This is a genomic window from Rossellomorea pakistanensis (assembly GCF_016908495.1).
In the GTDB taxonomy this organism is placed as follows: Bacteria; Bacillota; Bacilli; order Bacillales; family Bacillaceae_B; genus Rossellomorea; species Rossellomorea pakistanensis.
Map to the genome: position 1 here is coordinate 461,371 of NZ_JAFBDZ010000004.1, position 57,671 is coordinate 519,041.

Sequence of the window (57,671 nt, forward strand, 5' to 3'; positions counted from 1 at the left end):
GTTTGAATTCCAGTCCCCGCTGAACGAATCAGCAAAACAATGAAAAGCAGCACAATATGATGAAAGCCCGTTAAGAATAATAGTGCCAGAACCAGCGTCGCACCAGCAACCATTCCATCCGCCAGCATGATCATTTTCTTGCGGTTATATCGATCAATCCATACACCAGCAAATAACGATATCGCAATTTGAGGAAGAAAGCCACAAATGGTGGAAATCGTTATCATGATTCCTGAGGATGTCGTTAGAATGATATACCAGATGATCGCATACTAAACCAGTGAGGAACCAAACAATGAAATGGTTTGTGCAGTCAGGAACAAAACAATTTTTCTTTTCCATATGTTATCATTTTCATACATAATTTCATTACTCCTAGTCTTCATTCCAAAATTTTCATCTCGTTTTACTAATGTTAAGAACGTCATCTACCCATTCGCGATAGAACTTCTCTTCATGAGAAACAAGTAGTATACTCCCGCTAAACTGTACCAATGCGAATTGCAAAGCCTTTTTGGCTTCCGAATCTAAGTGATTGGTCGGTTCGTCCAAAATTAGAAAATTACAAGGTGAGAGCAATAGGCAGCACAATTTTACTTTCGATTGCTCTCCGCCACTTAGTGTATGGATGGCTTGTGATACATTGGTATCTTTCAAACCGCATTGCGCCAATTGATGACGAACTTCCTTTATACTAAGCTTGGGAAATTGCTCTGATATGATCTCGATTGGTGTCATGACTTCATTTTCCCAAGCTAAATCTTGCTCATAATAACCGATTTTTATTTGTTCCCCAAACCGGAATTCTCCAGAAATGGCCGGGATATGTCGAACCAAGGTTTTTAATAAAGTTGATTTTCCTACTCCGTTAAAACCGGTGATAACGAGCTTTTGCCCGCCTAGTACAGAGAAGTTTATTTTCGGCAAAAGGGATGAATCATAACCTACTTCAAGGTCATCTACACTTAGAACCTTCTGTGTAGAAAGGGGAAGCTCACGAAAACGGATGGATGGTTGATGAATAAATTCTGGTGGAGTAATTCTCTCCATCCTTTCAAGTTGCTTCCTACGTCCTTGAGCGATTCTAGAATTGACACCGGCAATATTTCTTCGGATATATTCTTCCGTTTTTTCGATCTTTTTTTGCTGAGCATGAAATTGCCGAATATAATCCTTTCGCAAGTGCCCCTTTTGTCGTAGAAAATCCGAATATTTCCCATGGTATTTTTTAATGGTTCCAAATTCGATATCACAAATACAGGTTGCTATTTTTTCTAATAAGTCATAATCGTGAGAAACGACAATGAAAGCCCCATCGAATACCATTAAATAATTTGAAAGCCATTCAATATGTTCCTTATCAAGAAAATTCGTAGGCTCATCTAGCAATAAAACTTCCGGTTTTTCAAGCAGAAGCTTAGCCAGAATCACTTTAGCTCTCTGTCCACCACTTAACCCCTGGATCGTACGGTTGATTCCAATGGAGTTAATCCCCAAGCCATAAACAATTTTATGAATCCTGCTGTCTAAAGAATAAAAGTCACTAGCTTCAAGTTGTTCTTGATATTCCGCGGCTTGCCGTAACAGATCATTTTCACCAGTAACAGCACTTTCCTGATAGAGCTTATTCATTCGCTTTTCAAGTTCAAATAAATCAGTAAATGCCGTTATTAGGTATTCTGAAATCGTATCATTTTCATTAATTTCGGCATATTGGTCAAGATGTCCAATTTGAATATCAGACTGCCATTTCACACTTCCTTTATCAGGAATGATTTCCTCTAACAATATTTTAAGAAGAGTGCTTTTCCCTGATCCATTTTGACCAACGATCCCCATGTGTTCCCCTTTATACAAGTCAAAGAAAGCATTCTCATATAGAGTTTTATCAATAAAACTATGTGTTAAATTTCTAACTTCAAGTAAGCTCATAATTTTTTCCCTCTTTTCCTCAAATAAAAAAAGCAGAGGGGTAGCGCCTTTTAGGACGCTAGCCCTCTGCTTTGTTTTTTGTACCTTAAGATACACCAACATAAACTATCTCAATTTTTGAAAAAACTCATTGAAATAGCTATAACAAAGGGCCATAGACAAAGCATTGTCTATGGCCCTTCAATCTATTATCCATCAGCCAATAGTCATAACGAAATAAGCATAGTAAAACTACACTTTTAAAGACTATCAGCCGATGAATATAGGAAACATTACGCTTCCTGATTAAGCTCCGTACAACGCTTCATCGTATACATTTGTAGGGAGCTAAGTTTTCTAACAAGTTTTCCAAATAGTATATATTTCATTTAAAACACCTTCTTTATCGGGTATTTTAACATAATGGTTTATAGGAGACAATGACAATCTAATACTTGAAAGTAACCTTATAAGCGTTCGATTTGAAAAAAAGTAACAAAATCTTACCTATAGTAACCATGTAGATTACTATTTCATGATTACTGTATTCAAAAATATGTTGCCAAGTACCTTGGAAAAATCGTTTTTTCGTAATACTTAAAGCAAGTCGTTTTGACGGTCTCAATCGAGGGCTTTCGTAACGTGTTTCTTTGGCAAATTCAATTTGACGGTATCGAGAGAGGCAATTCTTATCATGAAACTTCACCTATGCCTATTTGACACCATTAAAAAGCCGTTTATTGCAGTTCAACTACTTTAACGGCTCGATCATACTCTTATGAGGTCTTATCTAGTTTTCATAATAGCTATCATTCAATACGTATTCCTCAATTTAGGCAAATTTACTCTTCTTCACCTTTAGGCATCTTACTCATATCTCTATACAACACATTCCACCGATGTCCGTCCGAATCAGTGAAACCAGCACCGTATAACCAACTCTCATCTTGTGGTTCACTAAAGATTGTACCACCTGCTTCTACTGCCCTTTTCACCATACTGTCTACTTCTTCTTTGCTCTCTGCATCAATAGAAAGCAATACTTCGGAGGTTTGGTTTGCATCTGTAACATCGTTTCTTACAAAATTCTTGAACGTAGGCTCTGGAAAAAGCATGACGATAACATTATTATCTCCCATCACCAAACCAGCCATTTCATCACTATCAATATGGCGCGGGTGAAATGTAAATCCAAGTTTGGTAAAAAACTCTTTCGATTTAGTAATATCTTTCACCGGCAAGTTAATCCAAAATTCTTTTTTCATAAAAATCTCCTTTTCATTCGTTTTTCTAATAAATTTTAGTTAAAGAAACATGTTGTGGATTCTACTAAATTTCCGGCTTTTGTTATTTTGGTATTACTAGAAACTTCGATTTAAATTCTAATAATTCCTTCCCATTCTTATGGATGGACACAACTTTACTATTGAAAAATGATGATGGATTGATGAAGTTCATAAGAGATTCTATAAATTTAACTATTCTCCATCTTTCATATCTTTTTTATATTTTATTGATAACAGGGATGAATGAAAATGCTTTGGAAATTTGGGCAGGTTTATAAAAAAATAATCTTATGTTTTTCGAACACCTATCAGTATTCAAAACGGAAGTACTTTAATCCTCTGGAGTAAAATTGGCTCAAAATAAGAAATCATGACCAAAACGATCATGATTCCTTATTTTTACTATTTTTATCTTTTGGATCCTGTTCTTTTTTCGAAACTAAATTGGAAGTCCGAATTTGTGCTGACCTTAAATTATTGTTTGGTGCAGCTTGTTTATTCCAATCACCCAATTCGGCTCACCTGCTTTCTTGATCTTTTACCTTATTTCCGCCCATTAATTCACCAAAACGTTTCATTTCTTCATCTTCAGGAACATAATGGAATGGATTTCTTTCCTGTTTGAATTCCCCTTTTGTATCTACTTGAATTCCTATCGTTTCTCCTGCTGATGCTGTAGAATCATTGATAATCCCTTCTTTTTCCCCATCAAAATGAGGGGTCGATTCAACATGCGAATTTTCATTTTCACGTGGCATATGATCATCTCCTTTAGTGTTAAGATGAGTATTTAGAAGAATTCTATTCTTCATTCTTGTTACTATTTTTAATAAGACAGATTATTAGGTTAAAGAAGAAATTGTTCTTTTGATACCGCCTTTTCTACTTCCTCACAGTTTCGTGGCTTCCATCCTCTTTACTTCAACACCTTTCCCATAATGATGAATTCTTGAGGCACATTTGGATAGAATCCCACGCGAATAATCATCCAGCCTTGCTTTTGGTAAAATAAAATCGCATTAGTATTATTTTTTCGAACCGTTAATACAGCTGTTTTTTCTCGTCTATTTTGACATAAAATTTGAATTAACTGCTTTGCAATTCCCTGCCTTCTGTATCGAGGGTGAACACCTAATTCCGCTAGCTCCATGCAGTCCTTCACCCATCCAGTATAGGGGTGTAAATGATTAGCCAATAGATCATGATAATATTGACCTCTGACAGAAGTGTATCCATAAATATATCCTGCAACTTGATCATCTTTTATCATCAAATATCCCTCAAAATTTGGATATTGAGAATGAAGCTGAAATTGCTTTTTCATGGCTATTGGATCGGCTCCAAAAAGAAAACCATATAATTCAATCGTTTTATAAAAATAAGGACCCTCCACCTTAAACGGAACAATTTTCATATTTTCACTACCTCCTAATCGGATATAGTTTGATTGAAAAATGGATTACTTTCTTCATTTTCTGAGGGGATGTTTTCCTTCTTTGTTTTAAAATGTAGTCAATTCACTTCGCCTAAAAACCATTCAATCCCATTATATGGTCGAATTAATGAAGAAAGACGCTTTCCATTTTACAGAAAGGTATAGAGTTTACCCGAATCTATTGAGGCTCCAAATTAAAAAAGATTTTGGACATACCACCAATTTATTCACCTACAAACCAAATTCGTACTCGACGCAGAAAAAGCTGACCTAAAAGTTTACTTAGAGTATCCTTTTAGAGTCAGCCTCAAAGTTTTATGACGTTTTATTTAAGTTGAATTTCTACAGAAGTTGAATTTTTGTTGTTTCTGGAAACCTTGATTCCTGTGCTTCCTTTTTTTTGAATAATTTCAAACTTAACCTTTCCCTCTATATTCGATACATCTATTCTATAGACTTTCTCTGCTTCAGGCTCCAGTGTATCTTGCTGCGCTGGTTGATCATCTATATAAACAGGTAAAAATTCTTTTGGTGAGGAGTCTTTAGTGTATGCATTTATAGTGATTTGGCGGCTAAGGGTTAGATTCTGGTTTTTAACTTTTACATATAGATTATCATTATTCTTCTTCTTTTTAATCGTACAGCGTGAGACCATTGTTTTTGACATATAATCTCCTCCTATTCTTTAATTTTTTTACTCTTTTTTGAGAGAATTAATAGCATCAAGGATAGCTTTACGATTACTGTTTTCTTCTTTTAGCATTCCGTTCAGCGTATGAGTGAGGTTCGAGATTAGGGAGTCTGTATTTCCTGAATTCTGATTTCCATTTAAGCCTTGCATCATACCAAGTGTTGATAGCATAGCGATTAATGCAGCACTATTATCAGTCACATTGATAATGGTATTGTTTCCATTTGTAAAGGTATTGTGTCCAGCGTTTGCTTCTGATTCTGATTCTGATTCTGATTCTGCCTCTGCTTCTGCTTCTGCCTCCGCTTCTGCTTCTGCTTCCGCCTCTGCTTCTGCTTCTGCCTCTGCTTCTGCTTCCGCTTCTGCCTCCGCTTCTGCTTCCGCCTCTGCTTCTGCTTCTGCCTCCGCTTCTGCTTCCGCCTCTGCTTCTGCTTCTGCCTCCGCTTCTGCTTCCGCCTCTGCTTCCGCTTCTGCTTCTGCTTCCGCCTCTGCTTCTGCTTCCGCTTCTGCTTCCGCCTCTGCTTCCGCCTCTGCTTCTGCTTCCGCTTCTGCCTCCGCTTCTGCTTCTGCCTCTGCTTCCGCTTCTGCTTCTGCCTCTGCTTCCGCTTCTGCCTCCGCTTCTGCTTCTGCCTCTGCTTCCGCTTCTGCTTCTGCCTCTGCTTCCGCTTCTGCTTCTGCCTCTGCTTCCGCTTCTGCTTCTGCCTCTGCTTCCGCTTCTGCCTCCGCTTCTGCTTCTGCCTCTGCTTCCGCTTCTGCTTCCGCCTCTGCTTCCGCTTCTGCTTCTGCTTCCGCCTCTGCTTCTGCTTCCGCTTCTGCTTCTGCTTCTGCTTCCGCCTCTGCTTCCGCTTCTGCTTCTGCCTCTGCTTCCGCTTCTGCTTCTGCCTCTGCTTCTGCTTCTGCTTCCGCCTCTGCTTCTGCTTCTGCCTCCGCTTCTGCTTCTGCTTCTGCCTCTGCTTCCGCTTCTGCCTCTGCTTCTGCCTCTGCTTCCGCTTCTGCTTCTGCCTCTGCTTCTGCCTCTGCTTCCGCTTCTGCCTCCGCTTCTGCTTCTGCTTCTGCTTCTGCTTCCGCCTCTGCTTCTGCTTCTGCCTCTGCTTCCGCTTCTGCTTCTGCTTCCGCTTCTGCTTCTGCCTCTGCTTCCGCTTCCGCTTCTGCTTCCGCCTCTGCTTCCGCTTCTGCTTCTGCCTCTGCTTCCGCTTCTGCCTCCGCTTCTGCTTCCGCCTCTGCTTCCGCTTCTGCCTCTGCTTCTGCTTCTGCCTCTGCTTCCGCTTCTGCTTCTGCCTCTGCTTCTGCTTCTGCCTCCGCTTCTGCTTCTGCTTCCGCTTCTGCTTCTGCTTCCGCCTCTGCTTCTGCTTCTGCTTCTGCCTCTGCTTCTGCTTCTGCTTCTGCCTCTGCTTCCGCCTCTGCTTCCGCTTCTGCTTCCGCCTCTGCTTCTGCTTCTGCTTCTGCTTCTGCTTCCGCTTCTGCCTCTGCTTCTGCTTCCGCTTCTGCCTCTGCTTCTGCTTCTGCCTCTGCTTCCGCCTCTGCTTCCGCTTCTGCCTCTGCTTCTGCTTCTGCCTCTGCTTCTGCTTCTGCCTCTGCTTCCGCTTCTGCTTCTGCTTCCGCCTCTGCTTCTGCTTCCGCTTCTGCCTCTGCTTCCGCTTCCGCCTCTGCTTCCGCTTCTGCCTCTGCTTCCGCTTCTGCCTCCGCTTCTGCTTCTGCCTCCGCTTCTGCTTCTGCCTCTGCTTCCGCTTCTGCTTCTGCTTCCGCCTCTGCTTCCGCTTCTGCCTCCGCTTCTGCTTCCGCTTCTGCTTCTGCCTCTGCTTCCGCTTCTGCCTCTGCTTCCGCTTCTGCTTCCGCCTCTGCTTCTGCTTCCGCCTCTGCTTCCGCTTCTGCTTCTGCTTCCGCCTCTGCTTCTGCTTCCGCTTCTGCTTCTGCTTCTGCTTCTGCTTCCGCCTCTGCTTCTGCTTCCGCCTCTGCTTCTGCTTCCGCCTCTGCTTCCGCTTCTGCTTCTGCTTCTGCTTCTGCTTCTGCCTCTGCTTCTGCTTCCGCTTCTGCCTCTGCTTCTGCCTCTGCTTCTGCTTCCGCCTCTGCTTCCGCTTCTGCTTCCGCTTCTGCCTCCGCTTCCGCTTCCGCTTCTGCCTCCGCTTCCGCTTCCGCTTCTGCTTCTGCTTCTGCTTCTGCCTCTGCTTCTGCTTCCGCCTCTGCTTCCGCTTCTGCTTCTGCTTCCGCCTCTGCTTCTGCTTCTGCTTCTGCTTCTGCTTCTGCTTCCGCCTCTGCTTCTGCTTCCGCCTCTGCTTCTGCTTCCGCTTCTGCTTCTGCTTCTGCTTCCGCCTCTGCTTCTGCTTCCGCTTCTGCTTCTGCCTCTGCTTCCGCTTTTGCTTCTGCCTCTGCTTCCGCTTCTGCCTCCGCTTCTGCTTCTGCCTCCGCTTCTGCTTCCGCTTCTGCCTCTGCTTCTGCTTCTGCTTCTGCCTCTGCTTCTGCTTCCGCCTCTGCTTCCGCTTCTGCTTCCGCTTCTGCCTCCGCTTCTGCTTCTGCCTCCGCTTCTGCTTCTGCTTCCGCTTCTGCCTCCGCTTCCGCTTCTGCCTCCGCTTCCGCTTCTGCTTCCGCTTCTGCCTCTGCTTCTGCTTCTGCCTCTGCTTCTGCTTCTGCCTCTGCTTCTGCCTCTGCTTCCGCTTCTGCTTCTGCTTCCGCTTTTGCTTCTGCCTCTGCTTCAGATTCCACTTCCACTTCTGCTTCCGCTTCTGCTTCTGCTTCAGCATTAGCTTCAGCATTAGCCTCAGCATTGGATTCAGATGATACATCTAGATCTAATTCTAATTCATCAATCTTTTTCCAAGGATTATAGGCATTACATCGTTTACAATGCTTCTTAGGTTTTTCACATTCATAATCACAAAATAAACATTTCCAAAGATTCATATAGTAACCTTCTTTCCTATAGATGGGCAAGCTATAAATAACTTGTCTACTATAGGGTATGAATTTGAATAATAAGTGGTATAGTTCGTCCAACTATCTTTTGCGAAAAACTCACACAATTTAAAGAGGGAAATCCTATTTTTAGAAATATACTAGTTTTTTCCTATAGAATCTCATGATATTAATAGCCAGAATTCTTGATTTACCTTCTTTTAAGATGACATTCATAAAGCCGCACAGCATTCCATATCTACAAATATCGCGATGTAGACTTGAATAATTTTAATCTATGAATCTATGAGTAAAAAGAAAGGATGGTTTTATAAATTTTGTTAGATGGAAAATGGAAAGACGAGACACTATCAAATTTCATGTGACCAGTAGAAAATTTGAGATCACTTCAAACAGTTATCCATGGCAAACACAAAAAATAGGTTATAGCCCTGAGCAATATCGTCATAGTATGAAAGGCGGTATGTAAAACGATCCTCAACTCAACAAAAAAGGAGTATATGATATGAATAATAAAATTCAATACGATGTAGATGTACTTATCTCAGGAGCAGGACCAACTGGACTAACACTTGCATGTGAATTAATTCGTTTCGGTGTTAGCTGTATAGTAATCGACAAAGCAGAAAGTACTTCTACTCAAACCAAAGCTCTTGGAGTGATGGCAAGAACTCTTGAGCATCTAGAACGAATGGGAGTGGCTCAAGAGTTTATAAATCGTGGGCATCCAACAGGGACTTTCAATGCTTATTCTGGGGAGGTCTTATTGGCTAGATTAGATTTTAACAATACATTAAAAAGCCTGTTTCCTTTTGTTTTGATGATTCCACAGAATATTACAGAGAATATTCTATATTCCTATTATAAAAATATGGGTGGAAAGGTTGAATGGAACACTGAATTGACGAGTTTTACCCATGATAGGACAGGAGTGGAAGCAAAATTCTTACATTCAGATGGTAGTCTGGAGTCAATTAAAGCGAAATATTTAATTGGGTGTGACGGTGCCCATAGCTTCGTACGTCATTCCTTACCATTAGAGTTTGAAGGAATAACCCTTTTTCAACAACAATTTGCACTGGCTGATTTAGTGGTAGATTCAACACTTCCAGATAATGAAATTTTTGCATTTGTTAAAAATGGAAAGTTTATTGCTTATTTCCCTATGAAAGATGGGCAACATCGAATCATGATCACAACAGAAGACACATTGAATCCTCATTCGCCTGTTGGACTTGAGGAGATCCAAAGCGTTATAGATGAAGCAGGGCCTAAAGGAGCAATTGTTCATAGTCCCACTTGGACATCAAGATTTCAAGTAAATCAAAGAAAAGTAAAAAAAGGGAACATCGGTCGAATCTTTTTGGCTGGAGATGCGGCTCATATCCATTCTCCAGTAGGTGCTCAAGGAATGAACACAGGAATGCAAGATTCATTCAATTTAGGCTGGAAGTTAGCTTATGTTTTGAAACATCAGTGTTCACCAGACTTGCTGGATAGTTATACAGAAGAAAGAGAACCCGTCTGGTCCTCTCTTCTTAAGGGCACCGAGCTTGCTACAAGAATGATCCTAAAGGAAAGCCATTTCTTTCAAATCATTCGCAATATAATGGCTCCGAAGGTTACTTCCATCAATAAAGTAAAAGTAAGACTTATGAATACATTATCACAAGTTGGAATTCATTATCGTTCGAGTTCAATAGTGGAGGAAGGAAAGGGGTTAAAATCAAATACTCCTATGAAATTCAAAAGAAAAAAATCAATATATGCCGGAGATCGTGCACCTAATGGGCTGATAAATAACTTCAAATTATTTGAAGTGAATCGTGGGATTGACTTAATCATTTTACTATTTTTAAACAATAAAAATGAAAATCATGAATACAGAGAAAAATTAATGAAACAAAATGTACCTTACCAGATATACCAAATAACATCCGACCCTAATTACCCACAATTACAAGAGTATAAGCATCATTTGGGAATAATAGATCAAGGAATTGTGGTGGTTAGACCAGATGATTATATTAGCTTTATTTGTGAGGAGCCATCCCCTGAACTTCTTATGCAACACCTTGAAAAATTCTCTCATCTTGAAAAATAAAGAAGCGATTACTATAAATAGTAAAGATACAAATCTTATATCTAGATTTGTATCATTTACTATTTTTTGTTTTAGAAAGATTTCGTTTACGATAACCATGTTAGCTGTCCCTAAACTTACCCTTTATAAAGAAGAATTAGAATGAATTTCGATCAATTGAAAATACTAAATTAAAATACCTTGATACAGGAGGAAATCCCATGCCACATCAAAAAAAGAATAGCCATAAGCTAGATCCGTATAACAATCAATTTAATCGCATCAATAAAGAAGATGATACATATGGAATATTTAAACAAGAAATGGAAGTCGATACAGATGTCAACGAAGACCAAAATCGAGAAAAATTATTGGATGAATCATTAGAATCATTTCTAGACTCAAAAAAAGAACAGTAATAATAAATGCATCAAAGTGTAAAGAAAGCTTTACATCTATTTAAAGTTCCCGTTTGCGATTGAAACATCGTATGACCGTAAAGTCTATTTCCAAAATTTCACTCCCTTTTCGTGAACGGAAGATGATAAAAACCATTCACCTTGGGCGATTTTGACTACTCTTCCCCCAACATTAACATCGATTCTTCCATTATTTTCGCTTGCTTTTAGAAACAATAAAGAAGGTCTTTTGATTTCATACCCTTGCTCTACACGAAGGTTGATTTCCCTTTTTTCATAATAGCGGTATTTTACTAAATATGACGCTAAACAACCATTAGAACTTCCAGTGGCAGCGTCTTCGGGGATACCATAATAATCAGCAAAATCTCGAACGTTTAAATCATTTTCCGAATGATAGGCTTCTGGAGAAAAAACGATTATTCCTTTTGCATCCAAAGTTTCAATTAACTCATAGTATTTTTCTTTTTGGATTTTTACTTTTTTAACGGCTTCTAAAGATTTTAAGGGGACAACGATTACTGGAAGGCCAGTTGAAACCTCTTGAATAGGAAACCTTTCATCTACGAATCCCTTATCTATCTTTAAAACATCACAAACCTGATCTATATCTAAAATAGTCCCAAAGGATGGTTCATTTTGTTTCATCCATATACTATTTTCTTGATGATCAAATGAAACCGGAATTTCTCCTGCTTTAAAGTTTACTTTCAGCTTATTTAATGGTTTCTTTATGATTTCATTTTGGATTATATAGGCAGTCCCTAATGCCGGGTGACCAGCAAATGGAATCTCTTCAGCAGGGGTAAAAATACGAACGTCATAACCATCGTTATAGTTTGAACCTATAAAAGTTGTCTCAGAAAAATTAATTTCTTCAGCAATTTGTTGCATTTCTCGATCTGATATATTTCCCGTATCTCTAAAAACAGCAAGCTGATTTCCTGTATATTTCCCTTGCGAAAAAACATCAACAATAAAATAGTTCATTTTCTTCATAAGTTGTCCCTCGTTTATTTTGAAATTTTCCAGTGAATAAGAAAATTAAATAAGCCTCCACTTTAAAAATGATTTCTTGATTATTAGTTAAATATCTAGATAAAAAGTCTAGTATATTTTATAAATTGTAACTTTACTGACTCGCTAATGTATTTGATATTTCCATTAATGCTTTTTTGATGATGACAGATTTTTAGGGAATCAGTCTTTACCTTTATGTAAATGCTCGCTCTCTTTACTTTTTGGTTAGCCGTATTATTTCGATGAATTTTTATTATAAGAAAAGAAATATACACCAATAGAAAGTAAGGTGCCATAAGTTACCCAAAGCCCCATAACGATACTCAACAGGTTTTGAATGAATAATACGGTCGATACGATCAGCAACATTAAAAAGCTTATAAGTATAGCCATTTTCATATGATCACCCTTTACTTATTTTCATTAGTTTGGGTATACATCTATTCTAAAACAATACTCTTTTTAAACATTGTCATTTGAAAATTCCGTTACTTCCATTTTATTCGAAATATTGTAAAAGTACTCAATCATTTATAAAAAACACGCTCCATAAAAGAACGTGCTCATCAAGTTATGAAGCTATTCATTACAGTGGTATTATTCGTCTCAAGAATTTTCCCTGAGCTCAATATATTTACTCTTTATTTTCGGATTAAATTTACAAGCTCTAGACCGGTACGATTAAATCCATACATCATTTTCAGCAGTTAGTTCACTGCTGGCTTCACCTGTGTTGACGACTCCCTTAGGTTCAACAATCATGATGTGACATTCCTTCTCGGCATAAGGTTTGTGCTCTACGCCTTTGGGTATCACGTACATTTCCCCTTTAGAAAGTTTCACCTCACCATCTCGGAATTCGATTACCATTTCTCCTTCGATCACCATGAATACTTCATCAGTGTCTTTATGATCATGCCATACAAAATCTTCTTGAATCTTGACTAGCTTAAACTGATAGTCATTCATTTCCCCAATAACTTTGGGTGACCAATGTTCACTAAATTTGGACAGCTTCTCACTTAGATTAATAGCCTGATATTCCATTTAAATCCCTCCGCAGTGCTATTGATAGCACTATTAGTTTCGGTAAATTACTTTTATTCTTACATCAAAAAAAGTTTCTATTTTCCAATTATTTGTTTTAAATGATGATTCATATGGTCAAGATAATCCGTTACTAACCATTCTAAAGTTACTGCCTTTTGCTCTTCCGTTTTACATTGAAGCTCCAACTGTTCGTCTGTAATAGCTGATAAAAGGTAGATTATTTGAGTATTAAGAGAAGTCCATATATTAAGGATCTCTTCAACTGAAAATTTACTATGATATTGATGTACTTGTACCCATAAATCTTGATTGTAACCACTTATTACAATTGGTTCTTTTGATATAAGAATTTCAACAAACCTTTTATGATTGATATTAGCTGAATCACATAAATGACCTAAGATTTCTTTTTTAGACCACTTTGATGGGCGCGGTTTATAATCGATATCAGTAAGAGAGAGAACTTTTTTAGGAACAACCTGAATGATACCTTCTAATTGAGACGCTATGTTCACCAATTCATCTTCCCCCTTTTTAAAGTAACTGTCCCTTTCATAAGGACTGACTGACTAAAAGCTCTATTCATTTATATATTCTTCACCTTATTTCCCGAGAACACCTTCTCTTATTCCTTTTCAAGAAAAATTTTGGCTGTATTTTATCACTCTATCCTCTATCACTTTATCGAAATCCTTTCATACACATCGTGTAAATTTTTACACCCTAAACCCTGAACTTTCTTTACATAAACACTCCATAATCGCGCAGCCATCTTCGCATCCCCCAATGCATGATGTCGATCTTGTACAGAAATCCCACAATGTTCACAGTAGTCTTCTAATCGAACCAGATTGATATTTGCTTCTGCAATTTTAAACAAGAATGACGTATCGATGATTCGGTGTTTCAATGGTGAACGAAACAGCTTCCAATTTGAATGCTGGAGGAAATTCTTTTCATGATCGGCGTGATGAGCAACAAGAACATCCCCTTTGACAAATTTATAAAATTCAACAAGGACTTCAGAAACTTCAGGGGCTTTTGCCACGTCCTCCTCCCTTATTCCTGTCAATTCCCTAATTTCAGGGGGAAGGGCGCGATCACAACGAACAAGTGAATAGAATGTTTCATTAGGCTGAACCGTTTCGCCCTTTACTTTTATCGCCCCGATCGAGAGAATTTCATCCCCTTGTTCAGGAAAAAATCCGGTTGTTTCCAAATCAAAAACAACAACACTTAACTCTTTTAATGGAATCGATAAACTCTCGTTAAGCTTCCTTTCTTTTTCTAATTGTCTTAGAAAGGCATGATGCTGCGGATTTGATTGTCTCTGTAACGGCGCATATATACTAGAATGAACTTTACTTTGTACTTGTTTCATAAATTGAATAATGGGATCAAATCTCATTTTTCTAACGCCCTGTTAATGATGGACTCCGTATCATCCTGTAGCCTTTTACCATTTAGAAAAATTTGCTTAATTTCTTTTCTTTCGATTTTGTTAAGCTTTTTCACATCAAGATAATGGGCATCATCATAATTTTCTGTAATGTTTTTATGATACTGAAGCCGATATTGTAGTAATTTTTCAAAATCTTCTTTGTACATTTCTAACCTCTTCCTATATTCAGGAAATCCAGTAAGCTTCTCAAGCCGTGATATTGTTGAGGTTCCACCAACCTTTTCTTTAATGGCTAGTAAGCGAATCGAATTCACAAATGGGAAAAAGGCTGAATGCTTCAAATCCATACATCCTGCATAGGGGCCATGCGTTTCAGGTAATAACTGACGAAAGATCCCCACTGATTTCTTCACATGCCTTGTATTAACCAATAGACGATTTAAAAAATCTGGCTGTTTTTCGATGAATTCATGTATTTGTTGTTTTAGGAGTTTGACACCGCCGTCTTCACCAATAAGGTTACGGGCATCATATAAGATCAACAAAAAACGAACGGACTCAAAGCTTTCTTCTTCCAACCATTCTGTCAGTTGAACCTTCCATTCTTGTTTTGACTTACACCATAATGGGTTTGAACTCATCACATCGCCTTCGCAAAAAGGGTATCCGATTGTATGCAAGCCTTTGGTGATTTCTTCCCCCAGCATCCGGAAATAGTTGCTGTTTTCCTCATTAGCTGCTTCATAGATCAACCCATGGTCTTGATCACTGATGATGGCCTGCTCAAATCTTCCTGCACTCCCCATAACAAACCAGGAATAGCGACAAGGAGGTGGTCCCAAGTCTTCCTTCACTTTGTTCAATGCCATCACAAAAAGTTTCTTCATCACACTATCGTGAAAATGATTTAACTCATCCGTACTTGATTGATGATTCACGACATTGCTTAAGCGCCAATTTTTCAAAGATAAATATGGAGTATGAAGCTCACTCATTCTATACACCCCTAAACCTGTGAAAGCATTGAGGTCAGACCTCAATGCTTTCACTCGCTAAAGTTCAACTGCTAATCTTTTGTTCTTCTCTTGCTATGAAAGCTTCAGGATAACCGTAGCTACCATGTTCACTTACATCTAAACCAATAATCTCTTCTTCCTCCGTGACACGTAATCCGCCCATTACTTTTTTCATCACATATAAAATAACGAATGAGACTGCAAAAGCGTAAACACCTGACACTGCAACCCCCATCACTTGCACGCCGAGTTGTGTGATACCTCCCCCATAAAATAATCCAGGCAAGCCAACGGTCGCCAGTTCTGGTGTCGCAAACAATCCAGTCGACAATGTCCCCCACACACCTGCTGCCCCGTGAACAGACAAAGCAAAGATTGGATCATCGATTTTAAGCTTTTCAACAAGCTTCATACTGTAGAATACGAGAACTCCAGCCACTATGCCAATGATCACGGCAGCCCATGTTTCCACAAATGCGCAAGAAGCTGTAATGGCAACAAGTCCTGCCAATGCACCATTTAACATCGTCGGAATATCGGATTTCCCTAGAACAATCCATGAAATAATTAACGCTGAAACGGCTCCTGCACCAGCCGCGACGTTCGTATTTAAGGCGACAAATCCGAAAAATCCATCATCAACTACAAAGGTACTCCCCGCATTAAAACCGAACCAGCCAATCCATAAAACTAAGACCCCTAAGGCTGTAAAAACTTGATTATGACCAAAAATATTGTTCGCAGACCCATTTTTATTAAATTTCCCCATTCTTGGTTTTAAAAGAATGGTCGCCGCGAATGCAGCCATAGCGCCTGTTAAGTGAACAACTGTCGAGCCCGCGAAATCCTGCTTTCCGTGCTCGGCCAACCAGCCGCCACCCCAGATCCAGTGTGCCACTACAGGATAGATTAGAGCGGAGAAAAGAACGGCAAAAACCACATAGGCTGAAAGTTTGCCTCGTTCCGCAAATCCTCCGAAAGCAATCGTTAAGGAAATTCCAGCAAACGCAAGCTGGAACATAAAGAAAGCGGCTGTTGAATAGCTCATTCCTTCGATTTCGTAACCTGAATAGAAAAAGTCAGTCAATCCAATGAAAAAGTTTCCGTTATCCCCAAATATAAATCCGTAACCCACTGCCCAAAACATAATAGAGGCAATTCCAAATGTAAAAATCGTCTTCCCTGCTATATGACCAGCGTTTTTCATTCGGGTTGAACCCGCTTCAAGTAAAATAAACCCGCCTTGCATAAAAATGACCAATATAGCCGCTAGCATTAACCACACACTATTTAACGAAAAAATGATGTCCTCCATGAATAGCCCTCCAGTGTCAGATTTAAAGTTTAGTAATGTTATAAAAAGTAACATTTCCTATTGGTTACTCTTATTTTAAACTGATAATTCTGACATTCAACGATCATGTCAGGAAATCTAACATGGTTTTGTTTTCAGATAACAAAAGGCTGTCCTAAAGTCGACCAGGAATCATATGTGTCGTCCATAGATGAAAATACTCCTTAGGTTTTCTTCTATCTATTGACGTAATGGTTCCTGAGAATTGATTTTAGGACAGCCCTTTACTTTTATTAGTAATACCGGAATGAATAGTCCCCTGCATCTTAACATGTGCGTAAATTTGAGTTCTTGTGCATGAATTAGTTATTTTGTGCATAAAATTAGATTCTTATGCACTTACTAGTCATTTTCGTGCATAAAATCGAAAAGTGGTGCATTACTACATTTAAGACAAGGAAAATGATGATTCTCCTTAGACTTGGAGTGGCCTGGAATGAATAATCGTATGAATTCAATAGGAAAAACAAAGAATGAATGATCATTTAATCAAAAATTAGAACAACAGAACAGCAAATTATGTAGTGTAGTAGGAAAGTGGAGTCGTCCGAAAAGGGCAGGTCCAGAAAGTGAAAATAGAAAAAATTCAAAATGAACCTTCTGAAAGTAGAAAAGTCCCTTTACTACCCTTAACCCTGTTGCCTCTCTTTATAATACTGGGATAGCTTCATAATCATCGCGCCCATACGTTGTTTTTCGGGCTGCAGCACGTTCTCCACCCCTTCTTCGATTAAAGCTTCTGCCGTTATCTTTCCAACTGCTGCAGCTATGATTTTTTCATTAAACATGTTAAGAATGTCCGTCAAGTACTGATTTTCTCGTGCAAAGTCAAAAAGGTAACGAACCTGAAGTGCGGTAGTGAAGCAAACGGCATCTACTTTACCTGCTAGTATTTCACGGCATAATTCGTCAAAAACTTGAGGATCTGGTGAAATATGTTTGTACGGAAGAATTTGTGAGCAAACCGCTCCATTTTCCTCTAAAAACTGAATAAGCTTTGGTGCTGTATCCCCATGAAGCTGAATCGCTACTTTCTGTCCTTTGAGATCAAATGGTTCGAGTGAACGGATTAACCCTTGGGTTGTACCGTCGTCATCAATAGCGCTTGGCTTCACACCCTGTTTTTTTAAAGCTGTGAGGGTCTTATAACCTCTAATAGCTACTTTCGCATTTTTAATGGTTGTAATAAAACGATCTAGAATTCCCAGCTTTTCTGCCATCTCGATCAGTGTTTCAGTTCCGGTACCTGTAGTAAAAATGATCCAATCCACGCCTTCATTTACGATTTGTGTCAGTTCAGGTTCTACCTCATCTTCAGCCAAATATACGGTTCCTTGAGCGGGTCTAACGATTGGAATTCCTCCCTGTTTTTCTACTAAAATACTCATCTCTTCCGTTTTTCGTGATCCAGCTAGAACGATACGCTTGCCTTTAAGTCCTTTTGTCATGAACACCTCTCCTAGTAAACAATCATTTTTTGTTAGATACAGTTTAAAAAAAGTGAGTTTCTATGTACAGTGTTTTATTGTCATCTTTATGTAAATACTTCTATTTATAATACTATACAAACTTTTTTAATCAAAAAAACATGAGAAAATTGATTTTTAATAACCTAAACAAAAAGCACCTACACTCTTCTTAATGTAGATGCTCTAATAATACAATCTTTTTAATCCTAAATAACCTTTATGGTGAGCTTCAAAATTAGAAGCGACACACACTCACACAACCTATTCGATCTCTAATGCTTCCTTAGCCAATATAAACGAACCAATTACCCCCGCATTATCACCTAAACCAGGACCCACAATATAGTTTTCGATATCAGTCGACATTTCCGGAAATGAAATGTAATCATTCAATAGTTCTTTTAAATTTTTATAAATGGATGGGAATATTTTTTCTTGTTTCATTACCCCGCCACCTAAAATAATTTTTTTAGGGGAAAGGATTAAAATATATTGCATAAGGGCTTGGGCTAAATAATATCCTTCTAATTCCCATACTTCTTCTTTGTGTTTTAAGTGAATCCCTTTATTCCCCCAACGTTCTTCAATAGCAGGACCTGCGGCAAGTCCTTCTAAACAGTCTTGATGATACGGACATTTTCCCAAATAGCTATCCTTAGGATGGCGTCTAACATACGTATGTCCCATTTCAGGATGGGATAGTCCTTGAAGAACCTTACCATGTACTATAGCTCCTGCTCCGATACCCGTTCCAACCGTTATATACAAACAACTGTCTAAACCCTTAGCTGCTCCAAGCGTTGCTTCTCCTAATGCTGCGGCATTAACATCGGTATTAAACCCAATGGGAACACCAAACGCATCTTGGAACGTTTGAACAAAGGGAAAGTTTTTCCACTTTGTCTTAGGAGTAGAAGTAATATATCCATAGTTTGAACTATCATGATTAACATCAATTGGTCCAAATGAGCCAATACCAATTCCTTTAATAGAATATTGTTTGAAAAACGATATCACTTCTGCAATTGTTTCTTCTGGAAATGTAGTCGGAATCTCTATTCTATCTTTCATTGTGCCGCTTTCTTCCCCCACAGCACATACGAATTTCGTGCCACCTGCTTCTATTCCTCCAAACATGAGAATTCCTCCTAAAGATTAATGTTTTATATTTACAGAGGTTACTACGAATTTATCGTAACGATGACGTGAAAAGGAATATTCAAACGGAGTCCCATTGTCTAAAAATCCTACATGTTCTACTTCTAATATAGGGTCATCTTTTTCACATTGTAAATGGGTTTGGTCTAGCTCATCAGACTTACACGCTCTAATTTTCCGATGTGTACCTGCTATCTTTAGTTTCAGGTCATTTTTTATATAATGATAAACTGACTGATGAAGAACCTCATCATTGATTCCAGGAATTAAATTCGTTGGCATATACGTTTTTTCCATTACATAAGGCTCTCCCTCTACAATTCTTAGACGAATTAAATAGTAAACTGGAGTAGTTGTATCAATTGCTAAATGGGCAGCTACTTCCGTTGTTGGAAATTGAACTTCGAACTTTATAATCTCACTCTTTATTTCTTTTCCTTTTAGTAGACCTGTCAATCCAACAATTTCATTACTAACAACATGGACATGATTATCCTGGATAGCTGATTGAACAATAAACGTTCCATGTCCTCTTTTTCTGTATAATAACCCTTCCATCACTAATATATCGAGCGCTTTCCTCATAGTCATTCGACTACAATGGAATTCTTTTGCTAGCGATAATTCATCCGGTAATGGTTGATCAATAGGATAAAAGCTGGTTTTTACCCTATTTCTCATCTCATTTGAAATAGTTTCATATTTACTCATGTCATTTCCCCACCCGGCTACAAATTTATTTGCTTGTTGCTTCTTAAAATGAAACAGAGCATTAACTTTTCCTGCATCATTTAAAAAAACAACTTTCGTTCCCATTAACTTTTCTTTACAAATTCATCTATTCTCTTCTTAACTTCCTAATGAAAATTCCTCCGTCGATTCCAGTATCAAATGCAATTCAAATAAAATTCTCACATTCTTGTGCATTTCCTTTCTAATTTTCTGGGAAGGGTTGCACAGTTACCATCATTATCTAATTCATTAGGAATTTTAACAACCTCTAGTTCTGCTTTCATGTTTTTATTCATACTATCCGTTACAGCACCTATTGTAAGAAAATCCACTCCAGGCTGGGGGAACTCGTTTAAGCTCATTTTCCGCAGAAGTCTCGCCCCCCCTTACAATTATCAAGAATATTCGTTACCATTGCCAAAAGGATAAAACAGCCACTATTAAATTACAGTTTTCTATAAAAATAAGGGCTTACTAAGTTCTCCCCTCTCACAAAAAAACAGATGGTCATAATGACCACCTTTTCCTTAAAAACCATTTTTCTCTGAAACCGTTTTAAACCATTGACCACTCTTTTTAATCGTTCTTTCTCCATCTTTATCAAGGTTAACAGAAACAAATCCGTAACGGTTTTTATAGGCGTTCGACCAAGACCAGTTATCCATGAATGTCCATAAGTGATATCCCTTTACATTAGACCCTTCTTGAATAGCTTTATGAACCCATTTTAAATGTTCTTGAATAAACTCAATACGATAATCGTCTTGAATAATTCCATTTTCGTCTCTATACTTTTCTTCTCCTTCAACACCCATACCATTTTCAGAAATAAAGCATTCAATATTTCCGTAGTTTTCTTTTAAATTAATAAGAATGTCGTATATGCCTTTTTCATAAATCTCCCAGCCTCTATGAGGATTCATTTTACGACCAGGCATCACATAGTTATCAAAGTAGCGTTCTGGTAAGAATGGAGCTTCCGGGTTTGGGAGATTCTCTTTTGCCTTTACACGTCTAGGCTGATAGTAGTTTACCCCTAGTAATTCCACCGTATGATTCTTAATTATATCTAAATCCCCATTTTCATACTCAGGCATAAAGCCTTCTTCTTTTAAAATTCCGATAAGTTCTTCTGGAAACTCCCCTTTAACAGATGGATCTAAAAAAGATCGGTTAAAAATTGCATCCGCGATTACCGATGCTTTTAGATCTGCAGGGTGCTGACTACGCGGGTAAGAGGGTGTTAAATTCAGGATAATTCCAACCTTACCATCCTGCCCCATTTCCTTAAAAGCTTTTATTGCTTTCGCACTTGAAAGGATTGTATTAAAGGCAACTTGAACAGCTTTCCTAAAATCAACTTCATTTGGATAATGAAAATCGTATAAGTAACCACCCTCTACAGGTACAATTGGTTCGTTATGCGTAAACCACTTTTTCACACGGTCTCCAAACAATTCAAAACAAGCGCGAGCATAGTTTTCATATGCTTCTACTACTTCCCTATTTGTCCAACCACCGATTTTTTGAAGTTCGTAGGGCATATCGAAATGAAAAAGATTAACGAATGGTTCAATGTCATTTGCAATTAGTTCATTAATAACATTATTATAAAACTCAACTGCCTTCGTATTAACCTCTCCAGTGCCATTTGGGATTAATCTAGCCCAAGAAATTGACATACGGAAGGAATTATGCCCAATTTCTTTCATTAATTTAATGTCTTCTTTGTATTTATAATAAAATTGAGATGTTTTTTCCGGTCCAACATCATGAAAGAAACGGTTTGGTTCTATTTCATACCAGTGATCCCAAATGTTCTTTCCTTTTCCATCAACACTTGCCGCACCTTCTGTTTGCGTTGCGGATGCGGAAGATCCCCACCAAAATCCTTCTGGAAAAATATACTCTGTCTTGTTTGTTATAGTAGTCAATTTTCATTACTCCTTTACTTCTTTTCCTATCTTTTTTATAAACAGGTCGGTAGATTAAGCGAAAAGGGGAAGAATACACGATTCTTTCCCTACTATTTATCATGATAGAATTTACGATATTTTTTGATTTGCCTCTGCTTCTATTTCTTTTGCAACATTGACACGGTCCGCGGCTTTTAAAAATGGGAACCAAATGACAAATACGATTGCAAGGTTAACAAGCTGCATAACTCCACCCATAATAGAGTTTGTCGCCATTATTCCATTGATAAAGATTGGTACAGTCCACGGAACCGCAACCCCTGTTGGAGGTGGAACAATACCAGCAGACATTGCTAAATAGGTTACTAGAGTAACAACCATTGGCGCCAAGATCCAAGGGACAATAATAATAGGATTCATAACAATCGGTAATCCAAAAATAATCGGTTCGTTTACATTGAAAATACCAGGGGCAAGGCCCAATTTCCCAACTTGTTTCATTTGCCTGCTCTTCATAAATAGTAAAAGTCCGATGATTACGGCAAGCGTCATACCAGTACCACCCATACCAACGGTAAAAATCTCGATAAAGGGTTTCGAGATGATATGGGGAACCTTTTCCCCTGCTGTATAGGCTTCTAAGTTTTCAATCATTAAAGTATTCCAAATCGGATCCATGATAGAATTGATAATGACCTGTCCATGCAACCCAAAGAACCACAGAATTTGAATAAAGAAAACAGCGATTAACGTAGGGATGATTCCACTACCTAAACCTACTAATGGGGCTTGAATCGCATTGTAAATAACATCGTGCATATTTGTCTCAAATACTAGAGTTACAATAACATGAATCGCTAGAAATATAGATAATGTAACAAATGCCGGAATCAATGCTGCGAAGGATTTAGCAACTGCTGGCGGAACACCCGCAGGCATTTTAATGGTAAAATCTTTTTGAATCACTTTTCGGTATATTTCTGCTGATAGAAAAGCAGTGATCATTCCTAAGAACATTCCTTTTGCACCTAGTCGATCCAGTGGTATTACCCCTGTCACCGCTTCCCCAGTCTCTGGTTGAAGAACAAATGGAGTTAGAAGCAAGAAAGATACTAAAGCAATTGCCCCTCCGAAAATGGCCTCAACATCGTAGGTTCTGGAAAGATAATAGCCTATCCCAAAAACTACAAAAATACTCATTATTCCCATTGTCGCCGATGAAGCAATGCCAAAAGTAGATTGTAAGGTCGCTATTGCAGAATCACTCATTAATTTATCTAAAAATGGTAGATTCGTTAATACAACAAAGATAGACCCAAAAATCGTAAGTGGAAAGGCAAGCATAAACGCATCACGTAAGACCTGTAAGTAACGGTTATTGTTTAATTTCCCCGCAATCGGTACAAGGTATTTACTGAATTTTTCAAACACCTTTTCCCCCCCTAAGTTCGTTTATATGTTTTTTGCTTTAAAAATCTCTACTAGTTCTTTCACAAGCTCTTTCATTGTTAACGTAGACATCAAGTGATCCTCAGAATGAATGAGAAGCAATGCGAAGTCCGTTTTTTCACCACTGGATTCTTTCTGTACCATCTGAAAATGGATATCGTGAGCAATACTTAAGTCTTGTTCTGCTTGAGAAAGTAAATGATCGGACTCATCTACATTTCCTTCACGATACTCGCGTAAGGACTGAATAATTTTGCTACGAGCATTTCCGCTATGAAGAATTAATTGAAAACTTACTTGTTCAGCGGATAAATTTTCGATTTTTACTTTTTCCATTATTTATCACCTATCAGACTTAGAGCTTGTTCATACGCTTTCTTCCCATCAGCCATTCCATAAGCCATCATGTCAATAACATCTACTTTGATATGATATTTATCTGCTTCTTTCTGTAATTCGCCTTTTAAGAAGCTCATTTGAGGTCCGATCAACACAACATCTGCATTTTCCATTTCTAGTTTTGCTTTATCTTGTCCAACTGCCCAAATTTTCACCTCGTCTCCTATCGACTTTGCATGCTCTTCCATTTTAGTAACTAAAAGACTAGTAGACATTCCAGAACTACAAGCTAATAAAATTCTATTCATATGTAATCAATCTCCTTTTTATAAAATTATAGGTAAGCGCTTCCTGAAAACGTTTTATAATTAAATTATAAACATTTAATTTTAAATGTCTATACTTTTAATAATAAAAATATATATAATATTAAAAATATCTATATTTTCATTCGATACCTACTAAATTTTCCACTTTATATTTCCTTCCAATAATTATTTACAGTTACGTTCACTATAAACATCACCTTACGTAAGGTGATTTAAGAGTTTATTTGTCATCCATTTCTAAATAAGGTTGAAAATTTATATAATATGAATATCAAAAAGGCAACCTCCCCAAAAGGGTTAGCTGCCTTTACTTTCTTTTATAACCAATTTAGTAACTACTTCTACATGCGCCGTCTGCGGAAACATATCCACAGGCTGCAAATACTTCACATCATAAACGCCTTTCAAATAATCAATATCCTTAGCCAAAGTAGACGGATTACATGACACATACACAACCCGCTTCGGCTTCACTTTCTTAATTGTATCAAGCAATGCTTGATCTAAACCAGTACGTGGAGGATCTACAACCATTACTTCTGGATTCCAGCCTTCCTTCTGCCATTTTGGCATCAGCTTTTCGGCTGCACCGACAAAGTACTCGGCATGATCCACTCCAAATTTCTTGGCGTTCTTTTTGGCATCGTCAATTCCTTCTTTGATGATGTCCATGCCTCGGATTTCAGCAGCACCGTCTGCTAACCACAATCCAATAGTACCGACACCACAGTAGGCGTCAACTAATTTTTCGGTACCCGTTAAGCCTGCCGCTTTTTTCGCTTCATTGTAAAGCTTTACCGTTTGAATCGGATTCAACTGGAAAAACGCGCGTGCTGATAATTCATAGGAGAAATCCTCGAGTCTTTCTTCAATCGATTCTTTGCCAGATAAGTGGATTGTTTCCTCTCCAAATATAAGCGATGTTTTCTTTGGGTTGATGTTTTGTGCAATGGAAACCACTTGTGGCAGACGTTTCTTGATTTCTTCTATCAGTAAGCTTTTTCTTGGGATGTCTTTTTTGGTTGTCACGAGTACGACTTGGACTTCCCCTGTTTCAAAGCCAACACGGGTCACGATGTTTTTGATGAGTCCCTTGTTGGTTTTTTTATCAAATGTTGGGATGTTGAAGTCATTTAGGATTCGTTTGACTTCGGTTGTGACTTTATTGGTTTCTGGGTGCTGTACCATGCATTCGTCAATGTCGATGATTTTATGGCTATTTAGGCCAAATAGACCAGCAATTGTTCTTCCATCTTTCTCACCGACTTGGAATTGACTTTTGTTTCGGTAGTTTTCAGGGTGTTCCATTCCAATTGTCGGGGGGATATCGAGCTTGTTGATGTCAAGCTTTGTATAACGTTCAAGTGCTTGGATAAGAATGTCTCGTTTCGCTTCAAGCTGGCCCTCATATGTCATATGCTGAAGCTGGCAGCCGCCACAGAGTTCATAGACTGAGCATGGCGCTTTTATGCGCTCCGCTGATTTTTTGCGGATTTTTTTGATTTTAGCTTCTGCGAATTTAGGATGCACCTTTGTGGCTTCCACGACAACCTCTTCTCCTGGAAGAGCTCCTGGTACGAAGACGACAGTCTTTTTAAAATAGCCGACACCTTCCCCATTGATTCCAATTCGTTTGATGGTTAACGGGAATTGCTGTTTTAGTGCAATATGGGCATTTCTTTGCTTTGTTGATCTATGTTGATAGGCTTGTTTTTTCATTCCGTCACTTCCTGTTATTCAATACTTCTCCATAAATATAAGGAGGCATAGCTTAAGTAAGGGTGCCATGAAAAGCTCCATTTTTCAAGCTCCTCGATTGTTGGTTTGCGATCCATTCCGTATATTTTCTTTACAGCGTTTTGAATGCCGATGTCTGCTTTTGGAAAAAGATTCGGTCGACCGAGGGCAAATAATAAAAAATTTTCTGCAGTCCAAGGTCCGATTCCTCTAATCTTGACAAGTTCTTTAATAATCTCTTCATCCGATTTTTTCGATAATTCTTCGAGATTCAATTCTCCTGATGCTACTTTTTCCGAAAACCCAATCACATATTCCGCTTTTCTCTGACTAAACTGGAGCTCCCTTAGTTCCTCAACTGGAATTTCCGCCGCTTCCTCTGGTCTCGGGTAAAACCAGACTCCCTCTTTATATCGACCATATTTCTCAACAAAACGCTTTGTAAGGGTATGGGCAAAGGAAAGATTGAGCTGCTGATGAATGATGCTCTTGATGATGGAAGCGTATGGATTGAATTCAAGTACAAGCGGTGTTCCTAGATGCTTCTCGAAAATCGGTTTAAGATCTGTCTTAAGAAAATGGACTTGAATATCTGAAAGCGCGGTATCCCACTTGAAGATATGATGGATATGCTTGCTTTGTGCTTCTCGATTACTGTTTTCACTAAAAAAGATTTTGAACTTCGGATAGTCTGTATCCCCTAATGCTTGTACCGTAATGACTTCATCCTGTTCTCCATAGTAAGGAATCTTAACCCATCTTTCCCCTTGATTGACACAATTTAATGGATCTAATGAAAGCCGTTCTAATACACGGTCAAAATTATATGGAGGATTCACCTCAAACATCATTTCGTTCATTATACTCTCTCCCCGTTCGTTGTTTCATTTCTTATTTTATAGTAGTTTGTTCATTAAAACAAAACGGTTTATTCCATTTATGGTTGTGGAGTTTTTTATAAAAAATGTTGCCTACTCATCCGTATCAAACACTTTACATTTTTACGTAGTATCAGAAGGTTTTCAAAACACTAATAGCGAATAGTAGTTGTTGATGAATGTTCATCGAATCGACATATTAAGCTGTAAAATGAGTATTGTTCCCGCATAAAATACATTAAAAATGGAGGTGGACTCTATGAAACAGGTTCCTTCTTCTACAAAGGTTGGATTTCTTAAAAGGTTCGTTTCTGGAATGGCTCGTTCGAAGGTTTCTAGTTTACTATTGGAAAAGTTCCCATGGGTATATGATCGTTTTCACATTAAAATGAGCAAAGAATGGAGCAGCGAGCTTCCATGGGCACCAGTGAAGAAACCAATAGCGGCAAGTCGTGTGGCTCTTATCACTACTGGCGGAATTATTCTAAAAAGCCAGCCCCCTTTCGACCTAAATGATTCCAATGGAGATTGCAGCTATCGAATCATCCCTGAAGATGCTCCATTAGATGAAACGGTGATCAGCCATTTATACTATGACCACAGTGATGTTAAAGTCGATCTGGAAGTGATGTTTCCGTTGAACACGCTTCATCGACTCCAACATGATGGCAAAATTGGCAGTGTAGCCCCTCGCCATTTCAGTTTTCAAGGAGGGATTACCGATCCTGAACCACTCGTCAAGGAGACGGCCCCAGAAGTAGCACGCCATCTGAAAAATGATCAAGTAGACTTAGCAATCCTTACTCCCGCATGAGGACACTGCCATCGGTCCGTGGGACTGATCGCACGTGAGATAGAGAAAAATGGAATCTCTACAATGACGGTTACACTTCTGCCAGAAACGACGAATGCACTCGGTGTACCTCGATCGATTTATTTTCCCAACAAACTCGGGAATCCAATCGGGCGTCCCAACCAAAAGGATGAGCAATATGCGGCACTCATTCAGTGTTTAAAGGCACTTGAGGAAGTAAATGTTGGGGAAATGGTGACTGGTACTACACGAAACGCGCAATAATGACATTCGGACTCAACTAAAATAGGGCGTCTGAAAAGGCGCCCTAAATTTATTTTCTTATTATTAATAGCCCTAACTACCAACTTTAAAAGTCGTTGAGGCAACAGCATCATACCCACTACCATAAAAGTAAACCAGTTTATAAGCTGCTCCCGCTTTATATCGGTCTGGATAAATGTTATTCTTGGGATCATAAGTAAATTGACAGGTTCCATCTGTTACCTTTGTATACATCCACCATATAGAAGCTTGTTCTCCCGGGTTTACATTGTCTTCATATATGCCAATCCAATCACTCTTCGGAACTCTAACATTTTCTACCTTAACTTCTACTGCATCCTTTACTCCATTTAATACGGTTTTTGATAAAGAAATCGTTACTTCTTCCACTTCACCATCAAGTGTTTTTCCTAATGCTTTTAAGGAATTATCACTTATATTTCCATATGCATCTAAGGCATTTACTTCAACTTCATAGGTCGTATTCGGCTTTAGCCCATCAATTGGCAATGTAAGCGGGTTTGGAACAGGGTCTTTGTAGAACTCTGAGAAAGCAAGAAGTTCCTTGGCTGTTTCTCCGGTGTCTGCTTTTTTCACGATTACCTTATAGTCATGAACAAGAAGATTATCTTTTGCTTGTGTCAACATAATTGCTAGACTAGAAGCTGTCGTTTGATCATGAACAATGGAAATCAGCGCATCTCTTGCAAAAAATGGGGCCTTTTTGTCCCTATCGTCTGTGTAGGTAAATTTATTCTTCTTGGCAGGATAGCTGATTTCAAATGGTTCATCTGTCCAATCATTGTTATGAATATCACGGCGTTTGATCAAGACTTTATTGTTATGTACCTCTACAATCAGAGCTTGATTAAGGAAATCAGCCCCCTCTGGTACTTCTCCTTGAACACGACCGCTATCAAGCCACAAATACGCACCTGTTGACGTTCCGATTGATGTAAAATCCTTTTGATGAATGATTCTAGGATCATCTAATGGATAGTGTGTATGACCAGAAAATGAAATCACTTGAGGATATTCTTTTAGAGTATCGTAAAATAAATCCCTATTTTTAGAGAATCCCCATTCACTTCCATAGATTGTCCCTGTTATCGGCTGGTGATGGAAAACGAATATAGGCTTTTTCGTATCATCGTCTGCTGCTTGCTTCAGTTGTTCACCTAACCATTTAATTTGCTTCACTGAAAATGTTCCTTCTGTTAATCCATCTTCAGTTCCAAGAATAATAAAATGATAGCCTTTGATTACTTTATGATAATAGATCGACTCCATCCCTGTTTTATCTAGAAAACGCTTTTGAGCGTCTTCTACTGATAACCCATTCCAATAATCATGATTTCCGATTGCGAACATGGAAACCGCTCGTGATTGCTGCTTCGCATTATAAACATACATGAACTTATCATATTCAGCTGTCACTCCATAATCCGTTAAATCCCCTACCACCACAAAAGCATCCTGCTTGGGTACCACTTGATTCAATTGCTCTAATGTAGTCTCAAGCTTATCCAAAGTTTTATTGTTACCGGAATTAATATGTACATCACTAATAACTGGGAAAACTAAATCGGGTTTATGTCCCTTTGATTTCATAACGGAAGAACTCGAAGCTGCATCCGCAGGTAAACTAGAAAGCGAGCTTAAGAATGTTAATCCTAAAGCAGCTCCAGCAACTTTAGTGGTTCCCTCTAAAAAGTCCCGGCGATTCATTCCTTTTTTATAAAGGTCATTATTTACTGATTTTTCTTCTGTGTTTTTTCGTTCTTTTTCGCTCATATTTACTACTCCCTCTCCGATGGTAGTTTTTGATATCACACTGCTTGAGTAAATTTCAGTTTCAACTCACTGTTTTTACGAATGTCCCTAATCGTCAAGAAACAATCTAATTATCTAAATCAGACAAATCAGCTATTCTAACACAGGCAAAATATTACACAATGAATATTGGGTATCTGTAAGTTCTATGTGAACAATTGTTAATTTATTGTTAAATGAGTAAAGCTAGGTACTTTTTAAGGAACCTAAAAAAAGACAAAAAAAGAGAAGCGAAAATCACTTCTCTCAGTAAAAGGGATAAAAAACTCAAGCTAAATCTTTTTTAAAAACAAAGCTTACCTTATCATAATTCATTTTCTTTTCATAAAAACGATGAGCATCAACCCGTTGTAAATTGGATGAAAGTGAAACAAGATCATAGCCATTTTCTTTTGACCAATCATGTACATAATTCAGAAGGGCTTCCCCATAGCCCTTTGAACGCTGGGCTGAATCGGTGACTAAATCACAAACCCAGATTGATCTTCCATTATACAAAGTCACCATTGGCATGAAGCCTGTAACAGCAACCACTTGATCGTGATGGTAAAGTGCTACTAGTTTATAATCCTCCTTTTGTGTGGCCTCTTTCACGAGCGCTAGAAAGTTAGGTTCATCTAAATGAGTTCTTAATTGCTTTATCACTGGAAAGGCCACTTTCCATTCCCGCTCATTCTTTAATTCCTTTATCGTCATTGTATGAATTTGATCCATCTTATCTCCTCCTTTTATTTTCATTTAAACATAAACTGGTATAATCAAAAGAATCAGATTTGACAAATTTGTTAGTACCAGAATAGAGGAGGTCGAGGTTAGGATTGTTTGAAATCACACCTACTTTAGATCATAACAGTAAAAAACCACTCTATATTCAGCTATCTGATTATATAAAAAAAGAAATAACTGCGGGAAGTATTCAATCTAAAGAAAAATTACCGTCAAAACGGAAATTATCCCAATACCTTGATGTCAGCGTCAATACCGTCCAAGCTGCCTACGATCAGTTATGTGCTGAAGGATATGTAGAAAGTAAACAACGTAAAGGATTATTTGTTACATCGATGAAAGATGATCTTTTTGCCAATCAGACCTATTCACAGGAATGGCAGACTAAAGACAAACAAGTCTATTCAGTAGCTGACATTGATTTCAATTCGGGAACAGTTGACTTAAAACATTTCCCCTATACTGCTTGGCGAAAATTAACGATGCAGTCGTTATATGAGGATCAAGGAGAGCTTCTCTATACCGGAGATCCTCAAGGTGAATTTCCTTTACGAAATGAAATAGCAAAATATCTATATGAATCTAGAGGGGTTAGATGCTCTGCTGATCAAATCGTCATTGGGGCAGGTACACAGGTATTAATGGGGTTACTCTGTTTAATCATTGGGAAGGAATCTACCTACGCCCTCGAAAATCCTGGATTCCATCGTACAAGGGCCGTTCTAGAACATCAAAGCATCAAAACGATCCCCATTCCCCTCGATGATGATGGGATTGAAATAAAGCCATTAAAGGTGAGTGACGCCAGGGTTGTTTATGTAACCCCATCCCACCAATTCCCTTATGGAATGGTCATGCCTATTGATCGCCGAATGGAGCTATTAAAATGGGCAGAACAAATAGACGGATATATTATAGAAGATGATTATGACGGTGAATATCGTTATAAAGGAAAACCGATTCCTTCGTTGCAGGGGTTAGATACTAACGGGAGGGTTATCTATTTAGGGACTTTTTCAAAATCCTTAATCCCTTCAATCCGCATCAGCTATATGGTTTTACCACCATCTCTTATCCAGAAATACCAAGACCGCTTCACCATCTATAAACAAACCGTATCCCGCCTACATCAGGATACTCTTTTTCGTTTTATGAACGAAGGGCATTGGCAAAGGCATTTAAATAAAATGAGGACTCTTTATCGAAAAAAACAAAAATCCTTGATGACTGCTATCCATCACAATTTTAGGGGTCAAGTAAACGTCATCGGTGAGAAATCCGGTCTCCATATTGTCTTAGAAATCAAAAAAAATTTGTCTGAAGAAGAGTTAATCAAAAGAGCAATAAAGGTTGGCGTAAAAGTGTATCCGATTTCGATCTATTATGAAGGAAAAAAAAAGAGTGATGACCCTAAAATCTTGTTGGGCTTTGGTGGGTTATCGGAGAAGGAAATAGAAGAAGGAATTCGGTTGTTGAAAGAGGTTTGGAGGATTTAGTTAAGTCACAAAATGAGCATGTAATAACGCTGGGATTTCTTCCATCCCAGCGTTAGGCGCTCATTTTCTTATTATTGATTGTTAAAAAAATAAAATAGCTTACAACTAAAATCATTAAATATAGTAATTCAGGATATGGAAGGGAAATAGCAGCAAGACGCTCATCCCCTAGTTTAAAGAAATCATGTAGAAAGTTTACAACTAAGAATATGAGTAAAGTAGTCCAGCTTTGTGCTACTGACTTTTGCTTAATCGTTCGTTTTCGCTCATCATCATTTGGGCCCCCGAAAAAATTCTTATTCCCCGTAAACCAACTAACTATGATGACCAAAAAGATTGGAAGTACAAAAGAAAGTACTAGTAGTTTCAAGTTCATTCCCCCTCACTTTCTATGGTATAAACAATTGATCGACACTGATTCCTAGATGTTTTGCCAAATCAAATGCCAATTGTAAACTCGGATCGTATTTGTTGTTTTCGATTGCATTTATCGTCTGTCTACTAACATTACATAATTCTGCTAATTTTCCTTGTGAGAGACTAATAGATTCGCGATATTCTTTTATTCGATTCTCCATATTTTCTTAGCACCACCGTAGGGTATGTGTAAAAAACTCTTTACACATATATGTTAAAATATTACAAGTTTCATGTCAAACAAATTTTACATACCATTTTTTATCTCCTAATGTATGGTAAACTAGTTTTTGGTTTTTATTTTCCAATACAAGTAGAGTTATAGAAATTAGGAGAAGCAAGATGAAACGGTTATCATTTATACTACTAAGCATATTGCTTGTCATTCTCTCAGCTTGTGGGAATGATTCAAAGAACGCAAACACTGATGCTTCTGAAAAAAAGAAAAAAGAGTCAAAATCAACTGAAGCAGTTGTTGGTGATCTCGATAAGATCAATCTTGAAGTTTCGCTGGATTCTTTAAAAAGTCAACCTGCTGGTACGCTAATGGAGCATCTTACATTTGAAGAAGATGTGAAAGAAGTCAATCATCAAGCTCCCGAATTAGATCCAGAGCTAAAAAAAGTGTTACCCGAAAAATTGAAAGCACTGACAGACTCAACAAAGGATTTAGAAGAGTTGAAAAAAAGCTTACTTAAACTACTTGCAAGCCCTCACTATAAAGAGGTCATTGAGAAAGCGGAGAGATATGAACCACCATTTGAAGAGCCTTATCTACCAGACCCAACCAAGTCAACAGATGGGAAGAAAACGGAATCACCTCAAAAAGCGATTATTCTACTAGATGCGAGCTCTAGTATGCTATTAAACTCAGGTGGAAGAATGAAGATGGACATTGCCAAAGATGCGGTGAAGAGCTTTGCACAAACGATCGGTCAATCAAGTGACGTTTCCTTAGTCGTCTATGGACATAAAGGATCTGAAGCTGATTCTGATAAGGAGCTCTCCTGTAAAGGGATGGAAGAGGTATACCCAATGGGCAAGTATGTGAAGGAGGATTTTCACAAAGCGGTTGACTCCTTTGAAAGTAAAGGCTGGACCCCACTAGCAGGAGCCATTCAAAAAGCTTCCGAAATGAGCAGCAACTATGACAAAGGCACAACAATTTATGTTGTAAGTGATGGAGCGGAAACTTGTGATGGCGATCCTGTTCAAGCTAGTAAACAGCTAGCTAAAAATGGGAAAAACACCGTCAATATTATTGGATTTGATGTCGACGCCAAAACAGAAAATCAACTGAAGGATGTTGCTGCAGCCGGAAATGGGAAGTATTTTAGTGCTAATAATCCAGAAGAATTGAAAAATACGATTCAGTACGAATGGCTTCCATCTACCATGGATCTTACTTGGGCCTTTACCATGGCACCTATTGGATTTGAAGTTTCAAATGAATTCAAGAATGCGGAAGAGTTTCCTCGAAAACTATGGTACATAAGCCGAAGAGAGTTATTCCGATTAGATGATGCATTTAGCATCATGAAAGAGAAAAAGATGCTTACTGACAAACAATTAGAGAAGCTTGAAAATTGGAGAATGGACCGTCATGATGAACTATTGGAGCTCAGCCGTGAAATGGAAGAAATAAATCGCAACAAAACTAAAGCTCAAGCAGATGAAATCAGTAAAAAGATCGAAGACTGGGTCGAGAAAATGAAAAAGCTGAAAGAGGAAAGAGGAGACAAATGGTAAAAAAATTACCAAATCGTTCCATTAATAGGGGGGGCAGTCTGATAAGTTAAAATTTCTACTATCAGTCGGATTATTTGATTTTAGAAATAGGATAAATAACTTTCCATTTTTAAATTGATTTCTCTCTATTTGGACAGCCCATTTTCCTACTAAACTACATGAGAAGGAATTGCGTAATCGATAATTTCAGGGAAAATTATATTAATTCTTTGTTTTTCCTTTAAAATTTATAAGATTACTCATACCAGTCCATGCTAAGGAGAATCATTATTTTCCTTGTCTCGAATGTCGAAATGCACAACTTTTTTGATTTTTATGCACGTAATCGACTAGTAAATGCACTAATCTCCAGAGAATCTATTTTTACGCACGAAAATCCAGAAGAAATGCACGAGATTTTAAATTTATGCATACGTTAGTATGTTGGGGAACAAAAAACACAGGGCTGTCCCAAAACTAAGGAGTCTGGAACCATAACTTTAGATAGAATTCTCAGGAGGATCTACTATCTAAAGTTATGGTTCCCTTTTAGACAGCCCCTCTTATGAATTTGGAACAGAATAAGGCATTAAAAACGTGTATTTAAAAGAGGAGGTTAATCCCCTAAAAATCCGTAAAAATTAAAATGACGGCTTGATTCTGAAGACCTTAAACAACGCAAACGTAAGAAGTCATCATGCTTTTTCACGTATAATGAACAACGCTGGGACTAGACAAAAAATCACCATTCCAAAGGACATGATCCCCACTGTCATGACAAGATCAGGATTAACAAAAGTCCCATATCCACCAGTAAAGCCAAAAACAAAAGCTAAAGAAGCAAATATCGCATTTGCTATAAGGAGTATTGGATAAGAGGTTTTTCGAATGGCAACTTTATTAGTAAAAACACCCAAAAAGAAAACTGCACCGTTGACTAAGAAACCTAGAGCAATAATCCAGATCATATTTACCTCCTATCTTGATCATAAGTGTTTTTTTATTTATCATAACATAATTTGGAAATAATTTAATTTAAAAATCAAAAATAAAGAATCCCCTCAATCAATGAAAAGAGCTAATTCTAAGAGTCATCTCTCCTAAACACCTTTTCTACAATCGCTCTAATAACATACGAGAGGAATATGTAAATAAAAAAGGAGTAGATCATTTTCCAATTGTATATTTTATAAATATCTAACCATCTAAAGAAAGGTTCAGCTATAAATGATGCACCTGCAGCTAAAATAACATTCGCAACCAAAAACTTTTTCCCTTTAGGAAAGTAAAAATATACTAGCATGTAGGTAACAGGTACAAGAGCATAATCAAACAAGTAGGCTTTTGATAATAATGGGGATATTTGGACAGGATACCCCCACAGCCCCAGTTCATATCCCATTCCATCTAAATTCGAGGAAATAATAATCCATATTAATCCGAGAAACAAAATCTTTGGGAGCTTTTCGCGATTTACTAACTTAATAAATACGACCCATGTCCCAATAAAAAGAACAATCAATAACCACCACTTCGGACTGAGAAAACAGTGTTCAAACCAATAACCAATATATTCATCGGTAATGTTCATAACTTCTTTATTTAATTGATCATATTGATGATTCATCGAAACATTCCTCTTACCCGTTTATTCAGCTAGGATTACCTATTTTTATGAAATTATGTAATTCAAAACCCCCTCTAAAATAAGAAGGGGTCTTTTTTATTTAGTTATTTTTATTGACTCTTTTTTGTTTTTTTCGTTGTTGTTGCTTCTCATCTGGATAATCATCCAAGCTTTTAAATTGATAACCCTTTGCTTTTAGATCTTTAATCACTTTTTCTAGAGCTTCCGCGTTATCTTTAGAAACCGTGTGTAGAAGGATGACAGCCCCTGGATGAATTTGTTTCATAATACTGTCGTAGGAATATTGCCAGCCTCTTTGTTGATTGGTTTGCCAGTCGACGAAGGCAAGTGACCACATGACATGCTTGTAGCCCTCTTCTTTTGCCAAACTTAGTGTGCGTTCACTTAATACTCCTCGAGGTGGTCGTAAATATTCCATTGTATCCTGTTCTGTTAGTTCCGCTGTTTTTTGCTTCACTTTTGCTAGTTCTTCTTTCAGCCTTTCATCGGAAACAGCCGTGAGATCAGGATGAAACCATGAATGGTTTCCGATGATATGCCCTTCTTTTACCATTTGTTTGACAAGCTTTTCTTGGCTTTCTAGATAGTGACCAGTGACGAAGAACGTAGCTGGAACCTTTTCTTGTTTAAGGACAGCAAGAATTTTCTTTGTATAACCATTTTCATAGCCATTATCGAAGGTTAAATAAAGGACCTTTTTGTCAGCACTTCCTTTATAGAAACCACCATATTTAGCTAACAGATCATCGTACACTTTTCCCGCTTCTGCTTGCTCCCCGTTTTGTGCTCGCTTCAGTCCCCACTCGATTCTTTCATTTGAGACTGCATTTGCACCGTTCATAACGGAGAAAAATATTAAAAAGGAAATTAACATTACACTATACTTTTTCATGAATTCACCCCTAATTTTGCTTTTATTTTATATTTTGTGGTTCAAGGAGTGATTCATGCCTACTAAAAAAAACCAATAGGTCTGGTTGCGACCTATTGGTTCATGGGTTTTATTTAAATACAGGATCTTTAAATTGAGATAGCTTTTCTAATGATGATTGATCAATATCTTTGTGAAGACTGTTTCCGTGAGAGTCCATTGTGACAACGGCTGTAAACCCTTCTACGCCAAGATGCCACATCGCTTCAGGGATTCCAAAGTTCATGAGGTCGACACCATCAACGGATTTGATACAGTCAGCATAGTATTGTGCAGCTCCTCCGATAGCATTTAAATAAACGCCACCATGTTCTTCAAGAGCTTTAAGTGTTTTTGGACCCATTCCGCCTTTACCGATCACGGCGCGGATTCCGAATTTTTTCATGATATCGCCTTGATATGGCTCCTCGCGAATCGAAGTCGTTGGTCCTGCTGCTTTTACATGCCAGTTACCTACATCATCTTTCAACATAACCGGTCCACAGTGATAAATGACTTGACCATTTAAATCAACTGGTGAATCGTTGTCAGATAGATATTTGTGAATCGCATCACGGCCTGTAAACATACGTCCATTAATTTGAACAACGTCTCCTACTTTAAGCTTTCTGATTTGTTCTTCTGTAATCGGTGCTTGTAGCGTGACAACATCACTTGATTCAGAAGCTACAGCAGTTTCCTTTTCAGCTTGAGATTGTTGGGATAAGTCGACAAGCTCGCCTTCTTGATATAACCATTCGTTGATTTCACCTGTTTCTGCATGAAGATGTATTCCTAGACGACGGAATGCCCAGCAGTTATAGGCAACTGAAACGAAGAAGCTTGCTGGAATACGGTTCATGACGCCCACTTTACAGCCGAGAAGTGTTGTTTCTCCTCCAAAGCCCATTGTTCCGATTCCAAGCTCATTGGCATTTTCCATTACATAGTCTTCAAGCTTTCTTAGATCTTCATTTGGATTTACATCATCAACGCTGCGGAATAGCTGTGCTTTTGCAAGGTCATATCCAGATGAACGGTCGCCGCCGATTCCTACCCCGATAAATCCAGCACTACAGCCTTGACCTTGTGCTTGGTAGACAGAATGCATAATACATTTGCGAATCCCATCAAGATCACGTCCAGCACGCCCTAAGCCTTCTAGTTCAGCAGGCAAACTGTATTGAATGTTTTTGTTTTCACAGCCGCCGCCTTTTAGAATCAGGCGAGCATCGATATAGTCTTTATCCCATTGCTCAAATTTTATAACAGGTGTTCCTGCACCAAGATTATTTCCGCTGTTTTCACCTGTTAACGAATCAACAGAATTTGGACGAAGCTTACCATCTTTTGTAGCTTGCTCCATTGCTTTATGAATCGCTTCTATAATTTGAAGCTGATTCGTGGCGATTGGTGTTTTAATTTTAAACGTTGGGAGTCCTGTATCCTGACAGATTGGAGATACTTGATCGTCAGCCATTTTGATATTATTCGAAATGGTATCAAGACTCATGGCCGCTCTTGTACCAGCATTTTCTCTTTCCTTTGCCACTTTAATCGCTCTACGAACATCCTTTGGTAGGTTCGTGGACGTTTCTACAATCAACTTGTACATACTTTCTTGAAGCTTCTCTAGATTCATGATCATTCCCCTTTCCCCTTGCCTTTTCACGTTCTATTTTTCACCGTTTATTATACTCCGATAATGTGTAGTTGGCTAGAGTTTGGTTGGAATCGTTTACAGCGTTTTTAGGAAATGGACATCTAGATGAATTTCGCGAAGCCTGTTGTAACCATTACGTTCGTAGAACTGGATCGCATCTGACCATGTTTTAGTGGTTTCGAGGATGATTTCTTTGCCATTTTTTGCTTTTATTTTCTCCTCTAAATATTCGAGCATTTGCTTGCCGATTCCTTGGTTTCTGTATTTCTTTAATACGGACATGCGTACGATTCTCCATTGATTATTTTCTAAGTAGAATGCGCCGGTTGCGATAATTTTTTTATGGAGGATCCCTGTGTAGAAATAGTGGTCTGGTTGGGTATAGGTGTCATAGATATTGTCGAGGTCTGGGTTGTAGATGGGATCGATTTTGCCAAATCTTTCTTTTAAGCCTTCGAGAATGATCTGTGTGGCTTCATCCCTGTTTTCTAAGGTTAACGGTACAATGGTCAGAGTCATTTCTTATTCCCCTTTACCATATCTATCAGAAAAGCGGAAGCGCCTTGAACAGTTCCGATAAGCATAAGGCTCGAGGAGCTAGGCGATGGAGCTGGACAAAGATAAATCTTTCTACCCTTGTACACTCTAGAATTTTTTATCTTATTTTATCTTTAGAAAAAGGCTGTCCATAAAGGAGCAGCCAGCTTCTTATTTGTTTTCTTTGAATTGCTCACATTTCATTTCAAGATCATCAATCATACCGATTAAACGGTCGATATCTTCAAGCTCAGTGTTTTCTGGATCTATAGAATCAAGGACTTCTAAAAACATATTCAGTCTTGTTTTCAAATATGATACTTGTGAGTCTCGTTCTTCGATTGCTTTACCCAAATGATTTCGCTCCTTTCAGTCTTTTTTATGGTAACGAATAAATAAGAGATTGACAAGAGTATAAAGCTTATCAATAATGAAGGACGTACTATTATTCGTGAGGAGTTTTAAAAATGAAATCCATTTCAATGAAAGCTGAACCACTCTCCATACACAACGATCCGTGGGAGGCGTATTTAGATGTGAAGGAGCATGGAAAATTAACTCTTTCAAATGTAGAGTTCACGACAACCACTCTCTGTAATATGAGATGCGAGCATTGTGCGGTTGGATACACGCTGACCCCTAAGGATCCGAATGCCCTTGACCTCTCTCTCATCCTAGAAAGACTTAATGAAATTCCACATCTACGCTCTCTTAGTATTACCGGAGGAGAGCCTATGCTTTCAAAAAAATCTGTAGAAAATTATGTTCTACCGTTACTAAAATACGCTCATGAACGTGGAGTAAAAACTCAGATTAATTCCAACTTAACACTAGATTTAGATCGATACTTAATGATTGCCCCCTATTTAGATGTTCTACACATTTCACATAACTGGGGGACCATTGATGACTTTATAGATGGCGGCTTTGCGATGATGGAACGAAAACCGACTCGAGAGCAGCGAGCAAGGCTATTTGAGCGAATGATTGTAAATAGCCGCGAGCTTGGTAAGCATGGTGTATTAGTGTCTGCTGAGACCATGCTCAACAAACGGACTCTTCCCCATATTGAACATATTCATAAGCAAATTGTCGAAGAAATGAATTGTGGAAGACACGAGATTCATCCTATGTACCCATCCGATTTCGCTTCTGGATTGGAAACATTGAGTCTAGATGAAACCCGTGCAGCGATTCATAAGCTTCTGGATATTCGTGATGAAAAAGTGTGGATGCTGTTTGGTACGCTTCCTTTCTATCCATGTAATACTGAGCAGGAAGATCAAGAGCTTCTGAGTCGTTTGTATTCTTCACGGAAAGTTTCTGTTCGAAATGATCCAGATGGAAGATCTCGTTTGAATGTGAATATTTTTTCTGGAGATGTCATCGTAACAGACTTTGGTGACACACCTGCACTTGGAAATATTGTGACGGACTCACTTCCATCCGTATATGAGAAATGGATGGAGACCGATCTTGCAAAGAAATTGAATTGCCATTGTCCTGCAGCAGAGTGCTTGGGGCCAAATGTATTAGTGAAATCAATGTATTATCAGGATGTTGATTTTTCTAAGCGGAGAGCGGTTGTGACGAGATAGGTCCGGGGGGCTGGGTGCCTGGCACCACCCGGATTTTGTTGAAGGTTGTCGAGAAATCGATAAACACCTCAAAGTTGAGAATAAAATCGGTAAAGTTGAGTACAATTTTTATAAGTTGAGAATAAATTATTCCACTATTTGTTCTTTAATAAGCGTCATTTAATTACTCTTATGAGTAAAACAAACTCCGTTCCATGATATAAATTTAAAAAAAGCAAGGATAGACTTAATTATTTTTCCATTTTCGACGATAATTTGTCCGTTATAGTGATTTATTTGTCCATAATGACCATTAATTTGTCCATAATCAAAATATATTGACCAATCGACTAAAATCGACATTTTCCCGCAGACCTTTGTCGATATTCTATGGGTGGATCCGATTTTAAAAGCGTTCACCAAATTAAATGATATCTTCCCTCTTTTTGCAGGAAGATATCATTTTTATATTATTGATGGTTAGCTTTTATAAAACAGCTTGCTCCATAACAACATAATCCAATCCGAACCCAGTATGCAACTTCTCCGCAGCATTATGTACTTGGCTCTTCTGAACGACAGCTGTTACACTTATAGATGATTTACCTACCATCTTTACCCTGATTTTGTTCTTCAATAAGATTTTACACATTTCCACTTTAATGTCCGGATGGGATTTAATATTCCGCCCGATTACGGACACCTTTGAGAGACCGCTTTTTTGTTCTATATGTGAAAATAATCTTTTTATTTTCATTTCATTTAAAATCGATAATACTTCTTGAACATCTTGTTCTTTTAACAATAACGTTAAAGTGCATTCGTAGGGTTGCTTATAAATATCTGCTTGAATGTGATGAGCAGCAAGCTTTTGCAATAATGCTGTTCGTAAGGATTTACCGTCTTCAAATCCAGAAACATCTACTCTTTGAACATTCTCTTCAAACGTTACACCGATTACTGGTGTTCCTCCGTTTTCTTGAGACTGTCCATATACGAGCGTTCCCTTCCCTTTCTCGAAGCTAGATTTTATAAATATCGGAACTTGATGTACTCTAGCATGCTTTATCGCTCTTGGATGTAATACACCAGCTCCCATTGTCGCTAAACTTAGCATATCTTCATAAGAAAGGGACGCAATTTTCGATGCTCGTGGAACAAACCTCGGATCAGAGGTATATACTCCTTGAACATCTGTATAAATATCACATCGTTCTGCTTTCAACGCAGCTGCAAGAGCTGTAGCAGTAGTATCGGAGCCTCCTCTGCCTAATGTGGAGATATCCCCGTCACTCGTTACTCCTTGGAAGCCGGCTACCACAACCACCTTCCCTTTCGCTAATTCATTCTTGATTCGACTTGTATCAATTGCTTCAATATGAGCATTTCCAAGTACTGAATCCGTCTGAATTCCAGCCTGTCTCCCTGTGAAGGAGATGGCTTCTATTCCTTCCTGCTGAAGGGCCATGGTAAGGAGAGAGATTGATACCTGCTCTCCTGTTGATAAAAGCATATCCATTTCCCTTTTCCTAGGTTTGGTTGAAATTTCCCTTGCTAATTGAACCAATGTGTCCGTGGTTTTCCCCATTGCAGAAACGACGACGACTACATCATGACCCTTCTTTGTTTCCAGTATGACCTTTTTCGCCATTAGCTTAATTCGTTCGGTAGACCCTAAAGAAGTTCCACCGAATTTTTGAACAATTGTACTCAATGATGATCCTTCTTTCTTTTGGTAGATTGAGGATTAGATTTTTTGATTAAATCGAACCGACAGTCCTTTTTTCTTGGAATAAGGACAAGGCATTTGTTACCTTTCCGAACTCAGAAGCATGGGGGCGATCATCGTCATCAGAGTAACCATAGTCTACCATTCGATTCCGATTTAAACATAATTTTGTTAGTTCAGGTTTGAAGAAGTCAAAGAGCTCATACCGTTCTTGCAGATGTGGGAATCGTTCCTGATAGTTAACAATGGAATCAGCAAGCAAGCCCCAGAACGTTTCTTCCGATATCATTTGGTTGTTCACCAATAGGTTACTAAGATAACGTAGATGACAGATAAAGAGACCTGTAAAAATAAATTGAGTAAGACCTTCTGGCGGCTCTGTTCTAAGTACCGCTTTAAACTCTTTTGATAACCCTTTTAATTCCGGGAAATCTTGATCTGTTATATTGACATCATCCACAAAATCTTTAATGGCAAGACGATGAGGCTTTGCGTCTTTTAACACGACAATCGTGTTTTGGCCATGTGGTGAAAACACCGTTCCATATTGATAGAGATAATGAAGAAGGGGATCCATTATGACCTTAAAAAACTGTTGCAGCCACTCTTCTGCTTCAAGCCCAGATTCCTCTATTAAGCTTGCGATATAAGGCTTATTTTCATGATCTTCATACAATAAGGCAGCTAAAGTAATAGCTTGTTCTCCATCTTCAAGATACGTATAGATACTTTCTCTCCAAATCGTCCCAAGCATCTCCAAGTATTGATAAGGTGCTTGCTTTAATTTTGTATAATAACGATGATCCACATTGATACTCGCATTTTCACCAGGAAGGATCACTTGACATTCATTTTTTAAGAATGGATCCCTTTCCCCGATTCCTTTGATGAATTCTGTCACCATTGGTGCTATCAATGTCCTTTCTGAAGGCAAGCCTCTATAAACAAGAGTGTTCAAGATGCTCATTGGAAGCTTGACATGGAACTTCTTCTTATTTGTCTGGTTCACGAAAGTCCGAATCGATTGTTGAGGAAGATAACGATCTTCTCCTTCCCCTAAAGGGATGATTTGCCCCTTAGCGATATCCTCTGGGAAATTCTGAATCAGGGTATTCTTCCATTGCCATTCATGTACAGGCAAGAAATAATAATGAGATGGATCCTCCCCCTTTTCTTTTACTTTCTGTTCAAATCGGCTTCGATCCGTTTCACTTAACTCATTGGAGATTAAATTTCGATAGCTTAAGCCCTCAACTGATTGAAACGATGCAATCTCTTTATGGACAGCAACCCAATAGAGCTTCACTTCTTTTTGTTGCTCCGGTGCATAGGCAAGATAATCATCATAGCCGAACCCGATTCTTCCTTTGTTATACGTAATCCAAGGATGACCCGTCATATACCCTTCAAGAAGTGCATAGTCTTCATGTATCAGTTCATCTGATGATTTCGATTCTTTTTCTAAAAGATGAGCATCGGCAATTAATGTACTATTCATTTCTTTAATTAAGTGTCCCGCTGTCTCTGATGACATCCCGATGACTTCTTGTAAATCCACTAATAATTCAATCGCACTATCTGCTTCTTTCCTCTCCCCATTCTCAACAATGTAAACCGTTGTCCATTTCACATCAAAACTATCAAAGAAACGTCTTTGAGCAATATAGTGATAATGTTTCGATTCAGCTACCTGTAATGCGTATTCAATATTCTCCCCTTCTTCTGAGAGAATGTTAGGATTGATCATATCCTCATACATATACTCAGCTAGCATTTTTCCTATCAACTTTTTATTCACTTTCTTCCAATGATCACTCTTAAAAACACGTTGAATTTCACTACTAAATAACATCTAATCCCTTCTTTCTGTTTGTCTTAGGCTGTTTTCGTAAACATTATTGTTAGTTGAAAAGGGTTGGTTGCAGCGAAAGGATGCTCGCTTTCCGCGGGGCGGGCGGTGAGCCTCCCCGTCGCCCTGCTCCTGCTTAGGTCTCACCTTCCCGCTACTCCCACAGGAGTCTCGCACCTGCAGCCAAGACCAACCTTTTACAGTAATTTATGTTCTTAAAAAATAACAATCTCTTAGAAAACAGTCTTGTCTTATGAACTAGTCTCACGTATCTCTCTCTTTATTAGGAGAGAGGAACCGGAATGGACGATTTTGTTGATATTTTCGTTCCAAAATTCTGAAATACATTCTTGGAATGAACCGGATACACTTCTCTTCCCGTAATCGAATTGATAATAATGGCGTTACGGTTTGCTCCGAGTCCAAGATCTGGTGCCCCAACACCATGGGTATGCAGCTCTCCATTTTGTACAAAGATTTCACTATTGCCCGCTATCTTCGTTTCTAAACGATAATCTTCTGTCACCTTATACCTGCCCTTTTCATCCCAGGTAATCCCATCCTTCATTTCCGATAGAAACGCAGGAAATGCTGGCTTGTATCCTGTTCCGAGAATGACGATATCTGCCTTACTCACAAAATGTTCTTCCTTGATACGGTGATAGCCATGGAGTTCCATCGAAGAGCCTTTAAGTTCTAGTCCGACAATTTCTGTCATTGCCTGTAAGGCGATATCAGGATATTCACTTCCAACTGATCTTTCATATAAATAGTCGTAAATTTCAGCAATTGTTTCTGCACTAATTCCTTTATATAGTAAATCTTGGTCTTGCAATAGGTAATCCTTTTTTTCTTGTGAAAGATGATAAAAGAACTTAGTATAATCAGGCGAAAAATATTCAAGGCCAAGCTTTGAATATTCCATTGGGAAAAATCCTTTTGATCGTGTAAACCATTGCAGAGAAAACCCATGTTGTTCCTGTTCCTTGGCTACATCTAGAAATACTTCCGCAGCACTTTGACCAGAGCCGATAACAGCAACAGAATCGGCTTGTTTACATATCTCCTTATTGGATAAATAGTCAGAGGTGTGAAAAACGGTTTTTCCAAGTTCTTTCTGAAATGACTTGGGGACGGAAGGAACAGACCCAATTCCAAGAACGATATTCCTCGTTAGAAACCGTTCCGATGATTGTGTTGTTTCATTCCAGACGGTCACTTCATACACACTCTCCCCATCTTCCAGCTGTATGGGAACGACAGATTGAACATCCATTCCAAACCGGCAATGATCCAATTGTTCACTCACCCATTGGCAATAATGGTTATACTCTTTTCGGGGTATATGAAATTTTTCTAGAAAATAAAAATGGTATAAACGGTGATGTGCCTCTAAATATCGTAGAAAACTGTAATCACTTCTTACATCTGCCATACTGACAAGATCAGCAAAAAACGGTACTTGTAGAGTGGTACCTTCAATCAACATCCCAGGATGCCAATTGAAAGCTGATTTCTTCTCTAGAAATAATGCGTTAACTTCAGGAACCGAATCTAGTAAGGCAGCTAATCCCAAGTTAAAGGGACCGATCCCGATTCCGATTACGTCATACAGTTCATTTGATTGCTTTAAGGAATTGAACATTCGGCCACCTCTTTTCAAATTCATTTCGCTCACAAAACATCAGCAGTCCTGTTTTATCTGGTAATTTAATAGGTTTAATCTGTGTAAAACCGCACTTCTTAAAAACATGAATCATTTTGTCATTGCGAATATCCGGTTCAGCAATGACTTTGCCTGTCTGCAATTCTTGAAACTGAAAATAAATCATGGCTCGTAATAGCGGGAGTGAAAAGCCTTTTCCAAGATACTTCTTCTCACCTATTAACAAATGGATCCCTTGATCAAAGGGAGCAGATGGATACGTTTGTTCTACAACGTCTCCCTTTACCCAATAGGATTCCCAATAGCTCATCATGACGTCGTCAAGATAGCCTATATATAGGGTTTGATGTTGATCTGATAGGGCTTTTTTCAAGTGGTCGCTAAACTGTTCGAAGGGGACATTTAAATTCCAAAATGGATGAACATGCTCCTCCATCATCCAGTTGTGTATGTGCTCCACATCCCGTTCATAAACCACTTTTCTAAAAGCAATCGTTTTTTCAATTTCTTTATCATAGAATTCGAAATCATATGACATGATGAATTTCCACCTCTTTAGTAAGGGGATTTTTCACCATCGTATAAACGGATTGAGCCTCCATTGGTCCAACTAATTCATCCATGTCATAAAAACGAGTTAATAGATTCGCTTTACAAGGAAGAACAGGTTGATACAGTAAACTGCTTAATAGATTTGAATCGTCACCTACTTGTCGTTCATGTTCTTCTAACCTTTCCTTCAATACGTTCATCAGCCTATCTTCTTCAATAAGTCCATTTGCGCCAAATCCGTTGACCAATCCAAAAAGATGATTAAAGAAGAAGTAATAGCGCAAACGCTCTTCTGCTACTTCATCAGCACATATCGTATCGCTTTTATGGTTTAAATTAGGAAGTAACTCCTTCAGCTTTTCCACTTTGGATTCACTGTAGTAATACCCTTGATTGTCTCTATAATAAAAGGTCTCAGGATAACCGTTCCGAAGCTGGATCACCGAGTTTTGTTGATGGGCCTCAAGAGCAATTCCATATTTGTTAAACAACCAGATCATCGGATCTAATGTTAACGATAAGTAACGTTTAAACCAATCCAAGCTCACCTCATCCATTCTTCGATTTTCTCTCTTAGCGATTCCCTCAATGATGGAATGAATTCTAGCATTCCCCCCATAAGCATGATCTTGACATAAAGCAGCAACCAAGCTAGTTTGATCACTATTTTTATAAAATGGATTTTCTCTAATCACAACCTCAAACCCCGACACTTCTTCTTTCATTTTCAGGTTCAAGTAGGCTGGATCTTGAATCACTTTGAAATGAGGAAACGCCTGATTAAGGTCCTGTCCGACCTCTGTTTCTAATAATCTAGAAACCTCGACTCCTCTAGCTAACTCTTTTTCTTGGTTGACACGAAGAGAGTTTGTAATTTTAACAGGAACGGAGAATTTATACATATATTGAGATTCTTTACTATATACCGTCCTAAATGATGATGTTGCCGTAAACAGCTTTCCTAGGGGACCAAGATATTCTACTTTCCCTTCCGTCATTAAGGTTTGAACTTCTGGTTTCCCTACTAATGTTTTTACTTGAAGAGGATGTACGGGCAGCAGAATCCGTTCATCATCGTTTCTTAACTTTTGTAACCATGTCTGATCAACAGTAGAATCATTTTCTAACTCTTCAAAGATGATGGCAGCCGCTGAAGAGGTTCTGCTAGAATCCTGTAAGACCAACGATTTCTCAGCACTAAAATAGTGAAGCTGAAATTCACCCTTCAGCTCTGGCGAATACAATTGATCTTCTTGATCTGTCAAACCCTGTTTACTCTTTGGAGTAGGATGAAGCAAATGTCCCAATAGAAGGGACTGCTCAGCCTCTATATAATTAAATTCTTCACCTGTCAGTGCTTCCATGTCCTGTACTCTATTTTCAATATAGTTTTCTATACTTTCACAGCTTAATTTCACTCTTAACAGTAATTCCTCTTCAGCTCCAGTAAAGTTTTTATCCAGTAAGAACTCTTTCACAATAAACGAAGTGAGGGTGACATAGTCTATCGGTTTTATCTCTTCATTTTCTCTAGTTCGGTAATAGATAGGAAAACCGAATAAGTGTCGTTCAGTAAGAGACCAGTATGTAACGGGAATGATCAGTTCAATTTGTTGTAAAACCAAATTCGAAATGATAACTTTCTCGAATGGACTGGATATTGAAGGATGATTCTCAAAATGGGATCCTTCAGAATAATTTCCTGTTTCCCGTAAATAGCAATTCAGAAAGCTTTGTATCGTTGCCTTCTCAGCAAGTTCCTTTGCATTCTTCAATGTATAAACCTCCATTTATTAGTTCAGCGCCAATGTTTTCAATCTCTATTAAAAGTGAATGTATATCCTCAGGCTTTGTTCTTGGATTTAAGAGTGTCAATTTCAAGAAGGTATGGCCCTTAATGGTTGTTTTCGCGACGACCCCTTTTCCGGAATAAAGCAGCCTCTGTTGGATCGTTCTGTTTAATTCATTAATATCCTTTCCTTCTAATGCTTTAGGTTGGTAGCGAAAGATAACTGTATTGATTTCCGGCTCTGGATTCTGTATTAAAATGTGATTGAATTTTTCCATATAGCTAGCTGCGTACCGAGCAACCTTTAACGTATCGTCAATCATTCTTCCAAACTGATTGGTTCCAATGGTTTTTAAAGAGAGATACAACTTTAAAGCATCAAACCTTCTAGTTGTTTGAACAGATTTGTTCACTAGGTTCACAATGCCTTCTTGATCATCCTTCATAGGATTCAAGTAGTCAGCATGATAAGAAATGTAACGAAAATCGTCTTGACTCTTTACTAAAAAGGCTCCACAACTGATAGGTTGATAAAAAAATTTGTGGAAATCGACCGTAATCGAGTCCGCTTTTTCCAACCCTTTCAGTTTGTCTGAATGAGAATGACTAAGAATCAATCCACCTCCATACGCAGCATCTACATGAAACCAAAGACCATGTTCTTGTGAGATGGCCGCCAGTTCCTCCATAGGGTCAATACTTCCAAAGTCAGTGGTTCCGCATGTTCCTACAAGAGCAAACGGTAACAGTTTATCTTTCTCAAACTGGATTAGCTTTTCTTTCACATCTTTGACACTCATTCTGTGATTCTCATCGGTCCTTACTGTCACCACAGATTGTTCTCCTAACCCCAATTGAGAAGCTGCTTTTTTCACAGTAAAATGGGCTTCTTCTGAGCAAATAATCCTTAATAAATGAAACTCTCTGGGTAAACCACCTTGCTGAACATTATGGTTCCAATAATTTTGACAAAAGGCATCACGTGCTAACAGAAGTCCCATATAATTTGATTGCGTTCCTCCGCTTGTAAATACCCCGTCTGATGTTGACGGGAGTCCTATTTTTTCTGTTAACCACTTCACCATTTCAGCTTCTACATAGGTTGCAGCGGTACTCTGATCCCATGAATCCATCGATTGATTTAGCGTCGCGATCATCAATTCTGCTGCAACTCCAGGAAGAAGAGGTGGACAATGTAAGTGCGCCATACTCTTTTCATGGGAAATATGAAGACTGTTCTTCAAAATAGGTACTTCTATTTCATCTAGAACATCAAGGAAGGATTGTTCTTCTGTTGGAAACGACATGATCTGCCTAATTTCCTCTTCAATCATGCTTGGAGTCTTCCCGATAAACGGCTGCTCAGTATCGGCATACACTTCTTGTAGTTTATTTCTCACTTGACCTACTATTTCGTTAAAAGCGTTGATCCCTTCTAACCCTTGATGGAGAAAGAAGGAATCAAATGTACTTGTACCCGTTTCTTTTTTCATTAATTTTATGGTCATACTTTTACCTCACAATAGAAGCAAATACTGCTTCTTTGAAAATAGCGATCACTTCATCCACTTGCTCTTTTGTAATGATCAATGGTGGAAGGAAACGGACAACTGCACCATGTCTTCCTCCAACCTCAAGGATCAACCCTCGTTTAAAGCATTCACGTTGAATCTGACTTGCTAATTCGGAATTGGCAGGAAGACTGCCAATTGAGGATTGAGGTAGAGTTGAATCAACGATTTCTACCCCCACCATTAGACCTCTGCCTCTCACATCACCGATTTCAGGAAACTCTCGTTGAATATCTTTTAATGCCCGAAGGAGTCTTTGTCCCATTTCGTCTGCATGAGCAACCAAATCATTTTCTTTAATGAATTTTAACGTTGCTGTTCCCGCCGCCATAGCCATTTGATTTCCTCTGAACGTACCGATGTGAGCTCCCGGCTCCCAAGCATCTAAGTCTCGATCATAAATCACAACCGATAACGGAAGGCTTCCTCCAATTGCTTTTGAAAGAACAAAGACATCTGGTACAATTCCAGCGTGTTCAAAGGAAAATAATTTTCCAGTTCGTCCAATACCCGTCTGAACCTCATCGATGATTAATGGGATTCCTCTTTCTTTTGTTATTCTTCTCATTTCCTGAATCCATTCGATTGGAGCTGGGATGGATCCACCTTCCCCTTGGACCGTTTCAAAGATCATAGCAGCTGGTGGTAAAATCCCGCTTTCAGGATCATCAAGCAGATTTTCAATATACTGACTGCTGATGCGATGACTTTCTTCTCCACCTTTCCCAAATGGGCAACGATACGAGTAGGGATAAGGTAAGAAATGCGTATCAGGTATCAGTCCTTGCACATTCTTTTTAGGGCCAAGATTTCCACTAATCGCCATTGTTCCATGGGTTGCACCATGATAACCTCCTTGAAAAGTGAGAATACTTTGTCTTCCTGTCGCTGTTTTCACTAATTTTAGTGCTGCTTCAATGGCATCCCCGCCAGTAGGGCCACAAAATTGAATTTTTGCTCGATCACGAAAGCCTTCTGGAAGAGTAGAAAATAATTCATTTACAAATTCCTCTTTGACAGGTGTCGTTAGATCTAATGTATGTAGTGGGCGTTTATCACGGATAACCTGCTCCATTGCCTCAATAACTGCTGGATGATTATGTCCCAAAGCTAATGTTCCTGCCCCAGCTAAGCAATCCAAATACTTATTTCCTTCCATGTCTGTTACATACAGGCCCTCAGCTTCACTAATCGCAAGTGGAATTCTTCTAGGATACGATCTTGCATTGGATTCTCGTCTTTCTTGTTGATTAAGTAATTCTTTATTTGAAATTAAATTTTGAATTGTCATCATCATATCTTCCTTTCGTGTTTGAATGGATTTAGCTTCCAACGTCATAGTAATTGATAATGATTATCGTTGTCAATAGTAGTTGATAACTATTCTCAATTATTTTTTTGTTTTTCTAGTGACTTAGTAGGAGTTATGTATTTATCCGATATAGGCTCGTTCTACTCTTATCACCATGGTCTTTCTACTCAAAAATTAGGTGCTGAATTTGATCTCTTTATATAGAAAACATGACTATTCTCTTAGTTGAAAATAGGGGTCTATTTAAGCGTATTAAAGTATAAATGCTGTCCATGCCAGATGCTTGGCAACCCGGATTTTGTTGAAGTTTATCGGAAATCGTTAAACTCATCGTTAGTTGAAAATATGTATTAAGAGTTGATTATTTCGTACAGTTTTACGGTATTAAAAGTCTCTTTGGATGCTTTCGTATTGGCTCTCGCAAAATGATGATAAGAATAGAGTTTTTTGGTGACATGAAAAACCGTGAAAGGGAAAATAATGATAAGAAAAGTCCTCTTTGGGGACGTGTTTCGAGGTTTTAAAATCCTCTTTGGATGCCGTCATTTCGGCAAACTCACTGTTTCACGGTATTAAAACCCTCTTTCGTACCTTCATTTCGGTTCTCTCAAGCTTTCACAGTTAGAGAACTGAAATTGATATTCCTCCAATCTGTATTCCATTTTTATTAAACCCTCCCCAAATAAAAAACCGACTGAAATCAAGATACTAATTCTTGATTTCGGTCGGTTTTTATTCTTATCTCGGATGATCACTGGCCACGAATCCAAATGATACATGGTCTTGAACTGGAATCCATGCGCCGATGCCTTGTGACGTGACGTTCTTGACGACGATGGAGCGCTTGGTGCCTTTCATTACGAGGAAAACTTCGCCATAAGTGACTTTCCCTTTTTCATTGATTGCTGGTGCGTATGCATAGAGATAACCCATTCGCTTTGGTGTAATGTTATATTTATGGTCTTTTTTCGTTCCTGCTCCAATAATGGTTTGGAAGGATAGCGGAAGATCTGTATTTTCCATTGCTTTTAGCATCATCATTTTTTGGACATCATCAGAATGTGGAACTTTAGCTGTTAGTCCGCCTTTTATGACCTTTTGTGTTTCTTGGACATAGTGGATTTGATAATTAGATTTACCTCCACGGTTGTCGTAGTAGTTTGTGTTTATTTTTTGATATTCCCAGTTTGGCGCTGTTTCAGTTGATTCATAATTCAGCGGCCATTCGCCAAGAGAGATCGTGGCTCTCATCCCAAGCGCAAAAGGAGATTTGTTCATGGATGATTCATTTAACATTCTAATTAAGTTCGGGTTTTCGATTTTGACATTGGATGTATCAATGAGTTCCTGTGCTAGTTCGCTTGGCTGGAGATATGGAAGGTCCTCAGTCGGATTCGGATACGTATTTTCCTTTGCAATATTCAGTACAGATGATGGAACTTTTGCTTTATCTCTTGCTGATTTGTCCTCTTTTACCTCATTAGCTGCTGAAATAGAAGAAGTGACGAATAGGGATAATAATAACATCATGATCACGATGCGAAGAGCTTTCATGCTATGACTCCTTTCGAAATAAATGTTTTATTTTTGTTTTTATTTTTTCCCTCTCCAGTCAGGTTATCCGAGAAAAGATAAAATTTATTTTAAAAATTATTATTTGAATATTTACAAAATTAAGAATGCGTTATATACTTAGGTTAATCAATAAAGCTTTTTCATTCCTACATTCCCTTAAAAAAACGCGACCTGATGTCTGATCAGGTCGCGTTTTTTTATTTTACTCCTTCGCTGAATCATAAAATTTTGATAATGAAAATCCTCTTCCCAGGATTTCAGAGGCATTAAGAAAAACAACAAAGGAATCTGGTTCTTGCTCCTGCAATACTTTTTTTAAGTAAATCGCTTCGGGTTGTTCTACTACACAAAAAATCATCGCTTTTTCTTTGTTCGTATGTCCACCGATTGAACGGATTTTTGTAAGTCCTCGATCAATTTCATCTTTAATGATCGATTGGATGATCTCTTCCTTTTCCGTGATGATCATGACAAGTTTTGATGGTGATGTCTGTAGCTGGACGAAATCAATCACTTTACTCGTAACGTAAATGGACATCATCGCATATAAAGCAAGCTCTAGGTTAAAGACGATGGCAGAGCTTATGACAACTAATCCATCAACGATTAATTGCGAAAACCCGCTTGATAAGCCTGTATATTTTTTCAGCATCTGTCCAATCATTGCCGTTCCACCTGTCGACCCTTTTCCACGATAAACGGTTCCAAGCCCGACCCCTAAAAGAATTCCTCCATAGATGGCGGATAATAATGGATTATCTATTTTGAATGGAATATCAGCCGTCAGCCAAATCGTAAATGGAACAAAGAACGTTCCGATTAACGTTTTTAGACTAAAATCCTTCCCGAGAAGAACAATCCCGAGAATAAATAGCGGAATATTAATCATCCACTGTACGTATGCAGGGTTAAATTGATACAACTCATATAAAATCGTACTAATACCGGAAACACCGCCTGCTGCTAGCTTAGCTGGTAACAGAAATAAATTAAATGATAGACCAACTAAGGCAGATCCGATGATAATCGATAAATACTCAATCATAAGTTTTGTCTTAGGTGTACTACGTGTCATTCTTCATCAAGATCCTTTCATTTATATCCTTTACTCGACCTTACTATACTAACATAAAGTTCAATCTTCATATGTAAAGTTTCATATGAAATCGGCATTTTCTTTGATGAAAAGGAACTAGATACTATTTTTTTAGGCTGCTTTCATCAACATTGTTGTTATTTGAAAAAGAGTTAGTTGGTTTCCGCTCTAACCAACCTTTTCACAAAAAAAATTCTGTTCTAAAAAAAACAGCAATCTTGTAGAAAACAGTCTTTTTTGAAAAATACTATTTCCATGAGTACAAATCGTTTTTTTATTTACTTTCAAACTAGTTCTTCATCGAAACTTTTTCATTAGAAAAGCTGGTTAGTTTTCCTTAGCGTAGGAACTAACCAGCTTTTTATACATTCCTTATAAGAGATAAAACCCTATTCCCATAATTAAATAGGCGGCTAATAATGTTAAACCTTCAAACCAGTTGGTCTCACCGTCATTGGAAATGACGATGGTGACAAGGACCGCCGATACCATTGCAACAAGCTCCGGTAATGTGAATACAAGCGGCATTGTCGTTTCATAAAATAGTGAAATTAATACAAGGACTGGGGCTACAAACATGGCGATTTGCAAGGTAGATCCGACGGCAATTTCCACCGCAATATCCATCTTGTTTTTGTATGCCATAATGATGGCAGAAGCATGCTCTGCTGCGTTCCCGACAATGGCTACAATGATAACCCCGATAAATAATTCACTCCAGCCGAAGGTCTCACCTACGACTTCAAAAGTATGAACGAGACTTTCAGCCACATACGCTACCGCTGCCGTTGAAATAGCTAAGATAAGGAGCGCTTTCCCTTTTCCCCATTCCGGTTCTTCATGTGAATGATCTTGACCTTCTTCATCATGCTGGTACACTCCACGGTGAGTAACCAATTTGAAAAACAATGCAAATAGGTAGAGAGCAATTAAAATAATCGATACACCGATACTTAGCGACATCGTTTTCGTTTCATTCATATCCTGTGCAAATACTTCAGGAATAACAAAAGCTACAATGATAGCAAACATCAATAAACCCGAGTTGTGCCTGGCATCAAAGACATTAAATTTTTGACGTTTGAATTTCAATCCCCCTACAAAGAACGAGAGACCAGCCACTAGTAATAGGTTTCCTAAAACTGATCCTGTTAACGAGGCCAAAACAACCTCGATCAGACCCTCTTTTAGTGCAAAAATGGAAATGATTAATTCCACGGCATTTCCAAAGGTAGCGTTTAAAAGTCCCCCAATTCTCGGTCCAGCCACAACAGCCAAACTTTCTGTCGCTCTCCCCATAAAGCTTGCGAGAGCAACGATGGTGACGCAATAGACTACAAACATCATGACAGTCGGCCAATGAAGTAAGTTACCAATGACGGATAATGGAACCCCGACCAAGGCGATAATGGCAAAAACTTTACCCATAGTTTTCCTCTTTTCTTTTTAAAGGATTAAAAAACGAAGAATTAGACACATTATGATTAAAACTCACTTAAGGAGGCTTCATTATGCCAGAAACATTAAAAGACCATGTTCTAGATTTGTTTTCTCACCATAAAATTGGTACATTAGCGACAGTCAGAAACAACAAACCCTATTCACGGTTTATGTTATTTTCCAACGAGGATTTAATCTTATACACTGCTACTAATAAGCATGCCCATAAGACAGAAGATATTGCAGAAAATCCTCTTGTTCATATCTTGCTAGGCTATGAACGTGATAGTTCACATCAGCATTACGTCGAGATTGAAGGAAAAGCTGAAGTTGAAGAATCACAAGAATTAAGAGAAAGATTCTGGTATGACTCATTGAAACCATGGATCGCGAGTGTAGATGACCCAGAATATTTACTATTGAAAATCACTCCCGAAACCATACTTTACTTTGAAAAACCCGGTGATGAACCAAAAGAACTAAGCTTCTAATTTTTAACCTTTTTTGTACCTGGTACCTTTTAATTTTTTATACCCAGCATAAAGCAGGGAGTTATTCACTCTATTGAAGTCGTCATTTTTGCTTTTCCGCTTTTTCATGGCCTCATTCGACTCTATTGAGGGCTCCATTTTCGCTGTTCCGCTTTTTCAGGGCCCCATTCTACTCTATTGGGGGCTCCATTTTCGCTTTTCCGCTTTTCCAGGGTCTCATTCGACTCTATTGAAGGCTCCATTTTCGCTTTTCCGCTTTTCCAGGGTCTCATTCGACTCTATTGGGGGCTTCATTTTTGCTTATCTGCTTTTTCAGGGCCTCATTCAATCTATTGAGGACTTCATTTTCTCCCCCCTTGGCCTTTTTGCCTGCACATTTAAATCAATTCAAATGTTTCTTCAACTTCTATACTCCCAATCACAGACTGGACCATTGAGCAATTTTTTTGGGTTAGTGCCAACGCCTTTTTTATTTTCACTGGCTTTAGATTGGTTCCTTTAATTTTAAAGTGAAGGTGAATTTTTTCTATTCGGCTTGCTTTTTCCTCATTTCGTTCTACTTTCGCTTCAATATGTATATCATCGAAGGAGAGCCTCATCTTTTCCAAGACTTTTCGTAATACACCTCCACTACAGACAGCTATTGAAGAAACCATTAGTTGATAGGGTCTATACCCATAGGTTTCATCCCCCGAAACATCCAAATCTCCATAAGGAAGCTTTGCTTGAAAGCCGCCTTCATTCATCTTAAATTCCATTTTTTTTGCTCCTTTCAGTTTTATTTTCATACAAAATTTTACTGTAACTACTTCCTTCTTGCCAATGGGGCATATTGACGATACTATTCAAGGAGGGAAAAAATTACATGTAGGAGAAATGGGCAATGGATAGAATTAAATTACGATTTTGGATCTTAATTAGTATTGTGGCGATCTCAGGGTTTTCACAAGGAATGTTGCTTCCATTAATCGCGATTATTTTCGAAAATGACGGGATTTCTTCTTCTCTAAACGGACTTAATGCCACCGGATTATATATTGGCATTTTGCTAGTCTCTCCTTTTATGGAAGCTCCTTTAAGAAAGTATGGTTATAAACCCATCATTATTACCGGAGGGCTGCTTGTTGTTGCATCACTAGCACTCTTCCCCCTATGGAAATCCTTTTGGTTTTGGTTTCTGTTAAGATTAATAATTGGTATTGGGGATCATGCCCTTCATTTTGGAACACAAACATGGATTACATCGTTTTCCCCCATTGAAAAAAGGGGAAGGAATATTGCCATTTACGGATTATTCTTTGGGATTGGTTTTGCTGTTGGACCTTTAATGGCTCCTTTGGTCAAAATTAATGAGGCTCTGCCTTTTATCATCTCTTCTATCCTATGTCTGATTGCTTGGGGATTTTTGTTTATTTTAAAAAATGATTTCCCAGAGCAAACGATAGAGGTTAATTCTTTTAAAGAGACGATGAAACGATTTTCAAAAGCTTGTAAGTATGCTTGGGTTGCCTTCCTACCTCCATTAGGTTATGGGTTTCTCGAGTCATCCTTAAATGGGAGTTTCCCTGTTTACGGTCTTAGAATTGGGCTGGATGTAGCAAGTGTGTCCTTACTACTAACCTCTTTCGCGATTGGGGCAATCGTTTTTCAACTGCCACTTGGGATTCTAAGTGATCGTTACGGCAGACGAAACATCTTGATGATTATTCTGCTTCTAGGCTTTTTTAGTTTTTCAGCGGCAAGCTTTCTCGAACATTCCATTATTGCCTTAACGATTTGTTTATTTTTAGCAGGGATGGTCGTAGGCTCTACCTTTTCGCTTGGAATTAGTTACATGACCGATTTAATGCCAAAGAATTATTTACCAACGGGAAACTTGCTCTGTGGAATGGCTTTTAGTATAGGAAGTTTGGTTGGTCCATACTTAGGAGGGCTGTTTATCGAATACCTTGAAGGAGTTAGCTTCTTCTTTATCATCAGTCTTATTCTATTAATCATTTTTCTAACCGTCGTTTTCTTCGGGCAAAAGTCAGATCAAATCACAACCACAGTAGAACAAAACTATAAACATTCTTAAATTAGAACAAATATCTTTCCAGTACATAAACTGTATGGTAAGATATTGATAATTAAATAATGATACGTCAACAAAGGACCTTTTTATAAAGGGACTCGTTTTTCCAGAAATGCTGTCATCTCAACAAAGATGACAGCTTTCGTCGTTTAATAGGGGAAATGATGTTGATTATCTCTCTCAATGAGAAATGAACTGCCCTCTGAGAATGCATCAAAGAATATAGACGCAAAGATAACATCAACAGAATAAAAATAAATAAGGATTTACGAACGGAGGAGATCTACTATGAGTTCTGAAGCCAAATCAATTAGTCTTCATCAAAAGCAA

53 protein-coding genes and 1 pseudogene (2 of these 54 only partly in view) are annotated in these 57,671 nt (G+C 38.4%); 10 read left to right on the forward strand and 44 right to left on the reverse strand.

The window, feature by feature from the left end:
- The 7 genes and pseudogenes from JOC86_RS19775 to JOC86_RS19805 all read right to left on the reverse strand — a co-directional run.
- Positions 1–362, reverse strand: a pseudogene (locus tag JOC86_RS19775) (MFS transporter); it reaches 838 nt to the left of the window's first position.
- A 34-nt stretch (positions 363–396) separates the two neighbouring features.
- The gene (locus JOC86_RS19780) at positions 397–1,932 is read right to left on the reverse strand and encodes an ABC-F family ATP-binding cassette domain-containing protein (RefSeq protein WP_205174649.1); all 1,536 of its coding nucleotides are present in this window, start codon (positions 1,930–1,932) and stop codon (positions 397–399) included.
- Between the two features lie 821 nt (positions 1,933–2,753).
- Positions 2,754–3,152, reverse strand: a complete 399-nt coding sequence (locus JOC86_RS19785) for a VOC family protein (RefSeq protein ID WP_338021791.1) — start codon at positions 3,150–3,152, stop codon at positions 2,754–2,756.
- 563 nt (positions 3,153–3,715) lie between these two features.
- Positions 3,716–3,955: a hypothetical protein gene (locus JOC86_RS19790; protein WP_205174651.1), complete on the reverse strand. Its 240-nt coding sequence runs from the start codon at positions 3,953–3,955 to the stop codon at positions 3,716–3,718.
- 158 nt (positions 3,956–4,113) lie between these two features.
- Entirely contained in the window at positions 4,114–4,611 is a 498-nt protein-coding gene (locus JOC86_RS19795) for a GNAT family N-acetyltransferase (protein WP_205174652.1), read from the reverse strand.
- A gap of 346 nt (positions 4,612–4,957) precedes the next feature.
- Positions 4,958–5,299 carry a hypothetical protein gene (locus JOC86_RS19800; protein ID WP_205174653.1) on the reverse strand — a complete coding sequence of 114 codons (342 nt, stop codon included), beginning with the start codon at positions 5,297–5,299 and terminating at the stop codon, positions 4,958–4,960.
- Positions 5,300–5,326: 27 nt separating this feature from the next.
- Positions 5,327–8,221, reverse strand: coding sequence for a hypothetical protein (locus JOC86_RS19805; RefSeq protein ID WP_205174654.1), 2,895 nt, complete (start codon positions 8,219–8,221; stop codon positions 5,327–5,329).
- Positions 8,222–8,738: 517 nt separating this feature from the next.
- Here JOC86_RS19805 and JOC86_RS19810 point away from each other — a divergent pair.
- Complete coding sequence (locus JOC86_RS19810) at positions 8,739–10,337, forward strand: FAD-dependent monooxygenase (protein WP_205174655.1); 1,599 nt, start codon at positions 8,739–8,741, stop codon at positions 10,335–10,337.
- 200 nt (positions 10,338–10,537) lie between these two features.
- Positions 10,538–10,735: a hypothetical protein gene (locus tag JOC86_RS19815; protein ID WP_205174656.1), complete on the forward strand. Its 198-nt coding sequence runs from the start codon at positions 10,538–10,540 to the stop codon at positions 10,733–10,735.
- An 84-nt stretch (positions 10,736–10,819) separates the two neighbouring features.
- Here JOC86_RS19815 and JOC86_RS19820 read toward each other — a convergent pair whose 3' ends face one another.
- The 16 genes from JOC86_RS19820 to JOC86_RS19895 all read right to left on the reverse strand — a co-directional run bounded on the left by JOC86_RS19820 (position 10,820) and on the right by JOC86_RS19895 (position 26,566).
- A complete protein-coding gene (locus tag JOC86_RS19820; RefSeq protein WP_205174657.1) occupies positions 10,820–11,734 on the reverse strand; it encodes a PhzF family phenazine biosynthesis protein in 915 nt (304 codons plus the stop codon).
- Positions 11,735–12,436: 702 nt separating this feature from the next.
- Positions 12,437–12,802, reverse strand: a complete 366-nt coding sequence (locus tag JOC86_RS19825) for a cupin domain-containing protein (RefSeq protein WP_205174658.1) — start codon at positions 12,800–12,802, stop codon at positions 12,437–12,439.
- A gap of 77 nt (positions 12,803–12,879) precedes the next feature.
- Positions 12,880–13,320 (reverse strand): DinB family protein, encoded by a 441-nt coding sequence (locus JOC86_RS19830; protein WP_338021796.1) that lies wholly within the window; start codon positions 13,318–13,320, stop codon positions 12,880–12,882.
- Positions 13,321–13,481: 161 nt separating this feature from the next.
- Positions 13,482–14,213 carry an exonuclease domain-containing protein gene (locus JOC86_RS19835; RefSeq protein WP_205174660.1) on the reverse strand — a complete coding sequence of 244 codons (732 nt, stop codon included), beginning with the start codon at positions 14,211–14,213 and terminating at the stop codon, positions 13,482–13,484.
- Positions 14,210–15,202 (reverse strand): DUF294 nucleotidyltransferase-like domain-containing protein, encoded by a 993-nt coding sequence (locus JOC86_RS19840; RefSeq protein WP_205174661.1) that lies wholly within the window; start codon positions 15,200–15,202, stop codon positions 14,210–14,212. The genes JOC86_RS19835 and JOC86_RS19840 overlap by 4 nt, the downstream gene beginning before the upstream one ends.
- 64 nt (positions 15,203–15,266) lie before the next feature.
- A complete protein-coding gene (locus tag JOC86_RS19845) occupies positions 15,267–16,538 on the reverse strand; it encodes an ammonium transporter (protein WP_205174662.1) in 1,272 nt (423 codons plus the stop codon).
- 668 nt (positions 16,539–17,206) lie between these two features.
- Positions 17,207–18,025: a uroporphyrinogen-III synthase gene (locus tag JOC86_RS19850; RefSeq protein ID WP_205174663.1), complete on the reverse strand. Its 819-nt coding sequence runs from the start codon at positions 18,023–18,025 to the stop codon at positions 17,207–17,209.
- Between the two features lie 282 nt (positions 18,026–18,307).
- Positions 18,308–19,183, reverse strand: a complete 876-nt coding sequence (locus JOC86_RS19855) for an ROK family protein (protein WP_205174664.1) — start codon at positions 19,181–19,183, stop codon at positions 18,308–18,310.
- Positions 19,184–19,201: 18 nt separating this feature from the next.
- A complete protein-coding gene (locus tag JOC86_RS19860; RefSeq protein ID WP_205174734.1) occupies positions 19,202–19,915 on the reverse strand; it encodes a GntR family transcriptional regulator in 714 nt (237 codons plus the stop codon).
- 200 nt (positions 19,916–20,115) lie between these two features.
- Entirely contained in the window at positions 20,116–20,298 is a 183-nt protein-coding gene (locus JOC86_RS19865; RefSeq protein ID WP_205174665.1) for a hypothetical protein, read from the reverse strand.
- Positions 20,299–20,463: 165 nt separating this feature from the next.
- The gene (locus tag JOC86_RS19870; RefSeq protein WP_205174735.1) at positions 20,464–21,861 is read right to left on the reverse strand and encodes a family 1 glycosylhydrolase; all 1,398 of its coding nucleotides are present in this window, start codon (positions 21,859–21,861) and stop codon (positions 20,464–20,466) included.
- A 120-nt stretch (positions 21,862–21,981) separates the two neighbouring features.
- The gene (gene celB / locus JOC86_RS19875; protein WP_205174666.1) at positions 21,982–23,283 is read right to left on the reverse strand and encodes a PTS cellobiose transporter subunit IIC; all 1,302 of its coding nucleotides are present in this window, start codon (positions 23,281–23,283) and stop codon (positions 21,982–21,984) included.
- Between the two features lie 21 nt (positions 23,284–23,304).
- Entirely contained in the window at positions 23,305–23,637 is a 333-nt protein-coding gene (locus tag JOC86_RS19880) for a PTS sugar transporter subunit IIA (RefSeq protein WP_205174667.1), read from the reverse strand.
- Positions 23,637–23,948, reverse strand: a complete 312-nt coding sequence (locus tag JOC86_RS19885; protein ID WP_205174668.1) for a PTS sugar transporter subunit IIB — start codon at positions 23,946–23,948, stop codon at positions 23,637–23,639. Before JOC86_RS19885 ends, JOC86_RS19880 begins: the two co-directional genes overlap by 1 nt.
- Before the next feature lie 318 nt (positions 23,949–24,266).
- Complete coding sequence (gene rlmD / locus JOC86_RS19890) at positions 24,267–25,688, reverse strand: 23S rRNA (uracil(1939)-C(5))-methyltransferase RlmD (RefSeq protein WP_205174669.1); 1,422 nt, start codon at positions 25,686–25,688, stop codon at positions 24,267–24,269.
- A 14-nt stretch (positions 25,689–25,702) separates the two neighbouring features.
- A complete protein-coding gene (locus JOC86_RS19895) occupies positions 25,703–26,566 on the reverse strand; it encodes a DNA-3-methyladenine glycosylase family protein (protein ID WP_205174670.1) in 864 nt (287 codons plus the stop codon).
- Between the two features lie 277 nt (positions 26,567–26,843).
- Here JOC86_RS19895 and JOC86_RS19900 point away from each other — a divergent pair, with 277 nt between their 5' ends.
- The gene (locus tag JOC86_RS19900; protein WP_205174671.1) at positions 26,844–27,398 is read left to right on the forward strand and encodes a glycine/sarcosine/betaine reductase selenoprotein B family protein; all 555 of its coding nucleotides are present in this window, start codon (positions 26,844–26,846) and stop codon (positions 27,396–27,398) included.
- A gap of 18 nt (positions 27,399–27,416) precedes the next feature.
- Positions 27,417–27,662, forward strand: a complete 246-nt coding sequence (locus tag JOC86_RS19905) for a hypothetical protein (RefSeq protein WP_205174672.1) — start codon at positions 27,417–27,419, stop codon at positions 27,660–27,662.
- 72 nt (positions 27,663–27,734) lie between these two features.
- On the opposite strand, the gene JOC86_RS19910 is transcribed toward JOC86_RS19905, so the two are convergent.
- On the reverse strand, positions 27,735–29,456 hold the full coding sequence (locus JOC86_RS19910; protein WP_205174673.1) for a metallophosphoesterase: 1,722 nt from the start codon (positions 29,454–29,456) through the stop codon (positions 27,735–27,737).
- A 306-nt stretch (positions 29,457–29,762) separates the two neighbouring features.
- Positions 29,763–30,209 carry a GNAT family N-acetyltransferase gene (locus JOC86_RS19915; RefSeq protein ID WP_205174674.1) on the reverse strand — a complete coding sequence of 149 codons (447 nt, stop codon included), beginning with the start codon at positions 30,207–30,209 and terminating at the stop codon, positions 29,763–29,765.
- A 104-nt stretch (positions 30,210–30,313) separates the two neighbouring features.
- Between JOC86_RS19915 and pdxR the strand changes: the two genes are divergently transcribed.
- Positions 30,314–31,717, forward strand: coding sequence for a MocR-like pyridoxine biosynthesis transcription factor PdxR (gene pdxR, locus JOC86_RS19920; protein WP_205174675.1), 1,404 nt, complete (start codon positions 30,314–30,316; stop codon positions 31,715–31,717).
- A gap of 52 nt (positions 31,718–31,769) precedes the next feature.
- On the opposite strand, the gene JOC86_RS19925 is transcribed toward pdxR, so the two are convergent.
- Positions 31,770–32,087, reverse strand: a complete 318-nt coding sequence (locus tag JOC86_RS19925) for a hypothetical protein (protein ID WP_205174676.1) — start codon at positions 32,085–32,087, stop codon at positions 31,770–31,772.
- 19 nt (positions 32,088–32,106) lie between these two features.
- A complete protein-coding gene (locus JOC86_RS19930) occupies positions 32,107–32,295 on the reverse strand; it encodes a helix-turn-helix transcriptional regulator (RefSeq protein ID WP_205174677.1) in 189 nt (62 codons plus the stop codon).
- A gap of 181 nt (positions 32,296–32,476) precedes the next feature.
- Here JOC86_RS19930 and JOC86_RS19935 point away from each other — a divergent pair, with 181 nt between their 5' ends.
- Entirely contained in the window at positions 32,477–33,883 is a 1,407-nt protein-coding gene (locus JOC86_RS19935) for a vWA domain-containing protein (protein ID WP_205174678.1), read from the forward strand.
- Positions 33,884–34,557: 674 nt separating this feature from the next.
- Here the strand turns inward: JOC86_RS19935 and JOC86_RS19940 are convergent.
- The 6 genes from JOC86_RS19940 to JOC86_RS19965 form a co-directional block, all read right to left on the reverse strand.
- Positions 34,558–34,830, reverse strand: coding sequence for a hypothetical protein (locus JOC86_RS19940; protein WP_205174679.1), 273 nt, complete (start codon positions 34,828–34,830; stop codon positions 34,558–34,560).
- A gap of 116 nt (positions 34,831–34,946) precedes the next feature.
- Complete coding sequence (locus JOC86_RS19945; protein WP_205174680.1) at positions 34,947–35,489, reverse strand: CBO0543 family protein; 543 nt, start codon at positions 35,487–35,489, stop codon at positions 34,947–34,949.
- A 100-nt stretch (positions 35,490–35,589) separates the two neighbouring features.
- Positions 35,590–36,402, reverse strand: a complete 813-nt coding sequence (pdaA, locus tag JOC86_RS19950; protein ID WP_205174681.1) for a delta-lactam-biosynthetic de-N-acetylase — start codon at positions 36,400–36,402, stop codon at positions 35,590–35,592.
- A gap of 109 nt (positions 36,403–36,511) precedes the next feature.
- Positions 36,512–38,062 (reverse strand): fumarate hydratase, encoded by a 1,551-nt coding sequence (locus JOC86_RS19955; RefSeq protein ID WP_205174736.1) that lies wholly within the window; start codon positions 38,060–38,062, stop codon positions 36,512–36,514.
- A 96-nt stretch (positions 38,063–38,158) separates the two neighbouring features.
- Positions 38,159–38,602 (reverse strand): GNAT family N-acetyltransferase, encoded by a 444-nt coding sequence (locus JOC86_RS19960; protein WP_205174682.1) that lies wholly within the window; start codon positions 38,600–38,602, stop codon positions 38,159–38,161.
- Positions 38,603–38,791: 189 nt separating this feature from the next.
- Complete coding sequence (locus JOC86_RS19965) at positions 38,792–38,974, reverse strand: SE1561 family protein (protein ID WP_205174683.1); 183 nt, start codon at positions 38,972–38,974, stop codon at positions 38,792–38,794.
- A gap of 113 nt (positions 38,975–39,087) precedes the next feature.
- Between JOC86_RS19965 and yfkAB the strand changes: the two genes are divergently transcribed.
- Entirely contained in the window at positions 39,088–40,218 is a 1,131-nt protein-coding gene (gene yfkAB, locus JOC86_RS19970; protein WP_205174684.1) for a radical SAM/CxCxxxxC motif protein YfkAB, read from the forward strand.
- Between the two features lie 466 nt (positions 40,219–40,684).
- Here yfkAB and JOC86_RS19975 read toward each other — a convergent pair whose 3' ends face one another.
- The 10 genes from JOC86_RS19975 to cax all read right to left on the reverse strand — a co-directional run bounded on the left by JOC86_RS19975 (position 40,685) and on the right by cax (position 54,764).
- A complete protein-coding gene (locus JOC86_RS19975; protein WP_205174685.1) occupies positions 40,685–41,911 on the reverse strand; it encodes an aspartate kinase in 1,227 nt (408 codons plus the stop codon).
- Between the two features lie 46 nt (positions 41,912–41,957).
- Positions 41,958–43,778, reverse strand: coding sequence for an IucA/IucC family protein (locus JOC86_RS19980; RefSeq protein ID WP_205174686.1), 1,821 nt, complete (start codon positions 43,776–43,778; stop codon positions 41,958–41,960).
- A 280-nt stretch (positions 43,779–44,058) separates the two neighbouring features.
- Positions 44,059–45,420, reverse strand: a complete 1,362-nt coding sequence (locus JOC86_RS19985; RefSeq protein ID WP_205174687.1) for a lysine N(6)-hydroxylase/L-ornithine N(5)-oxygenase family protein — start codon at positions 45,418–45,420, stop codon at positions 44,059–44,061.
- Complete coding sequence (locus tag JOC86_RS19990; protein WP_205174688.1) at positions 45,392–45,979, reverse strand: GNAT family N-acetyltransferase; 588 nt, start codon at positions 45,977–45,979, stop codon at positions 45,392–45,394. Before JOC86_RS19990 ends, JOC86_RS19985 begins: the two co-directional genes overlap by 29 nt.
- On the reverse strand, positions 45,969–47,768 hold the full coding sequence (locus tag JOC86_RS19995; RefSeq protein ID WP_205174689.1) for an IucA/IucC family protein: 1,800 nt from the start codon (positions 47,766–47,768) through the stop codon (positions 45,969–45,971). Before JOC86_RS19995 ends, JOC86_RS19990 begins: the two co-directional genes overlap by 11 nt.
- Positions 47,743–49,290, reverse strand: a complete 1,548-nt coding sequence (locus tag JOC86_RS20000) for a pyridoxal phosphate-dependent decarboxylase family protein (protein WP_239587719.1) — start codon at positions 49,288–49,290, stop codon at positions 47,743–47,745. Before JOC86_RS20000 ends, JOC86_RS19995 begins: the two co-directional genes overlap by 26 nt.
- Positions 49,291–49,294: 4 nt before the next feature.
- Positions 49,295–50,692, reverse strand: a complete 1,398-nt coding sequence (locus JOC86_RS20005) for an aspartate aminotransferase family protein (RefSeq protein WP_205174690.1) — start codon at positions 50,690–50,692, stop codon at positions 49,295–49,297.
- A gap of 711 nt (positions 50,693–51,403) precedes the next feature.
- Positions 51,404–52,219, reverse strand: a complete 816-nt coding sequence (locus JOC86_RS20010) for a YfkD famly protein (RefSeq protein WP_205174691.1) — start codon at positions 52,217–52,219, stop codon at positions 51,404–51,406.
- 223 nt (positions 52,220–52,442) lie between these two features.
- The gene (locus tag JOC86_RS20015) at positions 52,443–53,315 is read right to left on the reverse strand and encodes a YitT family protein (protein ID WP_205174692.1); all 873 of its coding nucleotides are present in this window, start codon (positions 53,313–53,315) and stop codon (positions 52,443–52,445) included.
- A gap of 393 nt (positions 53,316–53,708) precedes the next feature.
- Entirely contained in the window at positions 53,709–54,764 is a 1,056-nt protein-coding gene (cax, locus tag JOC86_RS20020) for a calcium/proton exchanger (RefSeq protein WP_205174693.1), read from the reverse strand.
- A gap of 83 nt (positions 54,765–54,847) precedes the next feature.
- Between cax and JOC86_RS20025 the strand changes: the two genes are divergently transcribed.
- Positions 54,848–55,267 carry a pyridoxamine 5'-phosphate oxidase family protein gene (locus tag JOC86_RS20025; protein ID WP_205174694.1) on the forward strand — a complete coding sequence of 140 codons (420 nt, stop codon included), beginning with the start codon at positions 54,848–54,850 and terminating at the stop codon, positions 55,265–55,267.
- Between the two features lie 377 nt (positions 55,268–55,644).
- Here the strand turns inward: JOC86_RS20025 and JOC86_RS20030 are convergent, their stop codons facing one another.
- Positions 55,645–56,025 (reverse strand): OsmC family protein, encoded by a 381-nt coding sequence (locus tag JOC86_RS20030; protein WP_205174695.1) that lies wholly within the window; start codon positions 56,023–56,025, stop codon positions 55,645–55,647.
- Between the two features lie 125 nt (positions 56,026–56,150).
- Here JOC86_RS20030 and JOC86_RS20035 point away from each other — a divergent pair, with 125 nt between their 5' ends.
- Positions 56,151–57,344 carry an MFS transporter gene (locus JOC86_RS20035; RefSeq protein WP_205174696.1) on the forward strand — a complete coding sequence of 398 codons (1,194 nt, stop codon included), beginning with the start codon at positions 56,151–56,153 and terminating at the stop codon, positions 57,342–57,344.
- Positions 57,345–57,629: 285 nt separating this feature from the next.
- Positions 57,630–57,671 carry the beginning of a heavy metal translocating P-type ATPase gene (locus JOC86_RS20040; RefSeq protein ID WP_205174697.1) on the forward strand. Its footprint extends 1,881 nt past the window's final position, so only the first 42 of its 1,923 coding nucleotides appear in the window; it begins with the start codon at positions 57,630–57,632; its stop codon lies off the right edge, out of view.

Excerpts from the sequence above, each read along its gene's own strand:
- JOC86_RS19955 (WP_205174736.1), bottom strand. The coding sequence starts at position 38,062 with ATGAATCTAGAGAAGCTTCAAGAAAGTATGTACAAGTTGATTGTAGAA.
- JOC86_RS20015 (WP_205174692.1), bottom strand. The coding sequence starts at position 53,315 with ATGACACGTAGTACACCTAAGACAAAACTTATGATTGAGTATTTATCG.
- JOC86_RS19825 (WP_205174658.1), bottom strand. The coding sequence starts at position 12,802 with ATGGAATATCAGGCTATTAATCTAAGTGAGAAGCTGTCCAAATTTAGT.
- JOC86_RS19845 (WP_205174662.1), bottom strand. The coding sequence starts at position 16,538 with ATGGAGGACATCATTTTTTCGTTAAATAGTGTGTGGTTAATGCTAGCG.
- JOC86_RS19800 (WP_205174653.1), bottom strand. The coding sequence starts at position 5,299 with ATGTCAAAAACAATGGTCTCACGCTGTACGATTAAAAAGAAGAAGAAT.
- JOC86_RS19915 (WP_205174674.1), bottom strand. The coding sequence starts at position 30,209 with ATGGATCAAATTCATACAATGACGATAAAGGAATTAAAGAATGAGCGG.
- JOC86_RS20010 (WP_205174691.1), bottom strand. The coding sequence starts at position 52,219 with ATGAAAGCTCTTCGCATCGTGATCATGATGTTATTATTATCCCTATTC.
- JOC86_RS19850 (WP_205174663.1), bottom strand. The coding sequence starts at position 18,025 with ATGACAAAAGGACTTAAAGGCAAGCGTATCGTTCTAGCTGGATCACGA.
- JOC86_RS19900 (WP_205174671.1), top strand. The coding sequence starts at position 26,844 with ATGAAACAGGTTCCTTCTTCTACAAAGGTTGGATTTCTTAAAAGGTTC.
- cax (WP_205174693.1), bottom strand. The coding sequence starts at position 54,764 with ATGGGTAAAGTTTTTGCCATTATCGCCTTGGTCGGGGTTCCATTATCC.
- JOC86_RS19940 (WP_205174679.1), bottom strand. The coding sequence starts at position 34,830 with ATGATCTGGATTATTGCTCTAGGTTTCTTAGTCAACGGTGCAGTTTTC.
- JOC86_RS19880 (WP_205174667.1), bottom strand. The coding sequence starts at position 23,637 with ATGGAAAAAGTAAAAATCGAAAATTTATCCGCTGAACAAGTAAGTTTT.
- rlmD (WP_205174669.1), bottom strand. The coding sequence starts at position 25,688 with ATGAAAAAACAAGCCTATCAACATAGATCAACAAAGCAAAGAAATGCC.
- JOC86_RS19835 (WP_205174660.1), bottom strand. The coding sequence starts at position 14,213 with ATGAGATTTGATCCCATTATTCAATTTATGAAACAAGTACAAAGTAAA.
- JOC86_RS19895 (WP_205174670.1), bottom strand. The coding sequence starts at position 26,566 with ATGAACGAAATGATGTTTGAGGTGAATCCTCCATATAATTTTGACCGT.
- JOC86_RS20025 (WP_205174694.1), top strand. The coding sequence starts at position 54,848 with ATGCCAGAAACATTAAAAGACCATGTTCTAGATTTGTTTTCTCACCAT.
- pdaA (WP_205174681.1), bottom strand. The coding sequence starts at position 36,402 with ATGAAAAAGTATAGTGTAATGTTAATTTCCTTTTTAATATTTTTCTCC.
- JOC86_RS20005 (WP_205174690.1), bottom strand. The coding sequence starts at position 50,692 with ATGACGTTGGAAGCTAAATCCATTCAAACACGAAAGGAAGATATGATG.
- JOC86_RS19990 (WP_205174688.1), bottom strand. The coding sequence starts at position 45,979 with ATGTCATATGATTTCGAATTCTATGATAAAGAAATTGAAAAAACGATT.
- JOC86_RS19810 (WP_205174655.1), top strand. The coding sequence starts at position 8,739 with ATGAATAATAAAATTCAATACGATGTAGATGTACTTATCTCAGGAGCA.
- JOC86_RS19980 (WP_205174686.1), bottom strand. The coding sequence starts at position 43,778 with ATGTTATTTAGTAGTGAAATTCAACGTGTTTTTAAGAGTGATCATTGG.
- JOC86_RS19960 (WP_205174682.1), bottom strand. The coding sequence starts at position 38,602 with ATGACTCTGACCATTGTACCGTTAACCTTAGAAAACAGGGATGAAGCC.
- JOC86_RS19815 (WP_205174656.1), top strand. The coding sequence starts at position 10,538 with ATGCCACATCAAAAAAAGAATAGCCATAAGCTAGATCCGTATAACAAT.
- JOC86_RS19860 (WP_205174734.1), bottom strand. The coding sequence starts at position 19,915 with ATGAGTAAATATGAAACTATTTCAAATGAGATGAGAAATAGGGTAAAA.
- JOC86_RS19795 (WP_205174652.1), bottom strand. The coding sequence starts at position 4,611 with ATGAAAATTGTTCCGTTTAAGGTGGAGGGTCCTTATTTTTATAAAACG.
- JOC86_RS19820 (WP_205174657.1), bottom strand. The coding sequence starts at position 11,734 with ATGAAGAAAATGAACTATTTTATTGTTGATGTTTTTTCGCAAGGGAAA.
- JOC86_RS19805 (WP_205174654.1), bottom strand. The coding sequence starts at position 8,221 with ATGAATCTTTGGAAATGTTTATTTTGTGATTATGAATGTGAAAAACCT.
- JOC86_RS20000 (WP_239587719.1), bottom strand. The coding sequence starts at position 49,290 with ATGACCATAAAATTAATGAAAAAAGAAACGGGTACAAGTACATTTGAT.
- JOC86_RS19780 (WP_205174649.1), bottom strand. The coding sequence starts at position 1,932 with ATGAGCTTACTTGAAGTTAGAAATTTAACACATAGTTTTATTGATAAA.
- JOC86_RS20035 (WP_205174696.1), top strand. The coding sequence starts at position 56,151 with ATGGATAGAATTAAATTACGATTTTGGATCTTAATTAGTATTGTGGCG.
- JOC86_RS20030 (WP_205174695.1), bottom strand. The coding sequence starts at position 56,025 with ATGGAATTTAAGATGAATGAAGGCGGCTTTCAAGCAAAGCTTCCTTAT.
- JOC86_RS19935 (WP_205174678.1), top strand. The coding sequence starts at position 32,477 with ATGAAACGGTTATCATTTATACTACTAAGCATATTGCTTGTCATTCTC.
- JOC86_RS19840 (WP_205174661.1), bottom strand. The coding sequence starts at position 15,202 with ATGAGTGAGCTTCATACTCCATATTTATCTTTGAAAAATTGGCGCTTA.
- JOC86_RS19865 (WP_205174665.1), bottom strand. The coding sequence starts at position 20,298 with ATGAGCTTAAACGAGTTCCCCCAGCCTGGAGTGGATTTTCTTACAATA.
- JOC86_RS19945 (WP_205174680.1), bottom strand. The coding sequence starts at position 35,489 with ATGAATCATCAATATGATCAATTAAATAAAGAAGTTATGAACATTACC.
- JOC86_RS19910 (WP_205174673.1), bottom strand. The coding sequence starts at position 29,456 with ATGAGCGAAAAAGAACGAAAAAACACAGAAGAAAAATCAGTAAATAAT.
- JOC86_RS19930 (WP_205174677.1), bottom strand. The coding sequence starts at position 32,295 with ATGGAGAATCGAATAAAAGAATATCGCGAATCTATTAGTCTCTCACAA.
- JOC86_RS19985 (WP_205174687.1), bottom strand. The coding sequence starts at position 45,420 with ATGTTCAATTCCTTAAAGCAATCAAATGAACTGTATGACGTAATCGGA.
- JOC86_RS19855 (WP_205174664.1), bottom strand. The coding sequence starts at position 19,183 with ATGTTTGGAGGAATAGAAGCAGGTGGCACGAAATTCGTATGTGCTGTG.
- JOC86_RS19790 (WP_205174651.1), bottom strand. The coding sequence starts at position 3,955 with ATGCCACGTGAAAATGAAAATTCGCATGTTGAATCGACCCCTCATTTT.
- yfkAB (WP_205174684.1), top strand. The coding sequence starts at position 39,088 with ATGAAATCCATTTCAATGAAAGCTGAACCACTCTCCATACACAACGAT.
- JOC86_RS19885 (WP_205174668.1), bottom strand. The coding sequence starts at position 23,948 with ATGAATAGAATTTTATTAGCTTGTAGTTCTGGAATGTCTACTAGTCTT.